Genomic DNA, 57,234 nt, shown 5'->3' with positions numbered 1-57,234 from the left:
TACGGCGCAACAGCCGTCGTCCGACGCCGAGTCAGGAGCTGTACCCGGGTGAGCAGCACTCCGATCCCCCCGCGAGGACAGCTGCACGCCGTCCTCGTGCTGGGCGGGGCGGGCGGTCCCGCAGGTGCGCACGTCAGCTCGCTCGCGGGCGGCCTCGTCGCCCGCGGAGTGCGGGTCACGGTGTGCGGCCCGGCCGCCGCCGAAAACGATTACGCCCTCACCGCCACCGGCGCCCGGTTCGAGCCGGTGGAGATCGCCCACCGGGCGGCCAGGTCCGACGCGACGGTCATCACGGAACTCCGGGTGGCCTGCACGGACGCCGACGTGGTGCACGCGCACGGCCTGCGCGCCGGGTTGCTGTCGTCGCTGGCGCTCAGCGGCCGTTCCACCCCGCTGGTGGTGACATGGCACAGCGCGGTCCTCGTCGAGGGCGCCAGAGCCCGGCTGCTGCGCTGGCTGGAGCGCCGGGTGGTGCGGGCCGCGGCCGTGGTGCTCGGGGCCTCTTCCGACCTGGTGGACCGGGCCAGGACACTGGGCGCCCGGGACGCGCGGCTGGCGCCGGTCGCGGTGCCGGTGCCCAGGGTCGCGGCCCCGGAGCCGCATGGCGACGCCGAGCGGATGCGGCAGAAGACACGGGCCGAGTTCGGGGCAGTGGACCGGCCCCTGGTGCTGGCCGTCGGCCGGCTGGAGCCGCACAAGGGCTACGACCTCCTGCTGGACGCCTGCCGCATGCTGGCGGACCACGACCCCCGGCCCCTGGTCATCGTGGCGGGAGAGGGCTCCCGGCGGGCCGCGCTGGAGCAGCGGATCGACACCGAACGGCTGCCCGTCCGGCTGATCGGCCGCCGGGCCGATGTCACGGAACTGCTGGCCGCCGCCGATGTGGTGGTGCTGCCGAGCCGGTGGGAGGCGCGCGCCCTGATCGCCCAGGAGGCCCTGCACGCGGGGGTGCCGCTGGTCGCCACCGCGGTCGGCGGGATCCCCGAACTCGTCGGTGACGCGGCGGAGCTGGTGCCGTACGGCGATCCGGGCGCGCTGGCCCGGATGGTGGCCCGGCTGCTCGACGAACCGGAGCGCCGGCTCGCGCTCGCCGCGGCCGGGCGGGCCCAGGCCGCCACCTGGCCGACCGAGGACGACACGGTCGCCCAGGTGCTGAGCATCTACGACGAGTTGGCGCAGCGCTGAACCCCTGAGCCGCGGACCCCCGCAGCGCTGAACCCCAGAGCCGCGGACCCCCGCAGCGCTGAACCCCAGAGCCGCGAACGCCTGAGCGGTGGGGGCGGGGCCGTGTGGCCCCGCCCCCACACGTACGGGCTCAGCCGCCGCCGTACGCTCCGCAGGCACTCAGCCGCAGCGCCGTGTCGATGAGCGGCACATGGCTGAACGCCTGCGGGAAGTTGCCGACCTGGCGCTTGAGCCGGGGGTCCCACTCCTCGGCGAGCAGCCCAAGGTCGTTGCGGAGCGCCAGCAGCTTCTCGAACAGCTGGCGGGCCTCGTCCACCCGGCCGATCATCGCCAGGTCGTCGGCCATCCAGAACGAGCAGGCCAGGAAGGCCCCTTCGTCACCCGGCAGCCCGTCGAGGTTGTCCTCGCCGCTGTTGGTCGGGTAGCGCAGGATGAAGCCGTCCTCGGTGCTCAGCTCGCGCTGGATCGCCTCGATGGTGCCGATGACGCGCTTGTCGTCCGGCGGCAGGAAGCCCATCTGCGGGATGAGCAGCAGCGAGGCGTCCAGCTCCTGGGAGCCGTAGGACTGCGTGAAGGTGTTGCGCTCCTTGTCGTAACCCTTCTCGCAGACGTCCCGGTGGATGTCGTCGCGCAGTTCGCGCCAGCGCTCCAGCGGGCCGTCCGCCTCGCCCGACTCGATGAGCTTGACGGTGCGGTCCACCGCGACCCAGGTCATCACCTTGGAGTGCACGAAGTGGCGGCGCGGGCCGCGCACTTCCCAGATGCCCTCGTCCGGCTCGTTCCAGTGCGATTCGAGATAGCGGATCAGCTTGAGCTGCAGCAGGCTCGCGTAGTCGTTGCGGGCCAGCCCGGTCATATGGGCCAGGTGCAGGGCCTCGGTGACCTCGCCGTAGACGTCCAGCTGCAGTTGGTGGGCGGCGCCGTTGCCGATCCGGACCGGGGTGGAGCCCTCGTAACCGGGCAGCCAGTGCAGCTCGTTCTCGCCGAGCTCACGCTCGCCGGCGATGCCGTACATGATCTGCAGGTTCTCCGGGTCGCCGGCCACCGCGCGCAGCAGCCACTCGCGCCAGGCCCGCGCCTCGTCCCGGTAGCCGGTGCGCAGCAGCGAGGACAGCGTGATCGCCGCGTCGCGCAGCCAGGTGAACCGGTAGTCCCAGTTGCGGACCCCGCCGATGTCCTCGGGCAGCGAGGTCGTCGGAGCGGCGACGATGCCGCCGGTGGGCCCGTACGTGAGGCCCTTGAGGGTGATCAGCGAGCGGACCACGGCGTCCCGGTAGGGGCCGTGGTACGTGCACTGGTCGACCCAGTCCTGCCAGAACTGCTCGGTGGACTCCAGCGAGGCCTCCGGCTCCGGCAGCGACGGCGGCGGGCGGTGCGAGGGCTCCCAGCTGATGGTGAAGGCCACCCGCTCACCCGGCGAGACGGTGAAGTCCGCGTACGTCGTCAGGTCCTTGCCGTACGTGTCGACCTCGGTGTCCAGCCAGACGGAGTCCGGCCCGGCCACCGCGACCGTGCGGTCGCCGACCTTGTGCACCCACGGCACGATCTGGCCGTAGGAGAAGCGCATCCGCAGGGCGGAGCGCATCGGCACCCGCCCGCTGACGCCCTCCACGATCCGGATCACCTGCGGGGCGCCGTCACGGGGCGGCATGAAGTCGATCACCCGGACCGTGCCGCGCGGGGTGTCCCATTCGGATTCCAGCACGAGGGAATCGCCCCGGTAACGCCGTCGCGTCGCCGCGGGCGGACCGGTTCCGGCGGCGTGGGCCGGGCCCAGCCTCCAGAATCCGTGCTGCTCGGTTCCGAGCAGGCCGGCGAAGACCGCGGGGGAGTCGAACCGGGGCAGGCACAGCCAGTCGACCGTGCCGTCCCGGCAGACCAGTGCAGCGGTCTGCATATCGCCGATGAGTGCGTAATCCTCGATGCGCCCGGCCACCTGCATCTCCAGTCGAATGACGGCGCCGGCCTCGGAGGGCCGGTCTTGCGGTCTGGGGATTTTCGACGAGCTCGTGTTCCGGGAGCGGGCGGGGTTGATGCCGTGCCGGCCGGCTCGCAGCGATGTGTCCGAGCAGGATACGTCGTCGGGGAGGGAGGTGCGCGCGTGGCGGTTGTCTTCACTGGGCCGGTCGGGTGCACTTGTTCCGCTCATGCCCGAGCATGCCATGAGTCCCCTTGCGAGCTGCTAAAAGCGGGCTAGTGACGTCGCCGCCGGACACAGCCGCCCACGGTCGCTGTTACCCTGGTAGCCCGTGGGCCGGTGGGCCGAACCACTGAACCGCCGCGACGGCACTCCCCCTGATTCCGTGCCGTCCCGACCCTCACCTCGCGACCACGGGAGCCCCCTCTTGGCAATTGCGCCCAAATCCACGACGACCAAGCACATCTTCGTCACCGGGGGTGTCGCCTCCTCCCTCGGGAAGGGGCTCACGGCCTCCAGCCTCGGTGCGCTGCTGAAGGCGCGCGGCCTCCGGGTCACCATGCAGAAGCTCGACCCGTACCTCAACGTGGACCCGGGCACGATGAACCCGTTCCAGCACGGTGAGGTCTTCGTCACTGACGACGGTTCCGAGACCGACCTCGACATCGGCCACTACGAGCGTTTCCTGGACGTCAATCTCGACGGCTCGGCGAACGTGACCACGGGCCAGATCTACTCCACGGTCATCGCCAAGGAGCGTCGCGGCGAGTACCTCGGCGACACCGTCCAGGTCATCCCGCACATCACCAACGAGATCAAGTCCCGGATCCGCCGGATGGCGACCGACGACGTGGACGTGGTGATCACCGAGGTCGGCGGCACCGTCGGCGACATCGAGTCGCTGCCCTTCCTGGAGTCGGTGCGCCAGGTCCGGCACGAGGTCGGCCGCGACAACGTCTTCGTGGTCCACATCTCGCTGCTGCCGTACATCGGCCCCTCCGGTGAGCTCAAGACCAAGCCGACCCAGCACTCCGTCTCGGCGCTGCGCAGCATCGGCATCCAGCCCGACGCGATCGTGCTGCGCGCCGACCGACCGGTGCCGGACGCCATCAAGCGCAAGATCTCGCTGATGTGCGACGTCGACGAGGACGCGGTCGTCGCCGCCATCGACGCCCCGTCGATCTACGACATCCCCAAGGTGCTGCACACCGAGGGCCTGGACGCTTACGTCGTCCGCAAGCTGGACCTGCCGTTCCGTGATGTGGACTGGACCCAGTGGGACGACCTGCTGAAGCGGGTCCACCAGCCCGCGCACCAGGTCACGGTCGCGCTCGTCGGCAAGTACATCGACCTGCCCGACGCGTATCTGTCGGTGACCGAGGCGCTGCGCGCCGGCGGTTTCGCCAACAACGCCAAGGTCACCATCAAGTGGGTCACCTCGGACGAGTGCAGGACCCCGGCCGGCGCCAAGAAGCACCTCTCCGGCGTCGACGCGGTCTGCGTACCCGGTGGCTTCGGCGACCGCGGTGTCGAGGGCAAGGTCTCGGCGATCACCTACGCCCGCGAGAACAAGATCCCGCTGCTGGGACTCTGCCTGGGCCTGCAGTGCGTCGTCATCGAGGCGGCCCGCTCGCTGGCCGGCATCCCGGACGCGAACTCCACCGAGTTCGACCCGGCGACCGGCCACCCCGTCATCTCGACGATGGCCGAGCAGCTCGACATCGTCGACGGCAAGGGCGACCTGGGCGGCACCATGCGGCTGGGCCTGTACCCGGCGAAGCTCACCGAGGGCTCCATCGTGCGCGAGGTGTACGGCGGCGAGCCGTACGCCGAGGAGCGCCACCGCCACCGCTACGAGGTCAACAACTCCTACCGGGCCGAGCTGGAGAAGAAGGCCGGACTGGTCTTCTCCGGGACCTCGCCCGACAACAAGCTGGTGGAGTACGTCGAGTACCCGCGCGAGGTGCACCCGTACCTCGTCGCCACTCAGGCGCACCCCGAGCTGAAGTCCCGCCCGACGCGCCCGCACCCGCTCTTCGCGGGTCTGGTCGCGGCGGCGGTCAAGCGCCAGCAGGGCTGATCATCGATTGATCGGTACGGTGCTGGGGACGGATCTTCGTGATCCGTCCCCAGCACCGTTCTGTCTGCCGGCCCGGCGCTCGCACCGGGCCGTTACGTTCTCACCGGTTCACGGAGGGCATCATGCTGCAGGACATCGCCGAGGAGTGGCAGGTCACCGCGACCTCGACGCCGTTCGCCGGGGCGAAGACGAGCGTCCGCACGGACGCGGTCGTCATGCCGGACGGCGGCACCGCCAAGCGCGACTACCAGGTCCACCCGGGCTCGGTGGCCGTGGTCGCCCTCGACGAGGACGGCCGGGTCCTGGTGCTGCGCCAGTACCGGCACCCGGTACGGCAGAAGCTGTGGGAGGTGCCCGCCGGGCTCCTCGACGTGCCCGGTGAGAACCCGCTGCACGCGGCGCAGCGCGAGCTCTACGAAGAGGCGCACGTCAAGGCCGGGGAGTGGCGGGTGCTCACCGATCTCTACACCTCTCCCGGCGGCAGCGACGAAGCCGTCCGGATCTTCCTGGCCCGCGACATCGCCGAGGCGGAGGGCGAGCGGTACGAGGTCACCGGGGAGGAGGCCGACATGGAGTACGCCCGGGTGCCGCTGGCCGAGCTGGTGCGCGACGTGCTGGCCGGGCATCTGCACAACAGCTGCCTGGTGGCCGGGATCCTCGCGCTGCACGCGACGCTGTCCGGCGACGGGGTGGACGCGCTGCGGCCCGCCGACGCGCCCTGGCCGGCCCGGCCCTTCACGGCATAAGCGGTGTCGGCGCGCCGCTGATCCGATGGAGTGATCATTGTGCGGATCGGCTGCGCGGGGCCCCCGGGCCGGGCATGTCCCCGTGCACCGGGTCCGGCCGTCCGGGCGACCGTCCCGGACTCCGCGCGAGGCCGCGCGGTGGCCGTTCGTGATCGCCCGGACAGGGCCTAGGCTCGATGGTGTTCCCGTTCGCAGCGGCGGCGGGCTCGTGCGCGCAGGCAGAACGGGAGAGTGCCCGTGGCGGATCAGGTGCTGGACGCCGGTGAATCGGTGGCCGACGCGGACTTCGTGCCGTCACCCGGCCATGGGCCGGAGGCGAAGGACCCGGTCCCGCCCCCACCGTCGGTGCCGGGCTGCGCCCTGCCCGGGGACGTGCCGCACTTCGTCGGGCGCCGCCGGGAACTGGACGGGCTGCGGGCCGACATCGACCGGCCGGGCCTGGCCACGCTGGGCGGCAAGGTGGCGGACGGCAGCCGCGTCCTGCTCATCGCGGGACGGCCCGGCTCCGGGCGGACCGCGCTCGCCGTCCATCTCGCCCGGGACGTCGCCGCGCGCTACGCCGACGGGCAGCACTTCGTACGGCTCACCGGCAGCGGCGGCGAGCGCACCCCTCCGGAACAGGCCGCGCGGGCGCTGCTGCGGGCCCTCGGCGCCGGGTCGCCGCTGCCGGAGGCGGAGCCCGGTGAGGTGTACGCGGCACTGCGCGCGGCACTGGCCGGCCGCCGCACGGTCCTGGTGCTCGACGACGTCTCGCACGCGGACCAGCTGCTGCCGCTGCTCCCGGAAGGGCCCGGCAGTCTGGTGGTGGCGACGTCCGAGGGACCGCTGCCCGGTGTCCCCGACGTCCGGCCGTGCACCCTCGGCGGGCTGGACACCGCCGCCTCCGTCGATCTGCTGTCGCAGGCGATCGGCCCGACCCGGGTCACCTGTGACCCGCGGGCGGCCGAGACCCTCGTCCAGGAGTGCGCCGGGCACCCCACCGCGCTGCGACTGGTCGCCGCCTGGCTCGCCGCCCAGCCGCGGCTGTCGGTGACCGACGCCACCAGCCGGCTGCGCGCGGTACCGGATGAACCGGCGCCTCCGGCGAAGACCGCGGCGAAGACCGGGCCCCAGGCCGGGCGCGGCGCCGTGCCGCCGGCGGAGCCTGAAGCGGCTGCCGCGACCGGCTCCGACGGTGCGCCCGGGACCGGGACCGAGGCGGGCTCCGAGCGGGTGGCCGGGTCCGGGCCGAAGGGGCGCGCGGAGGTGACCGCGAAACCGGAGGCCGGGCCAGCTCCCGCGGCGGCATCCGTCGCCCACGCCACCGCGCCGGAGGCGTCACCGCGCGCCACCGCGCCGCCCCAGCTGGTGCGCGCCTTCCGGCTGGTCTACGACTCGCTGCCGCCCACCGCCGCCCGGATGCTGCGGCTGCTGGCGCTCGCGCCGGCCGGACTGGTGGACTCGCACATCGCCTCGGCGCTGGCCGGCTGCTCGGTGACCGCGGCGCAGAGCACGCTGGACGACCTCGCCGCGCACGGGCTGCTGCACGGGGATCCGGTGGATCCGCCGCTGCCACCGCAGTACCGGGTGCCCGGCTGTCTCGAACCGCTGCTGCGCGCTCTGCTGGAGACCCGGGACCGGACGGGCGAGGTCCAGCTGGCCAGGGCCCGGATGCTGGAGCGGACGGTGCGGCTGCTGCAGTCGTGCCGCATCACGCTGGAGCCCGACGGTTCCCCGGGCCGGGCGTCGCTGGAGGGCCTGCCACGCTCGATGCGCTTCGCGTCGCGGTCCGCCGCCGCCGTATGGCTGCGGGCCCGCCTCCCCGCGCTGCTCGCCGCGGCTCACGCGGCCGTCGCCGACGGGGAACTCGACACTCTGGCACGGCGGTTGGTCGCCAACTTGGTGCGGGCACTGGGCGTGGATCCGGCGGACCGGGAGACGGCGGGGGAGCGCTATCAGCTGCACGCTTTGGTGCTCGATGTGGCGACCCGCCGCGGGCTGCCCCGGGAGAAGGCGGCGGCGCTGATCAACCTCGCCGACCTCGATGTGGAGGCAGGCAGGACCCGGGAGGCGCTGGACCGCTACCGGCTGGCCCTCGGCGAGGCGCGGACCGGTGACGACGGGGAGGCCGAAGGCCGGGCGATGGAGGCCATCGGCGGCACGTACCTGGAGCTCGACGACCCGCAGCGGGCCGCGGACTGGTACGGCAGGGCGCTCGCGCTGCGGCTGGCCCGCGGCGAGACCGGCCACGCGGCCCGGCTGCACGGCCGCCTCGGCGCACTGCACACCTACGCCGGCCGCTACGGCCCCGCGCTGCGCGAGTGGCGGGCCGCCGCGGGCGCCCACCGGCGGCTCGGCGACCTGCCGGCCCAGGCCCGCGCGCTGAGCGAGGCGGCTCGGGTCCAGGAGTACGCGGGACATCCCGAGGACGCTCTGCGGACCTGTCGTGACGCCCTGTACTGGGCCCGGCAGGCCGGCGACGAACGGCTGGAAGGCGCCGTCCTGCTGCGGATGGCCGACACCCTCGACCGGCTCGGCGACCCGGGCGGCGCACGTCTGCAGCGCGCGGCCGCGAAGCGCCTGCTCAGCCCGGGTGAAGTCCCTGGCTGAGCGGGCCCGAAAAACGGTGGCCTGAAGGCGTCAGCGCCCCAGGCCTACGAATCTGTCATCGTTCTCGGCCAAACTAATCACTTTGTAAGGCTAGACAGAGAGTCTTCCTTCACTAGACTGGGCTCCGCCGCGCACATCGCGGTCAGGTCCGACGTGTGACGCTTTCTCGCGCCATGTACGGACAGCTGCAGCCATTCCTGTCTTCCAATGAGTGCAAGGACCGTGATCGACGTGAAGGTCGGCATCCCCCGCGAGGTCAAGAACAACGAGTTCCGCGTGGCCATCACCCCCGCCGGCGTGCATGAGCTCGTGCGCCACGGACATGAGGTCTACGTGGAGCAGGGCGCCGGTCTCGGCTCCTCCATCCCCGACGCCGAGTACACCGGCGCCGGCGCGAACATCCTCGGCACCGCCGACGAGGTGTGGGCCACCGCCGATCTGCTGCTGAAGGTCAAGGAGCCGATCGCCGAGGAGTACCACCGCCTCCGCAAGGACCAGACGCTCTTCACGTACCTGCACCTGGCCGCGTCCCGCGCCTGCACGGACGCACTGCTCGAGTCCGGCACCACCGCCATCGCGTACGAGACGGTGGAGACCGCGAACCGCGCCCTCCCGCTGCTCGCCCCGATGTCCGAGGTGGCCGGCCGGCTCGCCCCGCAGGTCGGCGCGTACCACCTGATGCGCTCGGTCGGCGGCCGCGGCGTGCTGCCCGGCGGCGTCCCCGGCGTCCAGGCCGGCAAGGCCGTCGTCATCGGCGCCGGTGTCTCCGGCTGGCACGCGACCACGATCGCGCTCGGCATGGGCTTCCACGTGACCCTGCTCGACAAGGACATCAACAAGCTGCGCGAGGCCGACAAGATCTTCGGCACCCGCGTCCAGACCATCACCTCCAACGCCTTCGAGCTGGAGAAGGCCGTCCTCGAGGCCGACCTGGTCATCGGCGCGGTGCTGATCCCGGGTGCGAAGGCGCCCAAGCTCGTCACCAACGAGCTGGTGTCCCGCATGAAGCCGGGATCGGTTCTTGTCGACATCGCGATCGACCAGGGCGGCTGCTTCGAGGACTCGCGTCCGACCACGCACGCCGACCCGACCTTCGAGGTCCACAACTCGGTCTTCTACTGCGTCGCCAACATGCCGGGCGCGGTGCCCAACACCTCGACCTACGCGCTGACCAACGCCACGCTGCCCTACATCGTGGAACTGGCCAACCGCGGCTGGCGTGAGGCGCTGCGCCGCGACGCCGCGCTGGCGCTGGGCCTCAACACCCATGAGGGACAGGTCGTTTACGGTCCGGTCGCCGAGGCGCACGACCTGCACAGCACGGACCTGCACACGCTGCTGGGCTGATCAGCGGGCGTGTGACGGGCGCGCGAAACGTCTACACGTCAACACGGCGACAACGGCCGGGCCTTGGAGACCCAAGGCCCGGCCGAGTGCGTCGAACGTACCAGTTTCACCGTTTCGTACCGCGCTGAAACATCGGCGACGACGCGGTTACGCCCTTGACAGCGGGGTGTTCGGTTACCGACACATCGTGCCGTGTCCGGCGGATTGTGTTGCTGTGAACCACTGACACGCCATAGAGTCGCCAACCGTCGGCATGCTGTCGCGCTGACCTATCGAGAAGTTTCCTGGTCACCAAGGAGGTAAGACGACTTGTGAATGAGTCGACATTTGCTCCCGGGGGTGGTCAACCAGGAATGACCGTTCAGGTCGAGAGCCCCAACAGGCTCGAGACCGTCGGTTCCGTCGCGGTCCGCACCTTCGAGGCACGCCGGGCCGACAAGAACACGGAGACGCACCCCACACACGCCATGGCGCCATACGAGGACGATCTGCAGGACGGTCAGTTCTACGACCCAGACGCGGAGTACGAGCCGGATCCCGAATACGCGGCCACACTCGCCCCGGACGCTGCCCGTCAGCGCCGCGAGCGGGTCGGTCCGACGGGACGCCCGCTTCCGTACTTCCCGATCCCCAATCCGCTCACCGACCACGGCCCGGCGAAAATCGTCGCGATGTGCAACCAGAAGGGCGGGGTCGGCAAGACGACCTCGACCATCAACCTGGGCGCCGCGCTCGCCGAGTACGGCCGCCGGGTACTTCTCGTCGACTTCGATCCGCAGGGCGCGCTCTCGGTCGGACTCGGCGTCAACCCGATGGAACTCGACATCACCGTCTACAACCTGCTGATGGAACGCGGGTTGGCGGCGGACGAGGTGCTGCTGAAGACCGCGGTGCCCGGTATGGACCTGCTGCCGAGCAATATCGACTTGTCGGCGGCCGAGGTCCAACTGGTCAGCGAGGTGGCGCGCGAGTCGACACTGCAGCGCGCCCTCAAGCCGCTGATGGCCGACTACGACTACATCGTCATCGACTGCCAGCCCTCGCTCGGCCTGCTGACCGTCAACGCGCTCACCGCGGCGCACTCGGTGATCGTGCCGCTGGAGTGCGAGTTCTTCGCGCTGCGCGGTGTCGCTCTGCTGACCGAGACCATCGAGAAGGTCCGGGAACGGCTCAACCCCGAACTCGAACTCGACGGCATCCTCGCCACGATGTACGACTCCCGCACGGTGCACAGCCGTGAGGTGCTCGCCCGCGTGGTCGAAGCCTTCGACGAGCACGTGTTCCACACGGTCATCGGCCGTACGGTGCGCTTCCCGGAGACCACCGTCGCCGGCGAGCCGATCACGACGTACGCGTCCAACTCCGTTGGTGCCGCCGCCTACCGTCAGCTCGCCAGGGAGGTGCTCGCCCGGTGTCACGCCGAGTGAGTCTCCCGGGTGCGGACGAACTGTTCCGCACCACAGGGGGCATGGGGCTGCAGGCCTCGCAGCCCCGTAAGCACGCCAACGCGGACGCCCAGAAGGCCCCTCAGGCCGACGGGCGGCTGCGGCCGGTACCCGACGCCCCGGCGGACGGGAACGAGCCGCAGACGGGCACAGCGCCCGACGGCGGCGGCCAGGACGGGACCCCGGCCGAGCACAGCGGCCGCGAGGGGATCCCGCAGGGCCGCCGTCCACAGGCCGCGGGCCAGCCGCCCACGGCCCCGGTGCCGGTGCAGCAGACGCGCCGCAAACAGCAGCGGCCGCGCCCCAGCGGCCGTGAACGGCACGACGAGAAGATCACCGTCTATGTCTCCGCCGAGGAGCTGATGGATCTCGAACACGCGCGGCTCGTGCTGCGCGGTGAACACGGCCTGGCGATCGACCGCGGCCGGATCGTCCGCGAGGCGGTCGCCGTGGTGCTGGCGGATCTGGAGTCCCGCGGGGACGCGAGCATCCTGGTGCGCCGCCTGCGGGGCCGCTGAGCCACCGGGCGGTGGTCGGCGTGGCCACGGCGACGTCGGACGGGGCGGCTCAGTAGGCTCCCTGCCGGGGGGCCGCCCCCGCCGACCCCGCACGATGGACAGCGATGCCGATCACCGACGACGACGCCCCCCAGCCGCCCCGCCGAGCCCTCGGCCGGGGGCCGGGCCGCCCGGCCGCGGCAGCGGCTCCCGTCACGGCGCCCGCGGCGGAGCCGGCGCCTGTCGTGGAGCCGGCGCCTGTCGTGGACCCGGAGCCCGTCGAACCGGCGGTACCCGTGGCGCCTGCCGTCCAGGACCCGCCCGACGCCTCCGCCGATACCCCGGCCGACGCCGTCCCCGGACCGGCACCCGACGGCCGCTTCACCGTGCGGCTGGTGAACTTCGAGGGGCCGTTCGACCTGCTGTTGCAGCTGATCTCGAAGCACCGGATGGACGTGACAGAAGTCGCGCTGTCGACGGTCACCAACGAGTTCATGGCGCACATCCGTGCGATGGGGGTCGACTGGGACCTCGACCAGGCCACCGAGTTCCTCGTCGTCGCCGCGACCCTGCTCGATCTGAAGGCGGCCCGGCTGCTGCCGACCGCCGAGGTCGAGGACGAGGCGGACCTGGCGCTGCTGGAGGCGCGCGACCTGCTCTTCGCCCGTCTGCTGCAGTACCGCGCCTACAAGCGGATCGCGGCGATCTTCGCCGAGCGGCTGGAGGCGGAGGCGCTGCACCACCCCCGCACGGTCGGTCTCGAACCGCAGCACGCGGACCTGCTGCCGGAGGTCGTCTTCAGCGTCGGCCCCGAGCGGTTCGCGAAGCTGGCCGTCAAGGCGATGCAGCCCAAACCGGTGCCGCGGATCTACACCGACCACATCCACGCGCCGCTGGTCAGCGTCAGGGAACAGGGCGAGCTGGTGGTGGCCCGGCTGATCGAGCTGGGGGAGACCAGCTTCGCCGACCTCGCGGCGGACGCCCCGGACACCCTCACCGTCGTCGCGCGTTTCCTGGCCCTCCTGGAGCTGTACCGGGAGAAAGTGGTCGCGCTGGACCAGGAGGAGGCGCTCGGCGCGCTGCTCGTGCGCTGGACGGGCGGCGATCAGGAGACCGCGCGGCGGCTCGTCACCGATGAATTCGACCCGGAGGGCAAAGAAAAATGACGGAAGACGCAGCGGCGCCCGCCGGGCCGCTCTCCGCCGAGGTGGCCGCCCTCGACCTCCGGCCCGCGCTGGAGGCCGTCCTGATGGTCGTGGACGAGCCGGCCACCGTGGAGCAGCTGGCGACGGTGCTCCAGCGTCCGAAGCGCGCGGTCGCCGCCGCCCTGCGCTCGCTGTCCGAGGACTACACCGCCCAGGGCAGGGGCTTCGACCTGCGGCTGGTCGCCGGCGGCTGGCGGTTCTACACCCGGCCGGCCTTCGCACCGGCCGTGGAGAAGTTCGTTCTGGACGGCCAGCAGGCCCGTCTCACGCAGGCCGCGCTGGAGACGCTGGCGGTCGTCGCGTACCGCCAGCCGGTCAGCCGATCACGGGTTTCGGCGGTCCGCGGAGTCAACTGTGACGGTGTGATGCGCACCCTCCTGCAGCGCGGTCTGGTCGAGGAGGGTGGGACGGAACCCGAAACAGGTGCGATCCTGTACAGGACGACGAACTACTTTCTGGAGCGGATGGGCCTCAGAGGCCTGGACGAGCTACCCGAGCTCGCCCCCTTCCTGCCGGAGGCGGACGCCGTCGAGGCGGACTCCTTGGAAGGGGTTCCGTCGTTCGACCCGGATGCACCGGACGATGCAGATACGACGACTCAATCGACGACGGAACTTTGATGCGAAGCAGCGACAGGAACAGCGGCGGCAACCGGAACCCCCGGGGCGGCAACCCCCGCGGCGCGGGCGGGGGCTCCGGTAGCGGCGGCTCCCGCGGCGGCAGCGGCGCCGGCAGCGGTGGCGGCTCCCGCGGTGGCAGCAGCGCCGGTGGCGGTGGCGGCTCCCGCGGTGGCAGCAGCGCCGGTGGCGCGGGCTCCCGCGGTGGCAGCGGCGCCGGCGGCCCGGGCTCCCGCGGCGGCGGCTACCCCCGTGGCGGTGGCAGCACGCCCCGCACCTCGGGCAGCGGCCAGCAGCGTGACGAGGAGCGGCGCGCACAGAACCCCCGTCCCGAGGAGCGTCGCTACGACGTCGGGAACACCGGACAGTCGGGCGCGAACCGGCCCGGCGGCGTGCCCCCCGAGAAGCCGCGCTACCGCGCGACCGGCAACCTCGGCCGCAAGCCGATCCCCGCGAAGTCGCGCGAGCTCGAGGCCAAGATCGAGGAGCGCAACCGCTCCCGGTACGAGAACCGCCCGGAGATCAAGACTCCGAAGACCTTCGGCAACGACCAGGAGGGCGAGCGGCTGCAGAAGATCCTCGCCCGTGCCGGGATGGGATCGCGCCGTGCGTGCGAGGACCTCATCCACCAGCACCGCGTCGAGGTCAACGGCAAGATCGTCGTCGAGCAGGGCATGCGCGTCGACCCGGAGAAGGACGAGATCAAGGTGGACGGCCTGACGGTCGCCACCCAGTCGTACCTGTTCTTCGCGCTGAACAAGCCGGCCGGCGTCGTCTCCACCATGGAGGACCCCGACGGCCGCCAGTGCCTGGGCGACTACGTCACCAACCGTGAGACCCGGCTCTTCCACGTCGGCCGGCTGGACACCGAGACGGAGGGCCTGATCCTCCTGACCAACCACGGGGAGCTGGCCCACCGCCTGACCCACCCGCGGTACGGCGTCAAGAAGACCTACCTGGCCGCGATCCAGGGCCCGCTGCCGCGTGACCTCGGCAAGCAGCTCAAGGACGGCATCGAGCTGGAGGACGGTCTGGCGCGCGCCGACCACTTCCGCGTCGTGGAGAACCTCGGCAAGAACTACCTGGTCGAGGTGACCCTGCACGAGGGCCGCAAGCACATCGTGCGCCGGATGCTCTCCGAGGCCGGCTTCCCGGTCGACCGGCTGGTGCGCACCAGCTTCGGACCGATCCCGCTCGGCGACCAGAAGTCCGGCTGGCTGCGCCGCCTCACCAACACCGAGGTCGGCATGCTGATGGGCGAGGTCGACCTCTAGGTCGTTCCGCGCGAACGCGTTCCGGCCGGCCGGAACGGTCCTCAGGGCCGTTCCGACCGGCCGTTTCCGTTGGGTTCCGACCCCGAAACCACTGGCCCGTCGGCCCGCGGTCCGGGGAGGATGGTGACCATGACCATCCACGCCGACCCGCTCAGCGCCGCGGGACTGCCCGATCTGCGCCCGGTCCTCGCCGAGCTGACCGGCCGGGGACTGCCCCTGCTCCTCGCCACCGTCTCCGGCGCGCACCTGTACGGATTCCCGTCCCGTGACTCGGACGTCGATCTGCGCGGAGTCCACCTCCTGCCGCTGGCCGATCTCATCGGCCTGCGGGAGGGCGAGGAGACCCAGACCCGGATGTGGGACCGGGAGGGCCTGGAGCTGGATCTGGTCACGCACGACCTGCTGAAGTTCTGCCGGCTGATGCTGCGCCGCAACGGCTATGTGCTGGAGCAGCTGCTCTCCCCACTGGTCGTGCACACCAGTGACGTGCACGGCGAGCTGGCCGCCCTGGCGCCCGGTGTGATCACCCGCGGCCACGCCCATCACTACCGCGGGTTCGCGGCGACGCAGTGGCGGCTGTACGAGAAGAACGGCGAGCTCAAGCCGCTGCTCTACACCTTCCGCGCGCTGCTCACCGGTATCCACCTGATGCGCGGCGGCGGTGTCGAGGCCCATCTGCCGACGCTGCTGGGCCAGGTCACCGCCCCCGCCTACCTCGGCGAGCTCATCGAGGCCAAGGCGGTGGCCGAACACGGGCCGGCGACGGGCATGGGCATCGCCCACGTCGCCCGGGACGTCGAGACGCTGCACGCCGCGCTGGACGAGGCGCAGGCCGCCTCCCGGCTGCCGGACGAGAGCACCGCGCACGACGCCCTGCACGACCTCGTGGTCCGGACGCGGGTGGCGGCATGAGCGGCGACGAGCGGCGCCCGGCGACCGGCGCGCTGATCGGGCTGGCGCTCGGTGACGCGCTCGGGTTCCCGACCGAGTTCAACGATGTGCCCTCGATCCTGAAGAAGATGGGCCCGTGGCGGGAGATGGGGCTGCTCTGGCCCGCGATCGTCACCGACGACACCCAGATGACGCTCGCGCTCGGGCGCGGTCTGCGCACCGCGATGGAGCGCGGGCCGCTGGCACCGCTGCGGCTGGCACGGCCGGTGCGCGAGGAGTACGTCGAGTGGTGGCGGTCCCCGGAGAACAACCGGGCGCCCGGCAGGACCTGCATGGTGGCCTGCGAGCGGCTCAGCCACGAGGGACGGGTCTGGCAGGACGCGAGCCAGACCGGCTCCAAGGGGTGCGGCGCCAATATGCGGGTGGCGCCGATCGGGCTGGTGCCGGGGCTCGACGAGGAGACCCGCGCGGGCGCCGCGCAGCTCCAGTCGGCGCTGACCCACGGGCATCCCACCGCGCTCGCGGCGAGCGACCTCACCGCGCACGCGGTGCTGCTGCTCGCGCAGGGCGCCCGGCCGGACGAACTGGTCGGCCTGCTGCGCGGCTACGCGACCGCCAACCGCTCCGTCTACCACCACCGTTGGCTGGACGACCTGTGGACGTACGCGCAGGACCCGCTGCCGACGAGCTTCATCGAACGCGGCTGGGACGACTGCCTGGCGGCGCTGGACCGGCTGGAGGCGGCGCTGCGCGACCCGGACCCGGAGGCGGACCCCTGTCTGGCCACCGGGGCCGGCTGGATCGCCGAGGAGGCGCTCGCCACCGGGCTGCTGTGCTTCCTGCTCTTCCCCGACGAGCCGGTCACCGCGCTGCGGCGGGCGGCCTGCACCTCGGGGGACTCGGACTCGATCGCCTGCCTCGCCGGCGCCTTCGCGGGCGCCCACCTCGGCGCGGCCGCCTGGCCCGCCGACTGGGCCGGGCGGATCGAGTACCGCGAGGAGCTACTGGAGTTCGGTGCCCTGTGGGACGGCGTCTGAGGCGGCAGCCGGGAACGGGTCCGGGGCGCCGGCCGAGGCGCGGCGCACCCGGACCAGGAAGTCCTCGACGCGGGCCCGGTCGGGTTCGGCCGGCAGCGGCGAGCGGCTCGCCGCCGCGTCCGACGCCTCGTGCAGCTCCGCCATCCAGACCCGCACCTCGTCCCAGGAGACCTCGCCGCGCTTGACGGCCAGCAGCCGGTCCCGGTGCTCGCCGACGTCGATCCGCAGCTCACCGCTGCGCAGCACGTCACGGCAGCTGATCAGCAGCCGCAGCAGATGCATGGCGTGCTTCCAGCGCGGTGCCCCGTGGTTGCGGATGTCGCGCTCGATCTTGTGCAGCTGCTGGGCCGCGTAGCCGCGGAAGGTGGCGTCGACCTGCCGGGACAGGAAGGCGTCGCGCAGCGCGAGCAGCTCGCGGCCGGTGTCGTCCAGCCGCTCCACGAGGGGTGAGTGCAGACATTCGAGGAGGTTGGGGTTGGCGCGCAGCGCCAGCTCGCAGAAGCGCTCCACCTCCCACGAGAACTGCTCCTCCGCCGGGCCGTCCACGTGCGTCGGGGGCTTGGTGAAACCCCAGAAGAGCGGGGTGGGGGCCACGTAGACGCCCCGGCGGTCGGTGTCGCTGTCCTCGGTGGCCAGCCCGAAGGCGCGCGAGCCCATGACACAGGAGTAGACGGTGTGACGGCGTACGAGTTCGTGTCCGGGCATACGGCGATTATGACCAGGGGGCGAGCCGCAGCGGGTGGCCCACCGGGTCCCGTTCGACCTCCAGCATCCCGGTCACCGCCGTGCGGTTGATCCGGCCGTACACGTGGGGGAAGAGGGTGCCCTCGGCGACGCCGGGCGGCGGGGCCGGGTCCGCGGCCTCCCAGCGCACCGGGTGGTCGAGCGCCTCCTCGTCGATGAGCAGCACCATCAGCGGCCCGGCCGTGTCCCGGTAGAAGGCGTCGGCGACGGCCAGGGTGACGGCCTCGTCGGGGGAGCAGTGCACGAAGCCGTCCTCGGCGAGGGAGGCGGGCGCGTACGGGCGGTCGGGCTCGTGGAGCCAGGTGTCCAGCGGGACGAGGTGAAGGATCATGTCCATCGTTGTACCGGACGCCGGTGACCTCCAAGTGGCGGATGTGTCCGCTCCGGGAGAGATTGACCATGTTCGTCGCCGGGAGATTCGCGGGAAGCGACCCCGGCCGGTCTTTCGGAAAGGCGTGCCATGGCGGGACGCACCCCGTGCCGTGCGGCGGCCGCCCGTCTCGCTGGGCGGTCGCCGCGACCGTGTGCCTGATCACTTGGTTACGCTTGCCGGGTTCGGATCCGAGGGCATGAGGGAGCAGTGACGTGGCGGTACGAGCGGTCCGCGGAGCCGTCCAGCTGGAGCGGGACGAGGCGGAACACATGCACGGACAGGTGTCCGAGCTGCTCACCGCCCTCCTGGAGCGCAACCGGCTCGCGGTGGACGACCTGATCAGCGTGATCTTCACCGCCACCCCTGATCTGCACAGCGACTTCCCGGCGGTGGCCGCGCGCCGGCTCGGCATCGTGGACGTACCGCTGGTCTGCGCCCAGGAACTGGACATCGAGGGCGCCATGCCGCGCGTGGTCCGCATCCTCGCGCACGTCGAGAGCGAGCTGCCCAGGAGCGAGATCGGGCATGTCTACCTCGGCGCCGCCGCCGCGCTCCGCAAGGACATCGCTCAGTGAGGACCGCCCTGGTCATCGGAACCGGCCTGATGGGCACCTCCGCCGCGCTCGCCCTCGTCTCGCGCGGCGTCGAGGTGTACCTGGAGGACCACGACCCGTCCGTCGCGCGCACCGCCGCCGCCCTCGGCGCGGGCAGCGCGCTGCCCCCCGAGGGTCAGGTCGACCTCGTCGTCGTCGCCGTACCGCCGGCCCACGTGGCGGCCACCCTCGCCGACGCGCAGCGCCGCGGCCTGGCCCGCGGCTACCTCGACGTGGCCAGCGTCAAGGCGGGTCCGCGCCGCGATCTGCAGGCGCTGGGCTGCGACCTGTCCCGCTACATCGGTACGCACCCGATGGCGGGCCGCGAGCGCTCCGGCCCGCTGGCCGGCACCGCCGACCTCTTCGAGGGCCGCCCGTGGGTGCTGACCCCCACCCGGGAGACCGGGACCGAGGTGCTCAACCTCGCCCTGGAACTGGTCGCCCTGTGCCGCGCCGTACCGGTGGTGATGGACGCCGACGAGCACGACCGGGCCGTCGCGCTCGTCTCGCACACCCCGCAGCTGGTCTCCAGCATGGTCGCGGCCCGGCTGCAGCACGCCGAGGACACCGCGGTGCGGCTGTGCGGGCAGGGCATCCGCGACGTCACCCGTATCGCCGGATCGGAACCCGGCATGTGGATGGACATCCTGGCCGCCAACCCCGGCCCGGTGGCCGATGTGCTCGCCGAGGTCGCCACCGACCTGACCGGCGCCGTCGAGGCGCTGCGCGGGCTGCAGTCCGCCGACGAGGACAAGCGCCGCACCGGCGCCGCCGGGATCGAGGACATCCTGCTGCGCGGCAACGCCGGCCGGGACCGGGTCCCCGGCAAGCACGGCACGGCCCCCAAGGCCTACGAGGTCGTCGCGGTGCTCATCGGCGACCAGCCGGGCGAGCTGGCGCGGATCTTCGCCGACGCGGGCGCGGCCGGTGTGAACATCGAGGACGTCCGCATCGAGCACTCGACGGGCCAGCAGGCCGGCCGGGTGCAGCTCATGGTGGAGCCGGCGGCGGCGCCGGGCCTGACGAGCGCGCTGCGCGACCGGGGCTGGTCCATCCGGTCCTGAGCGTCCCGCGGCGGACCTGGGGCGCGGGGTCCCGCGACGGCTCCCGATGGCCCCGCGGCCGCCCCGGCGGCCCGATGTGACGGGTTCCGGCGGCCGGGGACAACGGCTGTGGTACGTGTGCTGGCACCCGGCCGGTAACCTTATGGGATGGCCTCCGGCGTCAGCCGGGCCCACCTCACCCCGTAACCGTGCCCAAGGAAGGCCCTCGCGCTGTGGAATCTCCGGTGATCGTCGCCATCGACGGCCCCTCGGGCACGGGTAAGTCCAGCACGTCCAAGGCCGTCGCGGCCAAGCTCGGCCTCAGCTACCTCGACACCGGCGCCCAGTACCGGGCGATCACCTGGTGGATGCTGAGCAACGGCGTGGACGTGAGTGACACCGAGGCCGTGGCCAACGCCTCCGCCAAGCCCGTCATCGTCTCCGGCACCGAGCCCGTCGGCCCGACCATCACCGTGGACGGCGAGGACGCCTCCGGGCCGATCCGCACCCAGGAGGTCACCGCCGCGGTCAGCGCCGTCAGCGCGGTGCCCGAGGTGCGCACCCGGCTGGTCGGCCTGCAGCGCGCGGCCGCCGCCGCCGCGCCGGACGGCATCGTCGTGGAGGGCCGGGACATCGGCACCACGGTGCTGCCCGACGCCACTCTCAAGATCTTCCTGACCGCCTCCGCCGAGGCCCGCGCGTCCCGGCGCAGCGGTGAGCTCAAGGGCGCGCAGAGCGTGCAGGCCACCCAGGACGCCCTGGTCAAGCGGGACGCGGCCGATTCCGGCCGGAAGACCTCGCCGCTGGCCAAGGCGGACGACGCCATAGAGGTCGACACCACGGACCTCTCCCTCGACCAGGTCATCGAGTGCATCGTCACCCTGATCGAGGAGAAGCGAGCGGCTCGGTGACGTCCCAGACCCTGACGGCGCCCGGCCCGCGCGGAGCGGCGGTCGGCCGCCGCATCGGCATTGGCCTGATGAACGGCCTGTGGCGGCCCCGCGTCCTCGGCGCCTGGCGGGTGCCGGCCCACGGGCCGGTCATTCTGGCGGGCAACCACGCGCACAACGTGGACGGGCCGATGATCATCGGCACCTCCCCGCGACCCGTGCACTTCCTGGTCAAGAAGGAAGCGTTCGTCGGCCCGCTGGACCCGTTCCTGCGCGGTATCGGGCAGCTCGCCGTCGACCGCTACAGCGCCGACCGCACCGCCATCACGGCCGCGCTCGGCGTGCTGGCGCGCGGCGGAGTGCTCGGGATCTTCCCGGAGGGCACCCGCGGGGTCGGTGACTTCTCGGAACTCCGCTCCGGCCTGGCGTACTTCGCGGTGCGCTCCGGCGCGCCCGTCGTACCCGTCGCCGTCCTGGGCAGCGCCCGCCAGGGACGGGTGATATCGGGGCTGCCACCACTGCGCAGCCGTATCGACATCGTTTTCGGCGACCCGTTCGAGGCGGGCGACCCCAGCGGCCGACGTACCCGTTCGGCGATGGACAACGCCACGTTGCGCATCCAGGAGCGCCTCACCGCGCACCTGGCCCACGCCAAGCAAGCCACCGGCCGCTGAACCACATCAGGTACCGCAGCCACCACTGTTGATCGACGGAGAAGCTTTCATGGACAACCAGAACGAACACGGCGACGTCGGCGCGCTCGGCGACGACGAGTACGCGGAGTTCATGGAACTCGCGGCCGAGGAAGGCTTCGACCTCGAAGAGGTCGCAGGCGACCTGGCGGCGGCGGGCCACGGCCCGCTCCCGGTCCTCGCCGTCGTCGGCCGCCCGAACGTCGGCAAGTCGACGCTGGTCAACCGCATCATCGGCCGCCGTGAGGCGGTCGTCGAGGACAAGCCGGGCGTCACCCGCGACCGGGTCAACTACGAGGCGAACTGGAACGGCCGCCGCTTCACCATCGTCGACACCGGCGGCTGGGAGCAGGACGTCCTCGGCATCGACGCCTCCGTCGCCGCCCAGGCCGAATTCGCGATCCAGGCGGCCGACGCGGTCGTCTTCGTCGTGGACTCCACGGTCGGCGCCACCGACACCGACGAGGCCGTCGTCCGGCTGCTGCGCAAGTCCGGCAAGCCCGTCGTGCTCGCCGCCAACAAGGTGGACGGCCAGTCCGGCGAGGCGGACGCCGCCGCACTGTGGAACCTGGGCCTGGGCGAGCCGCACGCCGTCTCGTCGCTGCACGGCCGTGGCACCGGCGACCTGCTCGACGCGATCATGGAGGCGCTGCCCGAGGCGCCCGCGATGACCTTCGGTGCTGGGATCGGCGGCCCGCGCCGCATCGCCCTGATCGGCCGCCCGAACGTCGGCAAGTCGAGCCTGCTCAACCGCGTCGCCGGTGAGCACCGCGTGGTCGTCGACAAGGTCGCCGGCACCACCCGCGACCCGGTCGACGAGCTGATCGAGCTCGGCGGCATCACCTGGAAGTTCATCGACACCGCCGGTATCCGCCGCCGCGTGCACCTGCAGGAAGGCGCGGACTACTACGCGTCGCTGCGGACCGCTGCCGCGCTGACCAAGGCGGAGGTCGCGGTGGTCCTGATCGACACGACCGAGTCGATCAGCGTCCAGGACACCCGCATCATCACCATGGCCGTCGAGGCCGGGCGCGCCGTCGTCATCGCCTACAACAAGTGGGACCAGATCGACGAGGAGCGCCGCTATTACCTGGAGCGCGAGATCGAGCAGGATCTCGTCCAGGTCCAGTGGGCGCCGCGGGTGAACGTCTCGGCGCTCACCGGCCGTCACATGGAGAAGCTCGTCCCGGCGATCGAGGCCGCCATCGCGGGCTGGGAGACGCGTATCCCGACCGGCCGCCTCAATGCCTTCCTCGGCGAGCTGGTCGCCGGCCACCCGCACCCGATCCGCGGTGGCAAGCAGCCCCGCATCCTGTTCGGCACGCAGGCCGGCACCCGGCCGCCGCGGTTCGTGCTCTTCGCCTCGGGCTTCCTCGAGGCGGGCTACCGTCGTTTCGTCGAGCGCCGGCTGCGTGAGGAGTTCGGCTTCGTCGGCACGCCGATCCAGGTCTCGGTGCGGGTCCGCGAGAAGCGCGGCCGCAACAAGTAGTCGTGGCCGGTGGGGCGCGGGCCCGTGCGGCCCGCTCCCCACGACCGGCCGTGTGTGACCCGTCCGGAGCTCGTCTAGAGCCCGTACATCCGGTTGTCGGTGCGGCCCGGCGGCAGCGCCGCGGCCGGGCGGTTGCCGCGGTGCCGGCCCGGCGCGGCGTCGTACGGCTGCTCGTGCCACGCCGAGAACGCGTTGAACTGCATGGCCTCCTCGCCGGAGCGGTCACCCGGCAGGGCTCGGAACAGCCTGCGGTACTCCGAGTAGAGAGCGTCGTAGATCGGCGTGCCCGAGCCGACCCCGGAGGGATCCTGCGCGCTGCGCATCGACGGAATCTGGCTCTGGTAGGGGACTCGGGAGAAGGCGTCAAAGGTGTGCACGAATGTGCCAACGACTGCTTACCGTCCAAGATGCGGGCAGCACGGGGTAAATGCGGATCTTCGGTCGCACGAGAGGGGGCGCGTACGGGTTTCCGTACGCGCCCCTTCGTTCAGCGGTGCGCTGCGCCGTTCGGTGGTGCGAGGCGGGGCCCCGGGCCGCACGGGCCGCTCAGGTGCCCGAGAGCGGCATCGTCGCACCGACCAGCAGCCCGCGGGCGGCCGCGCGCTCCAGCGCGTCACGCATCAGGTCCTCGCGCGGCTGACGGCCGATCGAGTCGGCCGGGGCGGCGTAGACGTACACCTCGTTGGTGCGGTTCACCGCGCTGCGCCAGCCATCGCTCACCTGCAGCGGCTGGTGGGCCTGCCACCAGGAGACGGCGGGGCCGCCGGCACTCGGCTGCAGGACCGCGTGCAACTGGCCCATGGCCAGCAGCACCGACCAGCCGCTCAGGGCGGGCGGCGGTACCGCCAGGTCGAGCTGGGGCATGAAGCCCTGCTCGATCATGAGGGGGAGGAAGTCGTCCCCGTCGGCGGTGGAGCCCGGGCGGCTGATGGCGCCGGTCGGTTCGACCACCAGGGCCGGCCGGAGCGTTCCCTCGACCAGGACGAGCCCGCAGGTGATGCCCAGCACCGCCTGGCGCGGCGCGGCCGCGGCCCCGGCCTCCCGGGCGCCGTCCACCAGGGCGGACGCCGTGCCGCCGGCCGCGTCGTCCGCGGTGATGCTGCGCACCGCGCCCTGGAGCTGCTCCTCCGAGACCGGCACCACCTGCGAGGGGATGCAGGTCGCGTGGGCGAAGGCGAGCACCGCGGTCTCGTCGCTGACGAACAGGACGGTGCTGGTGCGCTCCTGGCCGGTGTCGCCGGGGGTGCGGCAGGAGGTGCAGTCGTACGTCCCCGGGGCGTTCTCCCCGGCGAGCAGACGCGTGGCCTCCTCCTCGCCGATCTCGGCGCGTACCTCGGCGCTGACGTCGAGCATGGGCGGCACGGAGGCCTCCTTGACTGTGCGGCTGCGGTTTGCTGCGCAGGGCGTTCCCCCGCGCACAGTGACAACGGACGACCTGTGGTGAGGGTCACGCTTTGCGGCACATCCGTTCCCGCCGCCGGGTGCGCAGGGTGACCGGCGACCCGGAGGATCTCACTCCCTGTCGAGATTCCGTCCGGAGGGAAGTTCCTGCCGCGGTGAAGTGGGTCACAGCCGGTGCGGCACCCATCACGATTTAGGGTGACAAGGACGCGTCAATTGGACGGCGAAAATACGTCCTTACTTCGGGTAACCGTCAAGTGGCCTGCAACGAACCGGATTTGGTTGATTCGGTGCACCTGGGGTGTCTAGGTTCTCGGCTCGTGTGCAAAGAGCACCGCCCGGGTTCGGACGGGCACCGGCGTCAGACGCGCCGGTGCGCGTTCTCGAGGCACGTAGGGGGAACCCCGGGTCCGTGGAGAGGGAATCCATGGTCTTGGCCAAGTACCGAGTCATCGCTGTGCTCACCGGCATGGCGGCACTGAGCCCGCTGGCCGTCCTGGCCGCCGGAGGACAGGCCGCGGCGGCCGACAGCGGAGTGTGGGACCGCATCGCCAAGTGCGAGAGCGGCGGCAACTGGCACATCAACAACGGCAACGGCTACTACGGCGGACTGCAGTTCGCCGCCGGCACCTGGCGGTCGAACGGCGGCACGCAGTACGCCCCGACCGCCGACAAGGCCTCCCGCGAGCAGCAGATCGCGATAGCGACCAAGGTGCAGCGGTCGAGCGGCTGGGGAGCGTGGCCGGTCTGCGCCCGCCGCGCCGGAGCGTACGGCGACGCGCCGTCCGCCGGCACTCCCAAGGCGACACCCCCGAAGACGAAGACGGTACGGCCGAAGGCGCAGCCGCCGCAGGCCGCCGAACACCCGAGCCGCAGCCAGGAGCGCGCGGCGATCGCGGTCACGTCCCGGGCGGCCGGAGCCCCGCTGGCGGTCCGCGCGCCGGCCTGGTGGCCCGCCTGGTGACGGCTTCCTCGGCGTGGCATTCGGCCTGACATCGGTTCAGGACGGCTGCTCCGACCGGGTGGGACGCCCGGCGCGCCGCGCGCGCCGGGCGCCGGGAGCGGACAGGGCGTGCTTAGCGTGACCCGCTATGAACGACCTGTCCTCATTTCATCGCATGAACGTACTGGTCGGGCGCCGGGCCATGGTCCTCGCGGCAACCGCCGCCACCGTCCTGGCCGCCCTGCTCCCGCTCTCGGCCGCACCCGCCCGCGCCGACACCCCACCCGCGCACGGGGACACGCCCACCACCACCGGGACCGCCGCCCACGCGGGCACCCCGGCGGTCCCCCGCCCCACGGTGTGGGAGGGCCTCGCGATGTGCGAGAGCAGCGGCGACTGGCACATCAACTCCGGCAACGGCTACTACGGCGGACTGCAGTTCTGGCAGCCGACCTGGGAGGAGTTCGGCGGTCTGAAGTACGCGCCGCGGGCCGATCTGGCCACCCCGGCGCAGCAGATCGCCGTCGCGCAGGAGGTACAGCGCGTCCAGGGCTGGGACGCCTGGCCCGTCTGCGCCAAGGAACAGAACCTCACGGGCCGCGTGCACACCGTCGTGGCGGGCGACACCCTGCAGTCGATCGCCACGAAGTTCGCGGTGCGCGGCGGCTGGCAGGAGCTGTACCGGGTCAACCAGAAGGTGATCGGCGCCGACCCGGACCGGCTCGACGTCGGCACGACGCTGCTCATTCCGGACGCTCCGCGGGCTCGCCTGTGAACACCACCTCCCCGCGCCGCAGTTCATGGACCACGGTGGTCGCCGGGCGCAGCGCGGCGGGCAGCCGCTGCTCCGCCACGACGACGGTGCGCCCACCGCCCGCCGTGAGGCCCCCCAGCGCCCCGTAGGCGTGCGCCGCGGCCCGGGGTGACAGTCCGAGGCCCGGCTCGTCCAGCAGGACGAGCCGGGCCCGCGTCAGCAGTGCCCGCGACACCGCCAGCATCCGCTGCTCGCCGCCGGAGAGCGTCCCCGCCCGGCGGCCGAGCAGCGGGCGCAGCGCGGGAAACACCGCGAACACCTCGGACGTGGCCAGCGCCTCGAGCGCGTCGAGTGCGGGCTCCTGGCCGTGGTCCTGCCCTTGGTCCGTGAACAGCGCCAGGTTCTCGGCCACGGTCAGCGAGCCGAAGACCGGCCGCCGGTCCGGTACGAACGCCAGCCCGAGCCGGGCCCGCCGGTGCGCGGGCAGCCGGGTCACGTCGGCGCCCCGCCACAGCACCCGGCCCGCGCTCAGCGGCACCGAGCCGGCGAGGGCGTGCAGCGCGGTGGTACGGCCCGCTCCGTTGCGCCCGAGCAGCACGGTGACGCTGCCGCGCGGCACCACCAGATCGACCCCGTGCAGCGCCTCCAGCGGGCCGTAGCGCACCCTCGCCCCGTACAGCGCGATCTCCACGCTCATCGGGAGCCCCTTGGCTCCGGCACCGTCTCCGACGGTGGTGGGGTGGTGAGCACGGTGCCGGGCGGGCCCGTCGCGGTGATCCGGCCGTCGGTCATGACGTACACGATGTCGGCGAGCGCCCCGACGAGTTCGAGGTCGTGCTCCACGAGCAGCAGCGCCATGCCGTCGGCGGCCAGTGCGCGCAGCACGTCGCGCAGCGCTCCGATCTCGGCGCTGTCGAGCCCGGCGGCGGGCTCGTCGAGCAGCAGCACCCGGGGCGCGCCCGCCAGCGCCCGTCCCAGCTCCACCCGGCGCAGCGTGCCGGTCGGCAGGCCCGCGGCGGGAACGTCGCGTACGGGGCCCAGCGCGAGCAGCCGCAGGATCCGTTCGACCGCCTCCGGGTCGCGTACCGCGCCCTGTTCCGCGCCGATCCTGATGTTCTCGCCGACCGTCAGCCCGGGGAAGACCGCCAGTTGCTGGAACGTGCGTGCCAGCCCGAGCCGGGCCCGGCGGTGCGGCGGCAGCCGGGTGATGTCCCGGCCGTCCAGCAGCACCCGGCCGCGTCGCGGCCGGGCCGTTCCGCACAGACAGTCGAACAGCGTGCTCTTGCCGGCCCCGTTGGGCCCGGTCAGCGCCGTCACCCTGCCCGGTGACACGGTGAGGTCCACGCCGTCGACAGCCGTGATGCCGTCGTAGCCGAGCGATATCCGTCGCGCGGTCAGCCGTGCTTCGCCGGCTGCCACGGCCCCACGCGCCTTCGGGCGGCGCACCAGGACCGGGCGGCGGTCGCGAGCCGGCAGGACAGCCGCCGCGAAGGCCGGGTACCGGAGCCGCAGGGCGGCGGGAAGGCCGCCGGGGGTGCGGCCGAGCAGCACGGCGAGGACGCCGACGACCGCGGCGGCGACGCCCTCCTTCGTCCCGGCGTCGAGACCGACGAGGAGGGCCGCCGCGGCCATCGCGCCGAGCGGGCTGTCCGCGCCGAGGACGACCACGGCGGCGAACCACAACAGCCCGCGCAGCGGGTCGAAGGACGCGACGTCGAAGCTCCGGACGCCCATCCCGAGCAGTCCGCCGCCCAGCGCCGCGAACCCCGCACCCGCCACGAACGTGAACAGCTTCAGAGCGGGCACGGGCACCCCGGCCGCCGCGGCGCCCGCCTCGTGGTCGCGGATCGCGGCCAGGGCGCGTCCCGTCCTGCCCCGGCGCAGCAGGTGCACAGAGACCAGCGAGGCGGCCAGCAGCACGAGTTCGAGGACGTAGTACGCCCGGTCGGCGGTGAACCCGGCGGGGCGCCGCAGATCCAGTCCCGAGGTGGCGTACGGCTGCGCGAAGACGAACCGGCTCACCGCGACCCCCACCGCGAACGTCGCGAGCGCGAGCGCCAGACCGCGCCGCCGGACGGCCGGCGCACCGGTGAGCAGCCCGAGGGGAGCGACGAGGAGCACCGCGAGGGCGAGCGCGGGCAGTTCGGGGAGCGCGGGCACCGCGGGAAAGCGGCCGGCCGCGAGCAGCGCGGTGAACAGGGCGCCGAGCCCGGCGTAGGCGGCCTGCCCGAGGGAGATCTGGCCGCCGAGGCCGGTGACGACGACCAGCGAGAGCAGGATCAGCCCCATCGCGGGTACCTGCACGGACGTGGTCAGATCGGTGCCCGCCAGGCCGAGCGGCAGCAGGAAGAGGAGGCCGCAGACCGCCCAGGCCCAGGGCGGAGCCCGGAACCGGGCGGTGACCGGCGGCGCGGGCGCGGCATCCGGCGACGCGTCACCGATCGCGGGCATCAGCAGCGCCGCTATCAGCAGGGCGACGACGAACAGGTTGGCGCCCACGGCCTGCAGCAGTGGCTCCTGCCAACTGCCGCCCGGATGCAGCCGGGTGAGCTGGCTCTGCCCCACGCCGACCGCCACCGCGACCCCGACCGCCACCGGCAGACTGCGCATCCCGGCGGCGACCGCGACCGCCATCGTCTCCATGACCAGCAGCGACAGCCCGTACGGATCGAGCCGCAGATACGGCGCGAGCAGCACCCCGCCCAGACCCGCGGCGAAGGCACCGAACGCCCAGCCGGCCGCCGCGACCCGGTCCGCGTCGATCCCGCCCAGCACGGCGAGCCGCCGGTCGTCGACGACCGCCCGCAGCCGCGTCCCGAACCGCGTCCAGCGGGTGACGGCGCCGACCGCGCCCGCCAGTGCGACCACCGCGGCGAGCTGCGCCCAGGGATCGTCCGGCACGATGACGGGCGCGTCGCCGCGCGCGTCGCCTCCCCACGCCAGATACGCGGCGCCGACCAGCAGGACGAACACCCCCAGCGTGGCGACGAGCGTCTCCGCCGGGCCCGCCTCGCGGGCCGCCAGCGGCCGGAACACGACGCGGTCCAGCGCGAGTCCGATGCCCGGCGCGACCACCAGCAGGCTGACGGCCGCCGCGGGTGCCGGCGGCCAGCCGTGGACCACCACCAGCTCCCGCAGGACGTACGCCGTCACCATCGCGATCGCGCCGTGCGCGAGGTTGAACACCCCCGTCGCGCGATAGGTGACCACCAGCCCGATGCCGGTGAGCGCGGCGGCGCTGCCGACCGAGAGCCCGGCGAGGGTCAGGTCGTACGTCAGCGACGCCACGTCAGCGGCCCGGCTCGCACACCGGGCACGGCGTCAGGGCCCGCGACCGGATGTCATCGGGCCCGGCCGGCGCCGCCTCCGGTTTGCCCTGCACCAGCGGGCAGTCGGGGCGGTGCAGCAGCGTGCCGCCCGGGACCGCGACGGGCGGGGCGGTGGAGACGGCGACGGGTCCGGTTCCCTCGGCGGCTTCCGCTTTCTCGTAGGGTTCCGCCACCAGGACATCGGCGGTGGGCGCCTGTTGGCCGGCGGATCCCGGGTCCGGCGGCCGGGCGATCAGGACGGCGCCCGCGACGATGAGAGCCCCTCCGGGGATCGACGAGGAGGCGAGATACGGAATCTGACGCTCCGCGTAGCGCTCGCCTGCGATCCCGTACCAGCCGAGTCCGCACAGTACGGCGCCCGCCGCGAGAAGCAGCCAGCCGGCCCGGTGGACGTATGCGCCCCACGGGACGAATGCGGGTGTGGCGTCATCTCGCTTCACACGGCGTATGGGCATGTTCACCGATTAGCGCCAATATGCCGGTGGGGGCAATACCCCGAACCGCACGGCCCGAGCCGGGGGATGGTGGGACACATGGTCCGTTCCGCACGCGCGACGCTGGTCGCGATGGCGTTGACCACGGCGATGCTGGTCGCGCTGACCGGTTGCGGGGGCGGAGGGGACGGCGGGGACACGCCGTCGAAATCACCGGCGACCGCGACCGGTTCCGCGACCGGCACGCCCTCCGGCACTCCTTCCGACACGCCCTCCGGCGGTTCCTCGGCCACCGCCACCTCGCCCCCGGCCGACAGCGGAGCGGCCGAGCAGCAGATCCGGCAGAACTGGGAGAAGTTCTTCGCCCCGGGCACGAGCGCCGGCGACAAGGCGAAGCTGCTGGAGAACGGCGACCACCTCGGGCCGCTGCTCGCCGCGTTCTCGGGCGACCCCCGGGTCGGCCAGGTCCGCGCGAAGGTCAACCAGGTCCGTCTCACCTCGGCCACGGCCGCCGAAGTGACGTACACGCTCTCGCTGCAGGGCGCCGACGTACTGCCGAACACCCTGGGCACGTCCGTGCTGCAGAACCAGGTGTGGAAGGTGTCGGTCAAGAGCCTCTGCGCCCTGATCGCCCTGGACGCCGGTGGCACCGCCGTGCCGGGCTGCTGACCGTCCGGTGTCCGTCTCGTTCCGCGGGGCGAAGGACCCGGGCCGGCGGCTGCCGGCCTCGTCCCGAACCGCCGTGGCGGTGCTGGCCTTCACCACGGTCCTGGTCGCGGCGGGCTGTGGCAGCCGGCTGCCGGAGCGCGACTTCGCCGACCCGCCGTCCGCGACGACGTCCGCGCCGGCGCCGGTCCGCGTCGGGATCGTCACCAGCGCCACGAGCCCGGTCGGCGGGGGAGCGTTCAGCGGACCGCGGGACGGCGCGCTCGCGTACATCGACGCGCTGAACGCCCAGGGCGGCGTCAACGGGCACCGGGTGGAGGCGGTCACCTGCGACGACGGCGGCAGTGGGGTGGGCAACAACGAATGCGTACGCCGACTTGTCGACCAGGACAAGGTGTTCGCCCTGGTGGCGACCAGTGCCCTCGACTACGCCGGAGCCTCGTACGTGAGCGGCAAGGGCGTCCCCGACATCGGCGGCATCCCCATCGGCACGGCGTACGACACCTATCCGCACCTGTACGGGATCTACGGGAGCGACGCCCCCCGCGGGGGCACCCCCGGCTGGGGCGGCACGCTGTACGCGGGCACCGAGGTCTACCGCTGGTTCAAGGACCGGCAGCAGGCCAGGACGGCCGCGGTCGTCCACTACAACCAGTCCGCCTCGGCGCGGTACGCGCAACAGCTCCTCCAGGGGCTGCGGGCGGAGGGATACAAGACGATCAGTGAACAAGTCGACTTCGCCCTGCCCAACTTCCGCGCCGTCGCCGCCGATCTGCGGGCCCGTGGTGTCGACATCCTCTTCGACGCCATGGACACCCACGGCAACGGCCAGCTGTGCCGGGCGATGCAGGCGGCCGGTGTGACGGTCTCCGCCAAGGTCACCAACGTCCAGAACTGGGCGACGACCGTGCCCGCCGACTACCAGGGCGCGGCCGGCTGCCGGAACGCGCTGTGGGCGACCTCGGGCAGCCGCAACTACGACGAGACCGGGCAACCGGCCGTCGACGCGTTCCGTAACGGCATGGCGGCCTGGCAGCGCGCGCACGGCAAGGACGCCGGGCAGTTCTCGCAGTGGCAGCTGGAGGGCTGGGCCGCCGCGATGTGGTTCACCGACGCCCTCACCGGCTGCACCGCCGGCGGGGCGGCCCCCGACCGCGGCTGCGTCGAGCGGTTCATGGGCCGCGCGCAGCCCTACGACGCCCGGGGGCTGCTGGCACCGGTCACCTTCGCCGCGCTGCCGGATCCGCCCGCCACCCGCCGCACCTGTCTGTCCGTCGCCCGCTGGTCGGACGCGGCCCAGGACGGCCACGGCGGATGGGTCACCCAGGGCGGGGACCCGGCCGGCAACTGCCTCACCGTGCCCCAGCTGCCGTACAGCCCCTGAGGCTGTGTCGGGCCACCGTCGCCCTGGACGCGGCAAGTGACGCCTGGACGCGCCAGGGACCCCTGGACACAGCAGGGGACAAAGGCCAGATCTTGCTATCGTCCGTCTGACGTCCGTCTGTCGTCCGCGGACGGCAACGGGCGGGGAATCCGCCGGGCAACCGGGAGACACGGAAACGCATGCGCATCTCATTCCTGATCCACAACGCGTACGGAATCGGTGGCACCATCCGTACGACGTGCAACCTCGCCGGCAAGCTGTCCGAGCGGCACGATGTGGAAATCGTCTCCGTCTTCCGGCACCTGGACGAGCCGCAGTTCGTCTACGACCCCCGCGTCCGGCTGCGGCACCTGGTCGATCTGCGCCAGGACAGCCAGGACTCCGACCTCGACGACCCGCGGCGCGCCGTCCCCGCCACGGTCTTCCCGGCGTCCGACCGCCGCCATGACCACTACAGCGCCCTCACCGACGAGCGCATCGCCCGCCACCTGGCGCAGCTCGACGCGGACGTCGTCGTCGGCACCCGCCCCGGGCTCAACGTCCACATCGCGCGGCAGGCCCCGCGCACCATGGTGCGCGTCGCCCAGGAGCACCTCACCCTCGACACCCACTCCACCAAGCTCGTGCTCCTGCTGCGCCGGCTGTACCCACGGCTGGACGCGGTGGTCACCACCACGGCGGCCGACGCCGCCGCCTACCGCCGCCGGATTCCGGGAGTCCGGGTCACCCCGGTGCCGAACAGCGTCCCGGCCTCCGACGACGACCCTTCGCCGTGCACCGAACCGGTCGTGGTCGCCGCCGGCCGGCTGGCACCCGCGAAGTGCTACGACGACCTGATCCGGGCCTTCGCCAAGGTCGCCGCCGAACGGCCGGACTGGACCCTGCGGTTGTACGGCGCGGGCGCCGAGCGGAAGAAGCTGGCCGCCCTCGTCGTCGAGCTGCACGCGCAGGACGCCGTCCGCCTGATGGGCCCCGCCTCGCCGTTGGAGCCGGAGCTGGCGAAGGCGTCGATCCTGGCCGTCTCCTCCAGCATGGAGTCGTTCGGCATGACGATCGTCGAGGGCATGCGCGCCGGCCTTCCCGTCGTCAGCACCGACTGTCCGCTCGGCCCGCGGGAGATCATCTCCGACGGCGTGGACGGCCTGCTCGTACCGCCGCGCGACATCGACGCGATGGCCGCCGCGCTGCTGCGGCTGATCAACGACGACGAGCTGCGCGTCACGATGGGCCGCGCGGCGTCGGTCAAGGGCGAGCAGTACGACCCGGACCGGATCGCCCGGCTGCACGAGACCCTCTTCCAGCGGCTGCTCGACGCCCGCGCCCGGCGCGGTGGCCGCGGGCGCGCCGCCGTGATGTCGGCCGGCGGACAGGTGCTGGGCGCTGCGTACGCCCTCGGCGACGTGGCAATGGCGGCGGGGCGCAAGGCCCGGCGGACGCTGGGCAAGTGACGCCTGGTAATTGATGCCTGCTCAGTGACGTTTGGTCAGCGACGTTTGTCCAGCGACACTTCGTCGGCGTCCAGCGCCGACAGCGCCCCGGCCGGCACCTCCGGGTGGTGCAGATCGAAGGCGGGGGATTCGGAGCGAATCCTCGGCAGCGTCGTGAAATTGTGCCTGGGCGGTGGGCAGGAGGTGGCCCACTCCAGGGAGCGGCCGTATCCCCAGGGATCGTCGACCGTCACCTTCTCGCCGTATTTCGCCGTTTTCCAGACGTTGTAGAGGAACGGCAGCGTCGACATTCCGAGCAGGAACGCACCGATCGACGAGATCGTGTTGAGCGTGGTGAATCCGTCGGCCGCCAGATAGTCGGCGTACCGGCGCGGCATTCCCTCGACGCCCAGCCAGTGCTGCACCAGGAACGTGATGTGGAAGCCGAAGAACAGCGTCCAGAAATGGATCTTCCCCAGCCGCTCGTCCAGCATCTTTCCGGTGAACTTCGGCCACCAGAAGTAGAAACCGGCGAACATCGCGAACACCACGGTCCCGAACACCACGTAGTGGAAGTGCGCCACGACGAAGTAGGTATCGCTGACATGGAAGTCCAGCGGCGGGGAGGCGAGAATGACTCCGGTCAGCCCGCCGAAGAGGAAGCTCACCAAGAATCCGATCGACCACAGCATCGGCGTCTCGAACGACAGTGAACCGTTGATCATCGTGCCGACCCAGTTGAAGAACTTCACACCGGTCGGCACCGCGATCAGGAACGACATGAAGGAGAAGAACGGCAGCAGAACGGCGCCGGTCACGAACATATGGTGGGCCCACACCACCATCGAAAGACCGGTAATGGCCATGGTCGCGCCGACCAGCGTCAGATATCCGAAGATCGGCTTGCGCGAGAACACCGGGAGGATCTCGGAGATGATCCCGAAGAACGGCAGCGCGATGATGTAGACCTCCGGATGGCCGAAGAACCAGAACAGGTGCTGCCACAGCAGCGCCCCGCCGTTCTGCGGCGCGAACACCATCGAGCCGAACCGCCGGTCCGACTCCAGCACCAGCAGCGCCGCGGCCAGCACCGGGAACGCCATCAGGACCAGGATCGACGTGAACAGCACGTTCCAGGTGAAGATCGGCATCCGGAACATCGTCATGCCGGGCGCGCGTATTCCGATGATCGTGGTCAGGAAGTTCACCGCGCCGAGGATCGTGCCGAAACCGGACAGTGCCAGTCCCATGATCCACATATCGGCGCCGATTCCGGGGGAGCGGGTCATGCTGTTCAGCGGCGCGTAAGCGAACCAGCCGAAGCTCGCGGGCCCGTCCGGGACGAGGAAACTGCCCAGGACGATCAGCCCGCCGAAGAGATACAGCCAGTACGAGAACATGTTCAGCCGCGGAAACGCGACATCGGGCGCGCCGATCTGCAACGGCATGATCTCGTTCGCGAAACCGGCGAAGGCCGGAGTCGCGAAGAGCAGCAGCATGATCGTGCCGTGCATCGTGAACAGCTGGTTGAACTGCTCGTTCGACAGGAACTGCAGTCCGGGACGGGCCAGCTCGGCGCGCATCATCAGCGCCATCAGCCCGGCCGCCAGGAAGAACCCGAACGACGTGATCAGATAGAGATGGCCGATCTTCTTGTGATCGGTCGTGGTGAGCCAGTCCACCACCACGCTGCCCGGCTGCGGCGCACGCGCCGGTTCGGCAGCGGCCTCCTCCTTCGCAGGTGCCGTCATTGGCTTCCTTTCGCTGTCCGATCGCCGCCAACCGTTCCACGACGCACGTCAGTTAAACCGCCATGAGCCCATCATGCTCGCCGACCTGACCATCACGCGAGAGTGCGCAAGCCATCTGGCCGAGCCGGTTCACTAGCAGTAGCGTGCGCCGCATCAGCTCTCGGCATCATCAAAAGGAGCAGGCTCATGACGGTCTATCAGCCCCCCGGAAACTCTGGCAGCCCCGCCTCCTTCCCCTCCCGCTACGAGAACTGGATCGGCGGAGAATGGACGGCCCCCGCCGCCGGGGGATATTTCGAGAACCCGACGCCCGTCACCGGCCAGGCGTTCGTCGACATAGCCCGCTCCACCGCGGCGGACGTCGAACTCGCCCTGGACGCGGCGCACTCGGCGGCCCCCGCCTGGGGGCGCACCGCCCCCGCCGAGCGGGCGTCCGTCCTCAACCGGATCGCCGACCGGATGGAGCAGCACCTCACCGAACTGGCCGTCGCCGAGGTCTGGGACAACGGCAAGCCGGTCCGTGAGGCGCTGGCCGCCGACCTGCCGCTGGCCATCGACCACTTCCGGTACTTCGCGGGCGTGCTGCGCGGCCAGGAGGGGTCGATCTCCCAGATCGACGAGGACACCGTCGCCTACCACTTCCAGGAGCCGTTAGGAGTGGTCGCGCAGATCATCCCCTGGAACTTCCCGATCCTGATGGCCGTCTGGAAGCTCGCCCCGGCGCTCGCCGCCGGCAACTGCGTGGTCCTCAAGCCGGCCGAGCAGACCCCGGCCTCGATCATGTACCTGATGGACCTGATCCAGGACCTCATCCCGCCGGGCGTCGTCAACGTCGTCAACGGCTTCGGCACCGAAGCCGGCAAGCCGCTCGCCTCCAGCCCCCGCGTCGCGAAGGTCGCCTTCACCGGCGAGACCACCACCGGCCGGCTGATCATGCAGTACGCGAGCCAGAACATCGTCCCGGTCACCCTCGAACTCGGCGGCAAGAGCCCCAACATCTTCTTCGCCGACGTCGCGGCAGCGCCCGACGAGTTCTACGACAAGGCCCTCGAAGGCTTCGCGATGTTCGCCCTCAACCAGGGCGAGGTCTGCACCTGTCCGTCCCGCGCCCTCATCCAGGCGTCGATCTACGACAGCTTCCTCGGCGACGCCCTGGAGCGCACCCGCTCGATCCAGCAGGGCAACCCCCTCGACACCGGCACGATGATCGGCGCCCAGGCCAGCAACGACCAGCTCGAGAAGATCCTCTCCTACATCGACATCGGCACCGCCGAGGGAGCCAAGCTCCTCACCGGCGGCGAACGCGTCGACCTCGGCGGTGCCCTCTCCGGCGGCTACTACGTGGCCCCGACGATCTTCGAGGGCGACAACAGCATGCGGATCTTCCAGGAGGAGATCTTCGGCCCCGTCGTCTCCGTCGCCCGCTTCGACCAGTTCGACGACGCCGTCTCCATCGCCAACGACTCCCTCTACGGACTCGGCGCCGGCGTCTGGACCCGCGACATGAACACCGCGTTCCGCGCCGGCCGCGCCATCCAGGCCGGCCGCGTCTGGACCAACTGCTACCACGCCTACCCGGCCCACGCGGCCTTCGGCGGCTACAAGAACTCCGGCATCGGCCGAGAGAACCACAAGATGATGCTCGACCACTACCAGCAGACCAAGAACCTGCTGGTCAGCTACAGCCCCAACGCACTGGGCTTCTTCTAGCCGCTCACGACCCCCGGTCCGCAGAATGCGGTCCGGGGGTCTGCGGGGCGCACGGGGGTCGCAGGTCGGGTTCGAGACAGGGACGGTGAAGCATGGATGTGGCAAACCGGGTCGAGGTGACCGGGATGGCGGCGGAACTGTTGCGGCGGCTGGCCGACGAGCACGGTCCGCTGATGTTCCACCAGTCCGGCGGGTGCTGTGACGGCAGTTCGCCGATGTGCTACCCGGCGGGCGAGTTCCTGACCGGGGACTCGGACGTGCACCTGGGGGACCTGGGCGTGGCGGGCATGGAACCGGTGCCGGTGTGGATGGCCCGGGACCAGTTCGCGTACTGGAGCCATACGCATCTGACGATTGACGTGGTGCCCGGGCGGGGGAGTGGTTTTTCCCTGGAGGCACCGACGGGAAATCGCTTTCTTATCCGCTCCCGGCTGTTGACGGACGAAGAGTTGAAGGCATTGCGGACATGATGTGCGCGAGCCATGCGCATGCTGTGTCCACGGTGAATTAACCGCTTTCCGAACATTTCCGCGAGAGATCAAACTCCTCAGCGGATTCTGTGACAGAAGCGTGACGATCAATGCCGGGTACTGCCCGTACGCGCCTTCCCGGATGTACGCCGCGTGCTTACGGTGGGGTATGGCACCGATACCGACACCTGGACCCCGGACCCCGGACGACCCCGCGAAGGCCTACACAGGGCTGCCGAAGGACGAGGCGGAACGGCGCGCGAGAGAGCATGGCTGGACCACGGTCCGTTCCCTTCCGGAGGGGGCGATCATCACCATGGAGTACGTCGCGGGACGGCTGAACTTCAGTGTCGCGGACGGCAGAGTGACGCGCTGCTGGCAGGGCTGACCGACGGGAAACGGCGGGAGGCCGTGGGAACCGCCGGAGCGGTTCGCACGGCCTCCCGTGGTCGTTGGAGTCGTCGGAAGCGGCGCTAGCTGCCTGCGGCGCCGCGCCCGCGCACCTGCTGGTGGGCGAGCGGGATGGGGCGGACGGGCCGTTCCGCGGGCGGCCGGCGGCTGCCGGTCGGGGTGACGGGGGTGCGCTCGTGGCGGGCGGCCGGCGGCCGTCCCGGAGCGTGCGGCATGGTGGCCGCATGGCCACCCGTGGCGGCGCCGACGGGCTCCAGCGCGGGCTGGCCGCCCGTCTGGGAGGCCCGCTGGGTCACCAGGCCGGGGCGCTGCCCGAGCGTGCGGGCCGGGACGGGAGCGAGTCCGGAACCGTGCCGGAGCCGGTGCCAGGCGGCCACCAGGAAGTCCTCGGCCCAGGCCATCGCGGGTTCGAACCAGGGGAGCGCGAGCAGCACCAGCAGGCCGGCGGCCCAGCCGAGCAGCACGTCACTGACCCAGTGGGTGCCGAGGTAGATGGTGGTCATACCGACCCCGAGGGCCAGCAGCGCGGCGATGACCGAAGCCCACCGGCGTACCCGTGGCGTGGTCGCCAGATATGCCAGAACGCCCCAGGTCACGACCGCGTTCGCGGTGTGGCCCGAGGGGAATATATCGCCGCCGGCGAAGAGTTCGGGGGATCCCACGGCGGTGGCGTAGTGCGGGCCGAGCCTTCCGAGCCCGTACTTCACGGCGCCAACGGTGATGTTCAGCAACAGGAGGGAGGCGCCGAGGGCCAGCATCGGGTGCAGGCTCCGCTGCCGCCAGGCCCGCCAGCCCAGCCAGGCCGCGACCATCACGGCCGTCGGGCCGCGCTGTCCCAGGACCACGAAGTAGTCCAGGGCCGCGTGGATCTGGGGCCACTGCTTGTAGGGGCGCCACAGCATCACCTGCCAGTCCAGCGTCACGAGCTTGGAGGAGGTGACGACGCCCACGACGATGGCCACGTAGACCGCAAGCGTCGAGCCGAACAGCCAGAGGCGTGTTCGGCTCATACGCGGTAGGTCGCGTGTGGTCGGGTACTCCGCCGGTCGGTGGAGCTTCTCATCGGTACGCACCGAATCGACGTTACAGCGTGTGACAGCAGTGATCGGCCGAACGAGCGTCTTTGTAATGACGATGTGATGTGGAGTGCGTCTCACCCGTTCCTTTGGCACTCACGGATTGAGTGAAAATTCGGGAACTCTGGATTTTATGTTCGGGTGTCGATACTCACATCACAACCGCCTTTTTATCGGCTATTACCCTCAGGGATGCACTGCGTTTCCCGTCCGAATGGCGGGACGCCGCGGTGATCATGGGTCCCGGAACGTGCGATAGCGTTTGGGGCCGCCTCGGCGGTACCCGCGTGACCTGGGCCTTCGGGCCCGCCGGGCGCGGCAGGTAACGCAGCGTCAGGATCGAAGCGCAGGACGAACCAGAGGAGCACGCCGTGGTCCGCCCCGGGAGGCAGCCGGCACTCGTCGTCGCTGTCGTGTTCACCGCAGCGGCGGTCGTCCAGCAGATCCTGCCGGCCGTCGGCGTCGGCGGCCCGCTGCCGGGCTGGCAGCCCCTTCCGTTCCTGCTCGTGGCCGCTCCCGCGTGGCTGCTGGCCCGCCCCTGGGCGACCGCCGGGCGCAAACCGCCGTACGTGCTGTCCTGGCTCGTGGTCCGGCTGCGCCATGTCCCGTCCTGGGCGCTGCCCGCCGCGGTGCTCGCGGCGGCCGCCGTGGTCTGGGCCGCGCTGCAGGACCAGGAGCCGTACCTCGGGCACGAGGAGGCGGTCTACGCGAACAAGGCGCGGTCCTGGCTGGACGGCACCCCGGACGCGGGCTGGGGCACCTACCGGCCGATCGGACTGCCGGTGCTGGGCCGGCTCGCGCTGGGCCTGAGTGACACCGTCGGGGCGGTCAGGGCGGTGGCGCTCGTCCTGGCGCTCTTCACCCTCACCGTCACGTATGTCGTCGCCGCCCGCTGGACGACCCCGCGACGGGCGGCCGTCGCGGCGCTGCTGGTGCTGGGCGGGCTGGGCTTCCTGCGCCGGCTCCCCGAGTTCCTCAACGACATCGGCTCCACCGGCCTGTTGCTGATCGTGGTGTACCTGCTGACGAGGGCGCAGGAGAAACCTTCCTCGCGCGCCCTGCTCTGGGTGCCGCCCGTCGCGCTGGCCGCGTTCTACCTGCGCTACGGCGTCGCCGGGAACCTCGTCGCGATCGCGATCGCCGCCGTCGCCGCCTACGGGCCGCGCGCCTGGCTGGAGCAGCGCGGCCGGCTGGCCGTGGCGGCGGCGGTCTTCCTCGCCGGCCTGGTGCCGCACTTCGTCTACGCGACGAAGGTGGCCGGCTGGCCGCTGGGGCTGATCTTCTCCGCCACCTCGCACGCGAACCGCGCCTACGTGGGCGACGGATTCGTCTACTACCTCGGGATCTTCCCGTACCGACTGGCCGGCGACCTCGGCGCGGTGGTGATGGCGGCCGGCCTCTACGCGGCGGGCGCCGCGTTCCGGCGGCGCCTGAGCACCGGGACCGAGGGCCGGACGGCCCGCCGGAAGGTGTTCCTCGGGTCGACGGCCGTGCTCGTCGTCGTCCTGCTCGGGATGGCCACCGACGGGGAGCCGCGCTTCATCTACCTGTCGGTGGTGCTGCTCACCATCCTCGGAGTGCAGGCGATCGCCGACCTGACCGGCCGCTGGTCCGCGCACGTCCTGACGGCCGTGGCGCTGCTCGCCGCCATCACCGTCCCGGCGACCGCCATGTCCGTGGCCCGCGGGGCGATGCCCGCACCGAACGCGGAGCGTGACTCGACGGTTCCGGTGGCGGAACAACTCGCCTCGGACGGTCCGTGCCTGCTGGTCACCGGGTACGAACCGGAAATGGGCTGGTACTCGGGCTGCGACGCGATCACCTACGCCCAGGCGGCGGAAACGGACTTCCCGGCGGGCACCAGGGTCAGTTTCGTGCTCTTCCGGCACGGCCGGCTGCAGCCCGGCGCCGCCGCGCTGCGCGACCTCATCGACGGCCACTCCGTCACCACCCGCACCATCCGCACCACCGGGTCGCTGGGCACCGCCACCGTCATCACGCTGCGCTGATCCCGGTCCTGGCCAGGCCCCGCAAGGGAACCGGCGCACCGTCCCGCCGCCGCCCCCGGAGCGGGTCATTCCGTCAAGGTGAGGTGGGCCACATGACCAGACCTCCACCTGGCGTACTCTGTCGTCTCACTCGCCTTTACCGCTGGTCAACCGGAATGGTGTAGCGACGTCCAGTTCCGAGGTAGTGAGAGCACCCCGCTGGGAGGTACGTAGATGACTGGGACGACAACGGTCGGCTCGGTGAGGCCGGCAGCCGTCCCACCGCATCAGCGTCCGGCCGGACGCTGGACCGTCCTGGTGGTCCTGTGCGTGAGCCTGCTGCTCGTCGCGCTCGACGCGACCGTGCTGCACGTCGCGGTCCCCGCGCTCACCGAGGACCTGCACCCGGGCGCGATACAGCTGCTGTGGATCGTCGACGCCTATCCGCTCGTCGCCGCCTCGCTGCTGATCCTCTTCGGCACCCTCGGCGACCGCGTCGGACGGCGAAAGATCCTGCTGATCGGCTACGGGCTCTTCGGCCTCGCCTCGGCCCTCGCCGCGTTCGCCACCGGCGCGCACGTCCTCATTGCGGCCCGGGCGCTGCTCGGGGTCGGCGGCGCCATGATCATGCCGGCGACGCTGTCGATACTCCGCCAGGTCTTCCCCGACCGCCGGGAGCGCGCGGTCGCCATCGGCGTGTGGAGTGCCGTCGCCGCCGTGGGCGCCGCGGTCGGACCGGTACTGGGCGGCTTCCTCGTCGAGCACTTCTGGTGGGGATCGGTCTTCCTCATCAACATCCCGCTGATGGCCGTGATCCTGCCGCTCTCGCGCTGGCTGCTCCCCGAGTCCAAGGGCGAGGGCTGCGGCCCGTGGGACGTCCTCGGCGCCCTCATGGCGGCGTTCGGCGTCCTCGGCGTGGTCCTCGGGGTCAAGCGCCTCGGCGGCGGTGCGAGCCTGCTCGACCCCGGGGCGATCGGTCCCGTCGTGGTCGGCGCGGTGCTGCTGGTGCTCTTCGTGCGCCGGCAGAAGCGCCGCGAACACCCGCTCATAGACATCGGCATGTTCTCCCGCCCCACCTTCAGCACCTCCGTCGGCTGCATCGTCCTGGCCATGCTCGCGCTCGTCGGCCTCGAACTGATCGCCGTGCAGTACCTGCAACTGGTGCTCGGCCTCAGCCCCTTCGCGACCGGGCTCCGCCTGCTGCCGCTCACCTTCGCCGCGATGGCGGCCGGACTGTGCGGCTCGCGCCTGCTGCACCGCTTCGGGCCACGCGCCATGGTCGGCACCGGGTTCGTGCTCACCGCCGTCGCCGTCCTGTCCCTGACCCTGATGGGACAGACCGACCGGCCGATGCTGCTCACCGGCGCCTTCGTGCTCCTCGGATTCGGCCTGGAGACCACGATCTTCGGCGCGTACGAATCCATGCTCAGCGAAGCCCCCGCCGCTCAGGCGGGCGGCGCCGCGGCCATCGGCGAGACCTCCTACCAACTCGGCGCGGGCATGGGCATCGCGCTGCTCGGCAGCGTGATGAACGCCGCGTACGGCCCCGGCGTGGCGCACGTCCCCGGCGTCCCGTCCGCCGACGGCGCCGCCGCGGGGAACTCGCTGGGGGAGGCGTACGACGTCTCCGGCCGGCTCGGCGGCCCGGCGGGAGCCGCGCTGCGGCAGGCCGCCCGGCACTCCTTCGTGACCGGGCTGCACGTCACGCTCGTCGTCAGCGCCGGCCTGCTGCTGCTGGGCGCGCTCGCCGCGCTCCGCCTCCCGCGGGTGATGGACTGCGGCGCCCTCCTCCTGAAAGCGGAGGGATTCGCAGAAGTCGAGACCCCCGCCCACGAGGTGTCCGCCGCGGAACACCGGCCGTCCCTCGCGAAGCACCCGGACCACTCCGGCCACCACCCGGACCACTCGGGCCACCCGCTGCCCGCTCAGTACCACGCGCCCGACGCCGAACGCCTGGTGTCGGCGGGCGAACAGCAGGCGGGACTTTACGTGGCGGGAGCACGCACGTAGCGTCGTCCACGACCTTGTAGATCACCTCGTAGCTCACCCAGGAGACCGTCATGTCCGGGAGCGCGCTGCCGCCGTTCGATCCGTACGATCCGCTCGGGATCGACGATCTGCTCAGTGACGAGGACCGCGCGGTGCGCGAGACCGTCAGGAACTGGGCCGCGGACCGCGTACTGCCGTACGTGGCGGGCTGGTACGAGTCGGGCGAGCTGCCCGTCATCCGGGAGCTCGCCCGGGAACTCGGCGCCATCGGCGCGCTCGGCATGTCCCTCACCGGCTACGGCTGCGCGGGCGCCAGCAACGTCCAGTACGGCCTGGCCTGTCTGGAACTGGAGGCGGCCGACTCCGGGATCCGCTCGCTGGTCTCCGTACAGGGATCGCTGGCGATGTACGCCATCCACCGCTTCGGCTCCGAGGAGCAACGCCAGGAGTGGCTGCCGCGGATGGCCTCCGGCGAGGTCATCGGCTGCTTTGGCCTCACCGAGCCCGACGTCGGCTCCGACCCGGCCGGGATGCGGACGTACGCCAAGCGCGACGGTGGGGGCACCTCCCGGACGGAGTCCGGGGGAGACTGGGTGCTCAACGGCCGCAAGATGTGGATCACCAACGGCTCGGTGGCCGGGGTCGCCGTGGTCTGGGCCCGCACCGACGACGGCATCCGCGGCTTCGTCGTCCCGACCGACGCCCCCGGCTTCTCGGCGCCGGAGATCAAGCACAAGTGGAGCCTGCGCGCCTCGGTCACCAGCGAACTCGTCCTGGACGACGTCCGGCTGCCCGCCGGTGCCGTGCTCCCCGAGGGCGCCGGCCTCAAGGGCCCGCTCAGCTGTCTGAGCCACGCGCGCTACGGCATCGTCTGGGGCGCGATGGGCGCGGCCCGCAGCAGCTTCGAATCGGCGCTGGAGTACTCGAAGACCCGCGAACAGTTCGGCCGGCCCATCGGCGGCTTCCAGCTCACCCAGGCCAAACTCGCCGACATGGCGGTCGAACTGCACAAGGGCATCCTGCTCGCCCACCACCTCGGGCAGCGGATGGACGCCGGGCGGCTGCGCCCGGAGCAGGTCAGCTTCGGCAAGCTCAACAACGTGCGCGAGGCGATCGAGATCTGCCGCACCTCGCGCACCATCCTCGGCGCCAACGGCATCTCGCTGGAGTATCCGGTGATGCGGCACGCGACCAACCTGGAGTCGGTGCTCACCTACGAGGGCACCGTGGAGATGCACCAACTGGTCCTGGGCAAGGCCCTCACCGGACTCGACGCCTTCAGGTGACCGGACTCGACGCCTTCCGGTGAGCGCCGCCGCAGGTCAGCGTCCTGCCGGAGCCTGCGGAGTCACCCCGCTCCTGCCCGGTGGATGGGCATCAGGGGTGGTGAACGTGTAGCCGGCGTCGATCAGCCGGGGCAGGTAGTTCTTCAGCGCGGCCACCGTCTGTGAGCGGTCGCCGCCGCTGCCGGGCGCGGGATCGTCGTCGCCGCCCTCGGTGCCGTCGTGGTTCAGCACGATGGCACCGGTGGCCGCACCGGCGACGACCCGGTCGGCGATGGTGCCGGTGCCGGGGTTGGCCCAGTCCGTCGGGTCCACCGACCAGGAGATCGGGCGCAGCCCGAGGTCGGCGCAGACGGCAAGCGAGGCGTCCGCGAAGTCGCCGTAGGGGGCACGGAACAGCACCGGCGCCCGCACACCGGTCTTTGTGACGGCGTCCTGGGTGCGCTGCATCTGGTCGCGTACGTCCGCGGCGGACAGGTCACTGAGATGAGCGTGGGACCAGGTGTGGTTTCCCAGCGAGTGCCCCTCCGCGGCGATGCGGCGCACCACGTCCGGGTACAGCCCGACGTTGTCGCCGCACACGAAGAACGTCGCATGGACGCTGTGGGCGCGCAGGACGTCCAGCACCTGCGGCGTGTACTGCGGACTGGGGCCGTCGTCGAAGGTGAGGGCCATCACCATGGAACCGGCGTTGACCTCGGCTTCCGGTGCGGGGACCCGCCGGGCACGCGCGGCCGCCGGCGCCGCCGCGGCACCGAGGCCGAGCAGAGCTGTGGCGCTTACGGCGAGGAAGCGGCGGCGGGGCAGCGGACTGCGGGGCTTTGGCATGGGACCATCTTGAGCGGCCGACGGCCCGGCTCGATGAGGGACGCGCCGAGTCCGGGCGGATCAAGGGCGAAGCCGAAAAGGGCACACGCCAAGGCTCTGACCGTCGGATGCGGCATCAGCTCCGGGCCGCCTGGGGGCCGTCCGAGGGTGACCAGGGACGACTAGCAACGACCGTCTACGACGGCTCCCAGGCTGCTCACAGCGTTGTCCATACCTTGCTTCCGTGGTGCTGAGCGTGGTTGATCAGTTCTGGTTGAAGAATCCGTCGGCGCCGCGCTTCGACTCGGCGTTGAGGACCATGTAGTCGGCGGGGGTCAGCAGGAAGACACGGGTGGCGATGCGCTCGATCGAGCCGCGAAGCCCGAAGGTGAGACCCGCCGCGAAGTCGACGACGCGCTTCGCGTCGCTCGACTCCATACCCGTAAGGTTCACGATCACCGGCACGCCCTTGCGGAAGAGCTCGCCGATGCCGCGGGCATCCCGGAAGCCGTCCGGGGTCACGGTGGCGATCTGGCGGCCCTGTTCCTCGGCCGTCTCGCTCGCCACCTGGACCCTGGGGTCGGTCACCCAGGTGTCGCCGCGCTCGGATCCCTCGCCGTAGTCGGCGTACTCCTCGTCGTAGTAGCTCTCGTCGCCGTTGTCGTCGACGAGGCCCAGCCAGGCACTCGCCCGTCGAACCGAACCCATGGACGCCTCCTCTCACACGCGGTCAATATCGTCCGCACCCCTATGGTCGTCCATGATGCCGATGATGCGCCAAGCGGATAGCCGCCACCCAGGGGACTTGTGACGGTACTGGTGCACAAGATAGGTGTCGGGGAGTCAGGTAGCCATAGGCATACGGATGGTGACGAAGTGATGGGAGCGCTCCCCTCTTCCGGGTGACGCCGCACGGCCGGACGGCGGTACGCCAGTCATGAGATCGTTCCATCGGTAGCATGTCGGGCCGATCGTACGATGAAGCCGCTGGGGGAGCGTTGTTCGGAATTATCAGGCCGTGTCGCCACCGGATGTCGGAGGGACTCGCCACTTCCTGGATGGCGCACCTGTGCGGGCTGTGCCTCGCGTTGCGCGACGACCACGGGCAGCTGGCCCGCATCGCCACCAACTACGACGGGCTGATCATCTCGGCGCTGGTCGAGGCCCAGGTCCCGGGCGCGGCGGCGTCGGCGAAGTGGCGGCGGACCGCCGGGCCCTGTCCGTTGCGCGGGATGCGCACCGCGCCGGTGGCGACGGGCGAGGGCGCGCGGCTGGCCGCCGCCGTCTCGCTCGTGCTGGCGTCGGCGAAGATGCGTGACCATATCGACGACCGGGACGGCGCCATGGGGCGGCGGCCGGTCGCGGCGGCGGCGCGGACCGTCGCCCGGCGCTGGGACCGGGCCGGCGCGCGGACCGGCGGCGGGCTCGGGTTCGACACGGCGGTGCTGGTGGACGCGGTGGACCGGCAGTCCGGGATCGAGGCGCTGGCCAGGACGGGCACCCCGCTGCTGACGGTCACCGAGCCGACCGAGACCGCGACCGCGGCCGCCTTCGGCTACACGGCGGTCCTCGCCGGACGGCCCGGGAACCGTGCGCCGTTGGAGGAGGCCGGCCGGCTCTTCGGCCGGCTGGCGCATCTGCTGGACGCGGTCGAGGACCAGACGGCTGACGCCGCGTCGGGTGCGTGGAACCCGCTGACGGCGACGGGCACCGGCCGCGACGAGGCCCGGCGGCTGTGCGACGACGCGGTGCGCGGGGTGCGGCTGGCACTGAAGGACACCGAGTTCACCGACGGCCGGCTCGTCCACGTCCTGCTCGCCCATGAGCTGCGGCGCTCGGTGGACCGCGCCTTCGGCGGCTCCTGCGCGCACACCCACCCCAACGCGCTCGAAGGGCAGGGTCTCGGCCCGGCCCAGGGTCTGGACCTGGGGCAGCTGGAGCTGCCGCAGCTGAGCGGGAATCCGTACGGTCCTGGTCAGAGCCCGTACGCGCCCGGCGGACCGGGCTTCCCGCCCAACGGTTTCCCGCCGCCCGAGCCGCCGCGCCGGCGAGGGCTGATCGCCGGGTGCGCGCTGTGGAGCGGGCTGTGCTGCACCTGCCAGCTCTGCTGCCGGGACCACTACGAGGACCCGTGGAACGGCAGGCGCCGCGAGGGATGGTGCTCGAACTGCGACTGCGACTGCTGCGATGGCTGCGATTGCTGTGATGGGTGCGACTGCTGCGATTGCGGTTGTGACTGCGGGTGTTGAACGGGAGATGAAGAGTCCTTCTCGAACTCGAAAGGTGCGTAACGAGGGAGGGAGAGAAGGTGGCGTGGGTGCGGGAAGGAAGACCGGGCTGACGGGGAGAGCTACGGGAGAGCCTGAGGTGAAGCGGCCGCGGCGGGAGTGGGACAGTGCGCGCGGGCGGGCGGAGCCAGGGCCGGCCGAGCAGGCCCTAAAGGGTCAGCGACAACACGAGGACGACCACACCCGACCGAAGTCGATGTGGTCGCGGGTGACCAACTGACAGCTGCGCATGGGGTCAGTGGAACAGCCGCCGTCCCCATCCGTCAACCACGCTGAGACGCGGTGCCCACCAGTTGGACATGCTTGACAGTGGGCGACGCTGTGGGATTAGCCTCGGGCCACGGTCATGACGACCCGGTCGCGTTGAGGGACGCGGCGTGCGTGAAGGCAACTCCCGTGCTCCTCCAGTGTGTCCACGGAGTCTCCGCATGCCCGAAACCCCTCCAGGCCATCGGCCCATCCGCCCGCTGCACCTGGCCTTCGCGATCGACGGCCGGGAACGGCATCCGGAACCGTACGAGGCCTCCTCCTGCATCGAGCTCGCCCGGCTCGCCGAGCGCGGCGCGCTGGACTTCGTCACGCTCGACGACGTCCCGGCGCCGGCCTACGGCGGTGCCGGACGGCTCGACGCGCTCGCCGTCCTCACGCGGGTCGCACCCGCCACCGACCGGATCGGCCTGGTGGCCGCCGTCACCGCCACGCACCACGGGCCGGTCCCCGTCCCGGCGGCGCTCGCCACTCTCGACCGGGTCAGCCGCGGCCGGGCCGGCTGGACGCCGCTGCTCCCCGACGCGGACGCCCTGCTGCGGGACGGCTGGGCGGACGCCGCCGGGTTCCCTGACGTGACGTCAGTCGAACCCGGACCGTTGGAGGGCCGGCCGGTGCTCGCGGTCGACGCGACGCTGGAGGCGCCGCGCGAGACGGCCGCGCGGCACGCGGACGTGGCGTACGTACGGGTCGGCGGTCCGCACTCGGAGCGGCTGGCGTACGAAGCCCGCACTGACCTGCGCCGCCGGGCGGCGGCGTACGGCCGGGACCCGGACCGGCTCACGGTCCTGGCCTCGCTCGCCGTCGAACTGTTCGATCCGGCCGACGCCGTGGTCCTCGCCGACCTGTTCGGCGACTGGCACCGCGACGGGATCACCGACGGCTTCCACGTGCGGCCCGCCGATCCGCGGCGGGATCTGGCCCGGCTGGTGAACGCGACCGTGCCCGTGCTCCAGCAACGCGGACTGTTCCGCCGCTTCCAGCCCGGCACGACGCTGCGTGAACACCTCGGCCTGGACCGTCCGGTGAGCCGCCCGGCCGCCGCACGGTGAGCGGAACGGTGAGCCGCCCGGTGTGCGGCACGGTGGGCCGTCCGGTCGGCTGACCGCCGCCGGCGATCCGGACGGGCCAATTCCGGCCACCGCCCCACCGTCCGGCCGGAGGGCAGCCGCCGACCGGAGTACGGGGAGCACGACGCCGCGCGATCATCTCGGCCTGCGGCAGCCGCTATGGAAGGTTGATGACCATGAGTTCCGAGACTGAGCAGGACTGGAAGAACTGGCGCGAGCGGCGCGCCGAGTCGGTCGCCGCGCCGTACGGGCCACTGGCCCTGACCGGCACGTACTGGCTCGCCGACGCGGCGGACGGGAAGATCCCCGGGCTGCCGGGGGAGTGGCGGGAGCAGGACGGCTCGGTGGTCCACCAGGGCGATGGCGTCTTCGGGCGGCTGGAACCCGAGGGCGAGCCGGTGCTGTTCGGCGAGAAGCGGATCGTGGCGATCGACCGCGAGGGGCTGCTCGCCCTCCGGATCTGGGACCCGGCCTCGGACGCCCGGCGTGATTTCGCGGGGATCGGCGCGTTCGACTACGACGAGCGGTGGGTGCTGCCGGCGGTTTTCCGCCCGTACCCCGAGGGACGCGCCGTGCGCGTGCCGCACGCCGACGGCCGGGAGCGCGGACTCGGCGTCAGCGGCGAACTGGCCTTCACCGTGGACGGCGCTGAGCACTCGCTCGCGGTCGCGGTGGAGGAGGACGGCACGCTCTGGGGCGTCATCGCCGACGCGACCAGCGGAAGGAGCAGCTACCGCTTCCGTTTCCTGCGGACCCCGGCGCCCGCCGCGGACGGCCGCGTGGTGCTGGACTTCAACCGGACGCTGCTCCCGCCGTGCGCGTTCGCCGACGCCTTCGTCTGCCCGTTCCCGCCGCCCGGCAACACGCTGCCCTTCGCACTCGAAGCGGGCGAGAGCAAGGTGCTCACCAGCTGAGACCCGGCTCGAAACCCGGTTCGAAACCCGGTGGGACCGGCTTCGGTGGCTGGTTCCGGTTCCGGTTCGAGATGCTCCGGCCGAGGTCCGTTCGAGAGACGGCCGCGGCCGGTTGAGATGTCGTCAGCACGGGTGTGCCTCGGTGGTCCGTACGGACGCCGGGGCGCCGTCGCGTCCGAACGGCGCGGCCGAAAGGCGCCCTTGTGTGTTCCGCGCGGGCTCTGAATACTCCCGTCCAGTGCTTGTCAGGGTCACGTCGAGTTCGTTAATCGGTGCGGCGCTGACAGGCCGAGCTGACCTCCACCCCCCACAGGAGGAATGAATGAAAATCACCCGACGCGCCGGCCTGCTCGCTGTGACGTCCGGCCTGGTGGCCGTCACCGCGCTCACGCTGCCCGCCGCCAACGCCGCCCCCACGGCGACGGCAACCCCGGAGGCCGCCGCAGCGGTCGCCACCTCGCTCGGCACCGCGGCCACCGCGGGCAGCTACTACGACGCGGCGTCGAAGACCACCGTCGTCAACGTCACCTCGGCCAGGGCCGCCGACGCCGTACGGGCGGCCGGAGCGACACCCAGGACCGTCCGCTTCAGCTCGGCAGTACTCGACAAGGCAGGCGAGGCCGCCAGGTCCGCCGACATCGCGGGCTCGGCGTGGTCCGTCGACCCGCTGACCAACAAGCTCGCCGTGAGCGTCGACAGCCGGGTCACCGCCGCCCAGCTGGCCAAGCTCACCAAGGCCACCGCGAGCTACGGCGACGCCGTGAGCATCAACCGCGTGGCCGGGAAGTTCAGCAAGCTGCTCTCCGGCGGGGACGCCATCTACACCAGCCAGTGGCGCTGCTCGGTCGGCTTCAACGTCCGCAGCGGCAACACGTACTACTTCCTCACCGCGGGCCACTGCACCGAGGGCTACCCGGCCTGGACCACGTCCTCCGGCACCTCCATCGGCCCGACCACCGGCAACAGCTTCCCGAACAACGACTACGGGATCGTCCGCTACGACAACTCCTCGATCGCGCACCCCGGCGCCGTCGGCAGCCAGGACATCGCCAGCGCGGGCAACGCCTACGTCGGTGAACCCGTCAAGCGCCGCGGCTCCACCACCGGCATCCACAGCGGCTCGGTGACCGGACTCAACGCCACCGTGAACTACGGCGGCGGCGACATCGTCTACGGCATGATCAAGACCAACGTCTGTGCCGAGCCCGGCGACAGCGGCGGTTCGCTCTACAACGGCTCCATCGCGGTCGGCCTCACCTCGGGCGGCAGCGGCAACTGCTCCTCCGGCGGGACGACGTTCTTCCAGCCGGTCACCGAAGCGCTCAGTGCCTACGGAGTCAGCGTCTACTGACGCACCACCACCGACACCGGCGACGGCCTGCAGCGAACAGGACGGAGCCCCCGCCGACCCTGCCGGCGGGGGCTCTGCCATGTGCCCGTACAGAGGTGCCGTACCCCCGTGGACCCCCGTGGATTTCGGGTGCCGTGCACCCGTGAACCTCCGCCCCATGCGGTCAGTGGCTGTCCGCGACGGCTGGCAGACTGACCGCATGTTGGAGACCTCGGCGCGGCTGCTGCGTCTGCTCTCGCTCCTCCAGTCCCGGCGGGACTGGTCCGGCCCCGACCTCGCGGCGCGCCTGGACGTCACCGCGCGCACGGTGCGCCGCGACGTCGACCGGCTGCGGACCCTCGGCTACCCGGTGCACGCCGCCCCCGGCACGGCCGGCGGCTACCGGCTCGGCGCGGGCGCCGCGCTCCCACCGCTGCTGCTGGACGACGAGGAGGCGGTCGCCGTCGCGCTGTGCCTGCGCACCGGCGTGGGCGGCACCGTCGCCGGGATCGAGGAGGTCTCCGTCCGGGCGCTGTCCAAGCTGGAGCAGGTGCTCCCGTCACGGCTGCGGCACCGGGTCCAGGCCATGCAGGCGATCACCGTCCACGCGCCCCCGCCCGGCCGGGCGACCGTCGGCCAGGACGTGCTGACCGCCATCGGCGCGGCCTGCCGCGACCGCGAACGGCTGCGCTTCGACTACAGCGACCACCGCGGCACCTCCAGCCGCCGCACGGTCGAGCCGTACCGCCTGGTCAACCACGGGCGCCGCTGGTACCTGCTCGCCTGGGACACCGGCCGGGAGGACTGGCGGACCTTCCGCGTCGACCGGATCGACCCCAAGTCACCCACCGGACCGCGCTTCGCACCGCGCGAACCCCCGGAGGACGCGGCGGCGTACGTCGCCAAGGGGGTCACCACCAGGGCCTACCGCTACCAGGCGCGGATCACCCTGCACATGTCGGCGCAGGCGGTCGCCGACTTCGGCTGGACGGGCTTCGGCACGATCGAGGCGATCGACGACAAGACCTGCGAACTGCGGACGGGCGCCGAGTCGCTCGACGGCCTCACCGTCTTCATCGCCCTCCTCGGAGTGGAGTTCGAGGTGCACGAACCGCCCGAGCTCGCCGAGCAGCTGAGAGTGGTGGCCGCCCGGCTGCTGCGCGCGGCGGACCGTACGCCGCCGGACTGACGGGCACGGTTCGGGCGGGCGGTGCGGCGGACGGCGTGGTGTGGCGGTGCGGTACGGCGGCGTGGAGAGGTCCGTGCGGTGCGGCTGCCCCGTGGGACCCCGGCGCCCCTGCCGTGCGCCGCCCCGCCCGTACGACCGGCGCTCGGCGGGGGTTCCCGCAGTACGCTGGAGACACTGCACGTGTATACGGCAGGGGGCCGAAATGATCGTGGAGCTGGTGTCCGCCGTCCTAGCGGCCGGGGCCGTTTACGGGGTGGCTGCCGCCCGGGTGGTGCGGCAGTACGAGCGGGGTGTCGTGCTGCGGCTGGGCCGGCTCAGGTCGGAGCCCAAGGGTCCCGGATTCACCATGGTCATTCCAGGGGTGGACCGGCTGCGGAAGGTCAATCTGCAGATCGTGACGATGCCCATTCCCGGGCAGGACGGCATCACCCGCGACAACGTCTCGGTCAAGGTGGACGCGGTCGTGTACTTCAAGGTCATCAACGCCGTCGACGCCGTCATCCAGGTCGAGGACTACCGCTTCGCGGTGTCCCAGGTCGCCCAGACCTCGCTGCGTTCGATCATCGGCAAGAGCGATCTGGACGAGCTGCTGTCGAACCGGGAGAAGCTGAACGAAGGCCTGGAAGTGATGATCGACAGCCCGGCGCTGGGCTGGGGTGTGCAGATCGACCGGGTCGAGATCAAGGACGTGTCGCTGCCGGAGGCGATGAAGCGGTCGATGTCCCGGCAGGCCGAGGCGGAGCGTGAACGGCGCGCCCGGATCATCAACGCGGACGCCGAACTGCAGGCGTCGAAGGTGCTCGCCCAGGCCGCCAAGCAGATGGAGGACAACCCCTCCGCCCTCCAACTGCGCCTGCTCCAGACGGTGGTGGCCGTCGCGGCCGAGAAGAACTCGACGCTGGTGCTGCCGTTCCCGGTCGAGCTGCTGCGCTTCCTGGAGCGCGCCGCGCCCACGCCGCCGGCACCGGCCGCCGAGCCCGCCGCCGTACGGCCCGCCGCGGATCCCGAGCCCGCCGCCGCACCCGTACCACCTGCGAACGAGCCCGTACCCGACGTCGTACCCATCCCCCCGGTCCCCCCGATCCCTCCGCTCGCCGCCGTGCCGACCCCCGCTGATCCGACGCCCGCGCTGACGTCGGCGCCGCCAGCGCCGGTCGAGAGCAACTCCCAGGCCAAGAACGAGGAGTAACCACCGCGGTCGAGCGAGCGACCGACGCGACGGAACAGCGACCGATGGACCGAACAGTCCGCCGGCCGCCGCTGTTCGTCGCTCGCTGTCCGCCGACGGCGCCGCTCACCGCACCGGCCTCCCGGCCCCAGCCGTAGACCTTGGTGAGTGCCGCCCGGATGCCGCTTGTTCCGCCCTGTCGGGCCCGTTGCCGTCATGACTCCCAAGCATTAGATTGGGAGTCATGACGGCCTGGGGGGTCCTGCGCGACCGCGACGCGGGAAGGTATCTGGCCGGGGTGCTGGTCTCCGGCTTCGGCAGCTCGGCGATGATGCTGGCCGCCGGTATCTGGGTGAAGTCGCTGACCGGCTCCAGCAGCCTCGCCGCGCTGGTCGGCGTCTGTCTGTGGACCCCGACGCTGGCCGGTCCGCTGCTCGGCACCGTGGTCGACCGGGTGCGCCGCCGCCCGCTCCTGGTGCTGGTCAACGCCGCGATGGCCGCCCTGCTGCCGCTGCTGCTCGTGGTCCGTACGGCGGACCTGGTCTGGATCCTCTTCGCCGTGCTCGTTCTGTACGGGACCGCGTCGGTGCTCTGCGACGCGGCCGAGGCCGCCGTCGTCACCGCCACCGTCCCCGGCGAACTGCGCGGCGACTTCAACGGACTGCGGATGACCGCCAACGAGGCGATGAAACTGCTCGCCCCGCTCGCCGGCGCCGGCCTGTACGTCCGCTACGGCGGCGGTTCCGTCGCCGTGCTCGACGCCGTCACCTTCGCGCTCGCCGCGGCCGTCTTCGCGATGGTCCGGGTGCGGGAGGAACCGCCCGCCCCCGCTACGACGGGCTGGCGCGAACAGACCGCCGAGGGCATCAGGTACCTGCGCCGGCATCCGCTGCTGCGCCGTCTGGTGGCCGTCGGTTCGATCGCCATGCTGCTCTCCGCGCTCGGCAGCTCGGCGATCTACGCGGTGGTCGACGCGGGCCTGCACCGTTCGCCCGCCTTCGTGGGCGTGCTGTACGCGGGGCAGGGCGCGGGCTCGGTCGTCGGGGGAGTGGTCGCGGGGGCGTTGCTGCGGCGGATGCCGGAACGGGTCTTCGCGGCCACCGGCATGCTGCTGTTCGCCCTCGGGGCCGCCGTACGCGCCACTCCGTGGGTCTCCGCCGCCCTGATCGGCGGCGCGGCGATCGGAGTCGGGCTGCCGTGGGTGTTGATCGCGGCGCTGACCGCCGTCCAGCGGGAGACGCCCGCCGCACTGATCGGCCGGGTCGCGGCCACCGCGAGCACGCTCGTCTTCGCGCCCACCGCGGTGGGCGGACTGGTGGGCGCCGGCCTCGTCGCGGTCGTCGACCACCGCCTGCTGCTCGCCGCCGTCGGTACGGCGGGAGTGCTCGCCGCGGCGTACTGCCTGTTCCAGGTCCCGGCGGCGGAAGCGGACGAGGTGACCTCCGCTGCGGACCGGGGTGGCCAATTCTTTACCGACGCGTAACTAGCCGCCCTTTGCTACTGGCGCGTAAGTTGACGTGAACGTAACAACCTTGTGATCCGGATCACAGCGTGGGTGGAGTCCCAAGACTTCCCTGACCTGCGAGGAGATCACATGAGGCTGCCCTGGAAGCGCATGCTCACCGCGCTGGCTCTGGCATGTGCGGTGACGGCCGCACCGACCGCCGCCACCGCCGCAACCGCACATTCGGCCCCGTCCAGCGGATGGAACAACTTCTCGTGCCGGCCGTCCGCCGAGCACCCCCGGCCGGTCGTGCTCGTGCACGGAACGTTCGGCAACGGGACCGACAACTGGCTCGGGTTCGCCCCCTATCTGGTGGCCCGGGGCTACTGCGTCTTCTCCTTCGACTACGGTCAGCTGCCCGGCATCCCGTTCTTCGACGGGCTCGGTCCGATCGCGGACTCCGCGCAGCAGCTGGCGGACTTCACCGACCAGGTGCTGGCGGCCACCGGGGCGCCGAAGGCGGACCTGGTCGGGCACTCCCAGGGCGGCATGATGCCGCGCTACTACCTGAAGTTCCTCGGTGGCGCGGCGAAGGTGAACGCCCTCGTCGGCCTGGCTCCCGACAACCACGGAACCACCCTCAACGGGCTGGCCAACCTGCTCCCGTACTTCCCCGGAGCGGCCGACGCCATCCACTCGATCGTCCCCGGACTCGCCGACCAGGTGGCCGGATCGGTCTTCATGCAGACCCTCAACGCGGGCGGCGACACCGTCCCCGGGGTGCGCTACACCGTCATCGCGACCCGTTACGACGAGGTCGTCACGCCGTATACGTCGCAGTTCCTGTCCGGGTCGAACGTACGCAATGTGCTGCTGCAGGATCTGTGCTCGGTGGACATCTCCGAGCACGTCGCGATCGGCCTGACCGACCGGATCGCCTTCCATGAGGCGGCGAACGCCCTCGACCCGGCGCACGCCACCCGGACGACCTGCCTTTCCGTGCTCAGCTGACCCATGGCGGTGAGATGCGGGAGCCATCGGCGAGGACGGCCTCCAGGCCCACGCTGGTGGTGACCCACATCGTGGCCGGTTCCTCCGTGGGATTGCTGACGCCCAGGGAGGAGCCGGAGGGTGCGACGGCGGCGTCGCCCGGCGCCAGGGTGGACACCTCGCCGTCGATGCTGAACCGCACCGTGCCGCTCAGGACGAGGAAGACCTCCTCGCGGGTGATGGTGTGGGCGAGCCCCGCGGTGCCGCCGGGTATCTCGCCGCGCCAGGCGCACAGCTCCTCGCTGCCGTGCGCGGGCAGGATGTACGAGACGAAACGGACGCCGTGCATCTCGTGGACGACGGCTTCGGTTGCGGTGACAACAGGCATGGCGTACCTCCATATGGTCAACCTGCTTGAGCAAGTTGCTTGACAATATAGTCAAGCAGCTTGCGTAGTGTGTCAAGCTGTTCCCGTGAACAACGCTGACGCCATGAGCCTGACCGCGACCCTGCTCGCCGCGGCCGGCGGTCTCACCGCCGTGATCCACGAAGGTGTCGTCGCCCGCGGCTTCGACGACCTCAGGCCCGCCCACGGGTTCGCCTTCGCCCGGCTGGCACCGGGCGGCGCGACCGCCGCCGACCTGGCGGAACACCTCGGCGTCAGCCGCCAGGCGGCGAGCCAGATGGTCGAGGAACTCGTCGGCAAGGGCTACGTGGAGCGCCGCCCGCACCCGGACGACGCCCGCGCCCGTCTCGTCGTTCTCACCGACCGCGGCTGGGCCTGCACCCGCGCCGCGGAGGCGGCCGCCGCCGACGCCGTACGCCCCTGGGCCGCCCTCCTCGGCGAGCGCCGGCTGCAGGCCCTGCGGGACGACCTGGCCCGGCTGGCGCCGGGCGGCCCGATCCGTCCCAACTGGTAGCCGACCAACCGGTAGCCGACCGCTGCGGGTGCCCATGACACAGCAGTGCCGCTGCCCGTGGGGAGGCAGCGGCACCGGATCAGGGGGAGCGGTCGTCAGGAGCGGCGACGTCCCGCCGCGGTAGCCCTGCGACGGACGGTCGCGAGCAGCACCGTGGCCCCGGCCGCGATCACCGCGGCTCCGCCGATGGCGAGCGGCCCCGTACTGCTGGAGCCGCCGGTCTCGGCGAGATTCGTGCCGGCGGCAGGCGTGGTGGGCGCGGCGGAGCCGTCGGTCTGCGGCGCGTTGCCGCCCGCGGCGGGCATGGTCGCCGCCGTGTGGTCGTGGTGGACGGTGGACTGCGAGGCGCCCGCGGCTATCTGCGCCTCGGACGGCGCGGACGCGGCCGCCGACGGCGCGATGGTGGCCGGCGCGCTGTGCGTGGCGCTGTGCGAGGGAGTGGCCGGCGCCGGCGCCGAGCCGCCGGAGTCCTTGCCGAAGACCACGTCCGAGCAGGTGTAGAAGGCCTCGGGGCTGTCCGAGCGCTGCCAGACGCTGTAGATCAGATGGCGGCCGGTGCGCTGCGGCACCTTGCCGGAGAACGTGTAACTGCCGTCCTTGAGCGTCGGATCGGTGACGGACGCGAACGGCTTCGCCTCCAGGTCGGACCACTTCAGCGGCTTCGACGGGTCGTAGCCGTCCTTGGTGATGTACAGGTCGAAGGAGCCCTTGTGCGGGGCGGTGGCCCGGTACTTGAAGGTGAAGGAACCACTCTTCATGGCCGTGGCGGGCCAGTCCGCCCGCGCCAGATCGAGCCCCTTGAACTCCGTGTTGCCGGCGCTGCACAGCTTTCCGTCCGGCACCTTGGACCGGCTCCGCCCGCCCGCCTCGCCGTCCCGGATCCCGTTCCAGTCGTAGAGCGCCTGCGTCCCGCCCGCCGCGACAGCGGCCTTGCACGCGGCGGACCGCGGACTCTCCGGACCCTCCGCGTAGCAGGCGGACACCCGGCTGACCGGGTTCGACATCGAGCCGTGCGCGCTCGCGGGAGCGGAGGCCAGGCCGGTCAGCACCAGCGGCCCGAAGCCCATGACAGCGACTGCGGCAGCCTTGCGACGTACGGTCATTCCGGGGGTCTCCTTCGACGGTGGCACGGGCCCAACGAGCAGCACGCTAGCCCCGAAGAACCGTCAGAACCCC

At 71.8% G+C, this 57,234-nt stretch carries 51 protein-coding genes; 37 read left to right on the top strand and 14 right to left on the bottom strand.

Annotation, left to right across the window (positions count from 1 at the left end; all coding sequences use genetic code 11):
* The first annotated feature begins 48 nt into the window (after positions 1-48).
* Positions 49-1,185, top strand: a complete 1,137-nt coding sequence (locus C6N31_RS25150) for a glycosyltransferase family 4 protein (RefSeq protein ID WP_138353363.1) — start codon at positions 49-51, stop codon at positions 1,183-1,185.
* Between the two features lie 130 nt (positions 1,186-1,315).
* Here the strand turns inward: C6N31_RS25150 and C6N31_RS25145 are convergent, their stop codons facing one another.
* A complete protein-coding gene (locus tag C6N31_RS25145; RefSeq protein ID WP_244809116.1) occupies positions 1,316-3,121 on the bottom strand; it encodes a glycoside hydrolase family 15 protein in 1,806 nt (601 codons plus the stop codon).
* A 409-nt stretch (positions 3,122-3,530) separates the two neighbouring features.
* Between C6N31_RS25145 and pyrG the strand changes: the two genes are divergently transcribed.
* The 11 genes from pyrG to C6N31_RS25090 all read left to right on the top strand — a co-directional run bounded on the left by pyrG (position 3,531) and on the right by C6N31_RS25090 (position 16,831).
* On the top strand, positions 3,531-5,183 hold the full coding sequence (gene pyrG / locus C6N31_RS25140; RefSeq protein WP_138353361.1) for a CTP synthase: 1,653 nt from the start codon (positions 3,531-3,533) through the stop codon (positions 5,181-5,183).
* Between the two features lie 122 nt (positions 5,184-5,305).
* A complete protein-coding gene (locus C6N31_RS25135) occupies positions 5,306-5,929 on the top strand; it encodes an NUDIX domain-containing protein (protein WP_203675201.1) in 624 nt (207 codons plus the stop codon).
* Between the two features lie 237 nt (positions 5,930-6,166).
* Positions 6,167-8,518, top strand: a complete 2,352-nt coding sequence (locus C6N31_RS25130) for a tetratricopeptide repeat protein (protein ID WP_381587888.1) — start codon at positions 6,167-6,169, stop codon at positions 8,516-8,518.
* Between the two features lie 231 nt (positions 8,519-8,749).
* Positions 8,750-9,865, top strand: coding sequence for an alanine dehydrogenase (gene ald, locus C6N31_RS25125; RefSeq protein ID WP_138353380.1), 1,116 nt, complete (start codon positions 8,750-8,752; stop codon positions 9,863-9,865).
* A gap of 353 nt (positions 9,866-10,218) precedes the next feature.
* Positions 10,219-11,292: a ParA family protein gene (locus tag C6N31_RS25120; protein WP_138353360.1), complete on the top strand. Its 1,074-nt coding sequence runs from the start codon at positions 10,219-10,221 to the stop codon at positions 11,290-11,292.
* Positions 11,289-11,828, top strand: a complete 540-nt coding sequence (locus tag C6N31_RS25115; protein WP_198358266.1) for a hypothetical protein — start codon at positions 11,289-11,291, stop codon at positions 11,826-11,828. The genes C6N31_RS25120 and C6N31_RS25115 overlap by 4 nt, the downstream gene beginning before the upstream one ends.
* 104 nt (positions 11,829-11,932) lie before the next feature.
* Positions 11,933-12,973: a segregation and condensation protein A gene (locus C6N31_RS25110; RefSeq protein ID WP_198358265.1), complete on the top strand. Its 1,041-nt coding sequence runs from the start codon at positions 11,933-11,935 to the stop codon at positions 12,971-12,973.
* Positions 12,970-13,632: an SMC-Scp complex subunit ScpB gene (scpB, locus tag C6N31_RS25105; RefSeq protein ID WP_138353357.1), complete on the top strand. Its 663-nt coding sequence runs from the start codon at positions 12,970-12,972 to the stop codon at positions 13,630-13,632. Before C6N31_RS25110 ends, scpB begins: the two co-directional genes overlap by 4 nt.
* Positions 13,632-14,903: a pseudouridine synthase gene (locus C6N31_RS25100; RefSeq protein WP_198358264.1), complete on the top strand. Its 1,272-nt coding sequence runs from the start codon at positions 13,632-13,634 to the stop codon at positions 14,901-14,903. The genes scpB and C6N31_RS25100 overlap by 1 nt, the downstream gene beginning before the upstream one ends.
* A gap of 129 nt (positions 14,904-15,032) precedes the next feature.
* Complete coding sequence (locus C6N31_RS25095; RefSeq protein WP_198358263.1) at positions 15,033-15,815, top strand: nucleotidyltransferase domain-containing protein; 783 nt, start codon at positions 15,033-15,035, stop codon at positions 15,813-15,815.
* A complete protein-coding gene (locus C6N31_RS25090; protein WP_138353354.1) occupies positions 15,812-16,831 on the top strand; it encodes an ADP-ribosylglycohydrolase family protein in 1,020 nt (339 codons plus the stop codon). Before C6N31_RS25095 ends, C6N31_RS25090 begins: the two co-directional genes overlap by 4 nt.
* On the opposite strand, the gene C6N31_RS25085 is transcribed toward C6N31_RS25090, so the two are convergent.
* Both C6N31_RS25085 and C6N31_RS25080 read right to left on the bottom strand, forming a co-directional pair.
* On the bottom strand, positions 16,796-17,536 hold the full coding sequence (locus C6N31_RS25085) for a nucleotidyltransferase domain-containing protein (protein WP_138353353.1): 741 nt from the start codon (positions 17,534-17,536) through the stop codon (positions 16,796-16,798). The two genes, C6N31_RS25090 and C6N31_RS25085, sit on opposite strands and share 36 nt — an antisense overlap.
* Positions 17,537-17,543: 7 nt before the next feature.
* Entirely contained in the window at positions 17,544-17,906 is a 363-nt protein-coding gene (locus C6N31_RS25080) for a DUF952 domain-containing protein (RefSeq protein ID WP_138353352.1), read from the bottom strand.
* A 254-nt stretch (positions 17,907-18,160) separates the two neighbouring features.
* Here C6N31_RS25080 and aroH point away from each other — a divergent pair, with 254 nt between their 5' ends.
* The 5 genes from aroH (at position 18,161) to der (ending at position 22,655) form a co-directional block, all read left to right on the top strand.
* Positions 18,161-18,523, top strand: a complete 363-nt coding sequence (aroH, locus tag C6N31_RS25075; RefSeq protein ID WP_138353351.1) for a chorismate mutase — start codon at positions 18,161-18,163, stop codon at positions 18,521-18,523.
* The gene (locus tag C6N31_RS25070; RefSeq protein WP_138353350.1) at positions 18,520-19,605 is read left to right on the top strand and encodes a prephenate dehydrogenase; all 1,086 of its coding nucleotides are present in this window, start codon (positions 18,520-18,522) and stop codon (positions 19,603-19,605) included. The genes aroH and C6N31_RS25070 overlap by 4 nt, the downstream gene beginning before the upstream one ends.
* Before the next feature lie 212 nt (positions 19,606-19,817).
* Positions 19,818-20,495 (top strand): (d)CMP kinase, encoded by a 678-nt coding sequence (gene cmk / locus C6N31_RS25065; RefSeq protein WP_187144819.1) that lies wholly within the window; start codon positions 19,818-19,820, stop codon positions 20,493-20,495.
* Positions 20,496-20,563: 68 nt separating this feature from the next.
* Positions 20,564-21,148 (top strand): lysophospholipid acyltransferase family protein, encoded by a 585-nt coding sequence (locus tag C6N31_RS25060; RefSeq protein WP_138353379.1) that lies wholly within the window; start codon positions 20,564-20,566, stop codon positions 21,146-21,148.
* 49 nt (positions 21,149-21,197) lie between these two features.
* Positions 21,198-22,655, top strand: a complete 1,458-nt coding sequence (gene der, locus C6N31_RS25055; protein ID WP_138353348.1) for a ribosome biogenesis GTPase Der — start codon at positions 21,198-21,200, stop codon at positions 22,653-22,655.
* A 74-nt stretch (positions 22,656-22,729) separates the two neighbouring features.
* Here the strand turns inward: der and C6N31_RS25050 are convergent, their stop codons facing one another.
* Both C6N31_RS25050 and C6N31_RS25045 read right to left on the bottom strand, forming a co-directional pair.
* The gene (locus tag C6N31_RS25050) at positions 22,730-22,978 is read right to left on the bottom strand and encodes a hypothetical protein (RefSeq protein ID WP_138353378.1); all 249 of its coding nucleotides are present in this window, start codon (positions 22,976-22,978) and stop codon (positions 22,730-22,732) included.
* Positions 22,979-23,201: 223 nt separating this feature from the next.
* Positions 23,202-24,017 (bottom strand): DUF8842 C-terminal domain-containing protein, encoded by an 816-nt coding sequence (locus C6N31_RS25045; RefSeq protein ID WP_138353347.1) that lies wholly within the window; start codon positions 24,015-24,017, stop codon positions 23,202-23,204.
* A gap of 466 nt (positions 24,018-24,483) precedes the next feature.
* Between C6N31_RS25045 and C6N31_RS25040 the strand changes: the two genes are divergently transcribed.
* Both C6N31_RS25040 and C6N31_RS25035 read left to right on the top strand, forming a co-directional pair.
* Entirely contained in the window at positions 24,484-25,020 is a 537-nt protein-coding gene (locus C6N31_RS25040) for a transglycosylase family protein (RefSeq protein ID WP_138353346.1), read from the top strand.
* 154 nt (positions 25,021-25,174) lie between these two features.
* Positions 25,175-25,774, top strand: a complete 600-nt coding sequence (locus C6N31_RS25035; protein ID WP_232485614.1) for a LysM peptidoglycan-binding domain-containing protein — start codon at positions 25,175-25,177, stop codon at positions 25,772-25,774.
* On the opposite strand, the gene C6N31_RS25030 is transcribed toward C6N31_RS25035, so the two are convergent.
* From C6N31_RS25030 to C6N31_RS25020, 3 genes are read right to left on the bottom strand one after another with little or no spacing between them, the layout of a single operon-like run.
* Positions 25,743-26,450: an ABC transporter ATP-binding protein gene (locus C6N31_RS25030; RefSeq protein ID WP_198358261.1), complete on the bottom strand. Its 708-nt coding sequence runs from the start codon at positions 26,448-26,450 to the stop codon at positions 25,743-25,745. The two genes, C6N31_RS25035 and C6N31_RS25030, sit on opposite strands and share 32 nt — an antisense overlap.
* A complete protein-coding gene (locus C6N31_RS25025) occupies positions 26,447-29,041 on the bottom strand; it encodes a branched-chain amino acid ABC transporter permease/ATP-binding protein (protein ID WP_138353343.1) in 2,595 nt (864 codons plus the stop codon). The genes C6N31_RS25030 and C6N31_RS25025 overlap by 4 nt, the downstream gene beginning before the upstream one ends.
* Position 29,042: 1 nt before the next feature.
* Positions 29,043-29,522, bottom strand: coding sequence for a hypothetical protein (locus C6N31_RS25020; protein ID WP_138353342.1), 480 nt, complete (start codon positions 29,520-29,522; stop codon positions 29,043-29,045).
* 93 nt (positions 29,523-29,615) lie between these two features.
* Between C6N31_RS25020 and C6N31_RS25015 the strand changes: the two genes are divergently transcribed.
* From C6N31_RS25015 to C6N31_RS25005, 3 genes are all read left to right on the top strand, one after another.
* Positions 29,616-30,185, top strand: coding sequence for an MTB12 C-terminal domain-containing protein (locus tag C6N31_RS25015; RefSeq protein ID WP_232485613.1), 570 nt, complete (start codon positions 29,616-29,618; stop codon positions 30,183-30,185).
* A gap of 49 nt (positions 30,186-30,234) precedes the next feature.
* Complete coding sequence (locus tag C6N31_RS25010) at positions 30,235-31,566, top strand: ABC transporter substrate-binding protein (RefSeq protein ID WP_138353377.1); 1,332 nt, start codon at positions 30,235-30,237, stop codon at positions 31,564-31,566.
* Positions 31,567-31,745: 179 nt separating this feature from the next.
* Complete coding sequence (locus C6N31_RS25005) at positions 31,746-33,014, top strand: glycosyltransferase (RefSeq protein WP_138353340.1); 1,269 nt, start codon at positions 31,746-31,748, stop codon at positions 33,012-33,014.
* A gap of 35 nt (positions 33,015-33,049) precedes the next feature.
* On the opposite strand, the gene ctaD is transcribed toward C6N31_RS25005, so the two are convergent.
* Positions 33,050-34,744, bottom strand: a complete 1,695-nt coding sequence (gene ctaD / locus C6N31_RS25000) for an aa3-type cytochrome oxidase subunit I (protein WP_198358260.1) — start codon at positions 34,742-34,744, stop codon at positions 33,050-33,052.
* A 186-nt stretch (positions 34,745-34,930) separates the two neighbouring features.
* On the opposite strand from ctaD, the gene exaC reads away from it, so the two are divergent.
* The 3 genes from exaC (at position 34,931) to C6N31_RS24985 (ending at position 37,312) form a co-directional block, all read left to right on the top strand.
* The gene (gene exaC / locus C6N31_RS24995) at positions 34,931-36,454 is read left to right on the top strand and encodes an acetaldehyde dehydrogenase ExaC (RefSeq protein WP_138353338.1); all 1,524 of its coding nucleotides are present in this window, start codon (positions 34,931-34,933) and stop codon (positions 36,452-36,454) included.
* A gap of 92 nt (positions 36,455-36,546) precedes the next feature.
* The gene (locus C6N31_RS24990; protein WP_138353337.1) at positions 36,547-36,924 is read left to right on the top strand and encodes a DUF779 domain-containing protein; all 378 of its coding nucleotides are present in this window, start codon (positions 36,547-36,549) and stop codon (positions 36,922-36,924) included.
* Positions 36,925-37,093: 169 nt separating this feature from the next.
* Positions 37,094-37,312 carry a proteinase inhibitor I78 gene (locus C6N31_RS24985; protein WP_138353336.1) on the top strand — a complete coding sequence of 73 codons (219 nt, stop codon included), beginning with the start codon at positions 37,094-37,096 and terminating at the stop codon, positions 37,310-37,312.
* Between the two features lie 85 nt (positions 37,313-37,397).
* On the opposite strand, the gene C6N31_RS24980 is transcribed toward C6N31_RS24985, so the two are convergent.
* Positions 37,398-38,408 carry a phosphatase PAP2 family protein gene (locus C6N31_RS24980; RefSeq protein ID WP_381587906.1) on the bottom strand — a complete coding sequence of 337 codons (1,011 nt, stop codon included), beginning with the start codon at positions 38,406-38,408 and terminating at the stop codon, positions 37,398-37,400.
* A 374-nt stretch (positions 38,409-38,782) separates the two neighbouring features.
* On the opposite strand from C6N31_RS24980, the gene C6N31_RS24975 reads away from it, so the two are divergent.
* From C6N31_RS24975 to C6N31_RS24965, 3 genes are all read left to right on the top strand, one after another.
* Positions 38,783-40,420, top strand: a complete 1,638-nt coding sequence (locus tag C6N31_RS24975; RefSeq protein ID WP_307811540.1) for a glycosyltransferase family 39 protein — start codon at positions 38,783-38,785, stop codon at positions 40,418-40,420.
* Positions 40,421-40,633: 213 nt separating this feature from the next.
* Complete coding sequence (locus C6N31_RS24970; RefSeq protein ID WP_232485612.1) at positions 40,634-42,409, top strand: MFS transporter; 1,776 nt, start codon at positions 40,634-40,636, stop codon at positions 42,407-42,409.
* A gap of 50 nt (positions 42,410-42,459) precedes the next feature.
* A complete protein-coding gene (locus C6N31_RS24965) occupies positions 42,460-43,674 on the top strand; it encodes an acyl-CoA dehydrogenase family protein (protein ID WP_138353333.1) in 1,215 nt (404 codons plus the stop codon).
* Positions 43,675-43,710: 36 nt separating this feature from the next.
* On the opposite strand, the gene C6N31_RS24960 is transcribed toward C6N31_RS24965, so the two are convergent.
* Both C6N31_RS24960 and C6N31_RS24955 read right to left on the bottom strand, forming a co-directional pair.
* Complete coding sequence (locus C6N31_RS24960) at positions 43,711-44,499, bottom strand: polysaccharide deacetylase family protein (protein WP_198358259.1); 789 nt, start codon at positions 44,497-44,499, stop codon at positions 43,711-43,713.
* A 243-nt stretch (positions 44,500-44,742) separates the two neighbouring features.
* On the bottom strand, positions 44,743-45,186 hold the full coding sequence (locus tag C6N31_RS24955) for a cell division protein SepF (RefSeq protein WP_138353331.1): 444 nt from the start codon (positions 45,184-45,186) through the stop codon (positions 44,743-44,745).
* Positions 45,187-45,476: 290 nt separating this feature from the next.
* On the opposite strand from C6N31_RS24955, the gene C6N31_RS24950 reads away from it, so the two are divergent.
* The 8 genes from C6N31_RS24950 to C6N31_RS24915 all read left to right on the top strand — a co-directional run bounded on the left by C6N31_RS24950 (position 45,477) and on the right by C6N31_RS24915 (position 55,159).
* Positions 45,477-46,727 carry a DUF5685 family protein gene (locus tag C6N31_RS24950; RefSeq protein WP_198358258.1) on the top strand — a complete coding sequence of 417 codons (1,251 nt, stop codon included), beginning with the start codon at positions 45,477-45,479 and terminating at the stop codon, positions 46,725-46,727.
* Between the two features lie 467 nt (positions 46,728-47,194).
* Positions 47,195-48,085 (top strand): LLM class flavin-dependent oxidoreductase, encoded by an 891-nt coding sequence (locus C6N31_RS24945; protein WP_198358257.1) that lies wholly within the window; start codon positions 47,195-47,197, stop codon positions 48,083-48,085.
* 194 nt (positions 48,086-48,279) lie between these two features.
* Entirely contained in the window at positions 48,280-49,017 is a 738-nt protein-coding gene (locus C6N31_RS24940) for a DUF1684 domain-containing protein (RefSeq protein WP_138353328.1), read from the top strand.
* 322 nt (positions 49,018-49,339) lie between these two features.
* Positions 49,340-50,368, top strand: coding sequence for a S1 family peptidase (locus C6N31_RS24935; protein ID WP_138353327.1), 1,029 nt, complete (start codon positions 49,340-49,342; stop codon positions 50,366-50,368).
* Positions 50,369-50,567: 199 nt separating this feature from the next.
* Positions 50,568-51,536: a helix-turn-helix transcriptional regulator gene (locus tag C6N31_RS24930; RefSeq protein ID WP_198358256.1), complete on the top strand. Its 969-nt coding sequence runs from the start codon at positions 50,568-50,570 to the stop codon at positions 51,534-51,536.
* Positions 51,537-51,738: 202 nt separating this feature from the next.
* Positions 51,739-52,725: a slipin family protein gene (locus C6N31_RS24925; protein WP_138353325.1), complete on the top strand. Its 987-nt coding sequence runs from the start codon at positions 51,739-51,741 to the stop codon at positions 52,723-52,725.
* A gap of 223 nt (positions 52,726-52,948) precedes the next feature.
* Positions 52,949-54,187: an MFS transporter gene (locus tag C6N31_RS24920; protein ID WP_138353324.1), complete on the top strand. Its 1,239-nt coding sequence runs from the start codon at positions 52,949-52,951 to the stop codon at positions 54,185-54,187.
* Positions 54,188-54,298: 111 nt separating this feature from the next.
* Positions 54,299-55,159 (top strand): esterase/lipase family protein, encoded by an 861-nt coding sequence (locus C6N31_RS24915; RefSeq protein ID WP_138353323.1) that lies wholly within the window; start codon positions 54,299-54,301, stop codon positions 55,157-55,159.
* Here C6N31_RS24915 and C6N31_RS24910 read toward each other — a convergent pair.
* On the bottom strand, positions 55,152-55,526 hold the full coding sequence (locus C6N31_RS24910; protein WP_138353322.1) for a cupin domain-containing protein: 375 nt from the start codon (positions 55,524-55,526) through the stop codon (positions 55,152-55,154). The genes C6N31_RS24915 and C6N31_RS24910 overlap by 8 nt on opposite strands.
* An 85-nt stretch (positions 55,527-55,611) precedes the next feature.
* On the opposite strand from C6N31_RS24910, the gene C6N31_RS24905 reads away from it, so the two are divergent.
* On the top strand, positions 55,612-56,058 hold the full coding sequence (locus C6N31_RS24905) for a MarR family winged helix-turn-helix transcriptional regulator (RefSeq protein WP_138353321.1): 447 nt from the start codon (positions 55,612-55,614) through the stop codon (positions 56,056-56,058).
* A 95-nt stretch (positions 56,059-56,153) separates the two neighbouring features.
* Here the strand turns inward: C6N31_RS24905 and C6N31_RS24900 are convergent, their stop codons facing one another.
* Positions 56,154-57,161 carry a lytic polysaccharide monooxygenase auxiliary activity family 9 protein gene (locus tag C6N31_RS24900; protein WP_198358255.1) on the bottom strand — a complete coding sequence of 336 codons (1,008 nt, stop codon included), beginning with the start codon at positions 57,159-57,161 and terminating at the stop codon, positions 56,154-56,156.
* Positions 57,162-57,234 lie beyond the last annotated feature (73 nt).

This window comes from Streptomyces fildesensis, from assembly GCF_016107395.1.
Classification (GTDB): domain Bacteria; phylum Actinomycetota; class Actinomycetes; order Streptomycetales; family Streptomycetaceae; genus Actinacidiphila; species Actinacidiphila fildesensis.
This window is presented reverse-complemented; position numbering and strand designations above follow the sequence as displayed.

What these genes read in the sequence shown, in the direction of transcription:
- C6N31_RS25135 (WP_203675201.1), top strand. Translation starts at nt 5,306, where the DNA reads ATGCTGCAGGACATCGCCGAGGAGTGGCAGGTCACCGCGACCTCGACG.
- C6N31_RS25120 (WP_138353360.1), top strand. Translation starts at nt 10,219, where the DNA reads ATGACCGTTCAGGTCGAGAGCCCCAACAGGCTCGAGACCGTCGGTTCC.
- C6N31_RS25110 (WP_198358265.1), top strand. Translation starts at nt 11,933, where the DNA reads ATGCCGATCACCGACGACGACGCCCCCCAGCCGCCCCGCCGAGCCCTC.
- scpB (WP_138353357.1), top strand. Translation starts at nt 12,970, where the DNA reads ATGACGGAAGACGCAGCGGCGCCCGCCGGGCCGCTCTCCGCCGAGGTG.
- C6N31_RS25100 (WP_198358264.1), top strand. Translation starts at nt 13,632, where the DNA reads ATGCGAAGCAGCGACAGGAACAGCGGCGGCAACCGGAACCCCCGGGGC.
- C6N31_RS25095 (WP_198358263.1), top strand. Translation starts at nt 15,033, where the DNA reads ATGACCATCCACGCCGACCCGCTCAGCGCCGCGGGACTGCCCGATCTG.
- C6N31_RS25090 (WP_138353354.1), top strand. Translation starts at nt 15,812, where the DNA reads ATGAGCGGCGACGAGCGGCGCCCGGCGACCGGCGCGCTGATCGGGCTG.
- C6N31_RS25085 (WP_138353353.1), bottom strand. Translation starts at nt 17,536, where the DNA reads ATGCCCGGACACGAACTCGTACGCCGTCACACCGTCTACTCCTGTGTC.
- C6N31_RS25080 (WP_138353352.1), bottom strand. Translation starts at nt 17,906, where the DNA reads ATGATCCTTCACCTCGTCCCGCTGGACACCTGGCTCCACGAGCCCGAC.
- C6N31_RS25060 (WP_138353379.1), top strand. Translation starts at nt 20,564, where the DNA reads ATGAACGGCCTGTGGCGGCCCCGCGTCCTCGGCGCCTGGCGGGTGCCG.
- der (WP_138353348.1), top strand. Translation starts at nt 21,198, where the DNA reads ATGGACAACCAGAACGAACACGGCGACGTCGGCGCGCTCGGCGACGAC.
- C6N31_RS25050 (WP_138353378.1), bottom strand. Translation starts at nt 22,978, where the DNA reads ATGCGCAGCGCGCAGGATCCCTCCGGGGTCGGCTCGGGCACGCCGATC.
- C6N31_RS25040 (WP_138353346.1), top strand. Translation starts at nt 24,484, where the DNA reads ATGGTCTTGGCCAAGTACCGAGTCATCGCTGTGCTCACCGGCATGGCG.
- C6N31_RS25035 (WP_232485614.1), top strand. Translation starts at nt 25,175, where the DNA reads ATGAACGTACTGGTCGGGCGCCGGGCCATGGTCCTCGCGGCAACCGCC.
- C6N31_RS25030 (WP_198358261.1), bottom strand. Translation starts at nt 26,450, where the DNA reads ATGAGCGTGGAGATCGCGCTGTACGGGGCGAGGGTGCGCTACGGCCCG.
- C6N31_RS25015 (WP_232485613.1), top strand. Translation starts at nt 29,616, where the DNA reads ATGGTCCGTTCCGCACGCGCGACGCTGGTCGCGATGGCGTTGACCACG.
- C6N31_RS25005 (WP_138353340.1), top strand. Translation starts at nt 31,746, where the DNA reads ATGCGCATCTCATTCCTGATCCACAACGCGTACGGAATCGGTGGCACC.
- ctaD (WP_198358260.1), bottom strand. Translation starts at nt 34,744, where the DNA reads ATGACGGCACCTGCGAAGGAGGAGGCCGCTGCCGAACCGGCGCGTGCG.
- exaC (WP_138353338.1), top strand. Translation starts at nt 34,931, where the DNA reads ATGACGGTCTATCAGCCCCCCGGAAACTCTGGCAGCCCCGCCTCCTTC.
- C6N31_RS24990 (WP_138353337.1), top strand. Translation starts at nt 36,547, where the DNA reads ATGGATGTGGCAAACCGGGTCGAGGTGACCGGGATGGCGGCGGAACTG.
- C6N31_RS24985 (WP_138353336.1), top strand. Translation starts at nt 37,094, where the DNA reads ATGGCACCGATACCGACACCTGGACCCCGGACCCCGGACGACCCCGCG.
- C6N31_RS24970 (WP_232485612.1), top strand. Translation starts at nt 40,634, where the DNA reads ATGACTGGGACGACAACGGTCGGCTCGGTGAGGCCGGCAGCCGTCCCA.
- C6N31_RS24965 (WP_138353333.1), top strand. Translation starts at nt 42,460, where the DNA reads ATGTCCGGGAGCGCGCTGCCGCCGTTCGATCCGTACGATCCGCTCGGG.
- C6N31_RS24960 (WP_198358259.1), bottom strand. Translation starts at nt 44,499, where the DNA reads ATGCCAAAGCCCCGCAGTCCGCTGCCCCGCCGCCGCTTCCTCGCCGTA.
- C6N31_RS24955 (WP_138353331.1), bottom strand. Translation starts at nt 45,186, where the DNA reads ATGGGTTCGGTTCGACGGGCGAGTGCCTGGCTGGGCCTCGTCGACGAC.
- C6N31_RS24945 (WP_198358257.1), top strand. Translation starts at nt 47,195, where the DNA reads ATGCCCGAAACCCCTCCAGGCCATCGGCCCATCCGCCCGCTGCACCTG.
- C6N31_RS24940 (WP_138353328.1), top strand. Translation starts at nt 48,280, where the DNA reads ATGAGTTCCGAGACTGAGCAGGACTGGAAGAACTGGCGCGAGCGGCGC.
- C6N31_RS24935 (WP_138353327.1), top strand. Translation starts at nt 49,340, where the DNA reads ATGAAAATCACCCGACGCGCCGGCCTGCTCGCTGTGACGTCCGGCCTG.
- C6N31_RS24930 (WP_198358256.1), top strand. Translation starts at nt 50,568, where the DNA reads ATGTTGGAGACCTCGGCGCGGCTGCTGCGTCTGCTCTCGCTCCTCCAG.
- C6N31_RS24925 (WP_138353325.1), top strand. Translation starts at nt 51,739, where the DNA reads ATGATCGTGGAGCTGGTGTCCGCCGTCCTAGCGGCCGGGGCCGTTTAC.
- C6N31_RS24920 (WP_138353324.1), top strand. Translation starts at nt 52,949, where the DNA reads ATGACGGCCTGGGGGGTCCTGCGCGACCGCGACGCGGGAAGGTATCTG.
- C6N31_RS24915 (WP_138353323.1), top strand. Translation starts at nt 54,299, where the DNA reads ATGAGGCTGCCCTGGAAGCGCATGCTCACCGCGCTGGCTCTGGCATGT.
- C6N31_RS24910 (WP_138353322.1), bottom strand. Translation starts at nt 55,526, where the DNA reads ATGCCTGTTGTCACCGCAACCGAAGCCGTCGTCCACGAGATGCACGGC.
- C6N31_RS24900 (WP_198358255.1), bottom strand. Translation starts at nt 57,161, where the DNA reads ATGACCGTACGTCGCAAGGCTGCCGCAGTCGCTGTCATGGGCTTCGGG.